We start from the raw sequence: 46,586 nt of genomic DNA on the forward strand, positions 1-46,586 counted from the left end.
CATGGCCGCGATCGGGCCATACACGGCCGTCACATACAGCACAAGGATGAACAGCAGCAACACGACCATCGGCTTGTTGATCTGGTCGGTGTTGGCTTTGTCCGGATAACCGGCCGCCTTGATCGCTGCGGAGATCTCGGTTTTCAGCGTTTTTTCCTTCGCTTTGCTGTCGGCGTCGAAGTTCAGGCCGTCCGGGGTCATGACCGCGTTGAACGACGTGTATTCCTTGTCGCCAATGCGCACCTTGGCAATCGTGCCCGCTGGTGCGTCTTCCTTGGTATAGCTGACCGACGACTGGGTCAGCATGCCGGAAGCAATGTCGCACGACGATGGAAACTTCTTGGTGCCGGTCAGGTTGAACTGGAAGTGGCACGATGCCGGATCGGCCACGACCACCACTGGCGAACTTTGCAGGGCAGCTTCCAGCGCCGGGTTGGCGTAGTGGGTGATGCCCTTGAAGATCGGGAAGTAAGTAACGGCAGCAATCGCGCAGCCGCCCAGGATGATCCATTTACGGCCGATCTTGTCCGACAGCGAGCCGAACACGATGAAGAATGGGGTCGCCAGCAGCAGCGAAATGGCGATCAGGATGTTGGCCACGGCGCCGTCGACCTTGAGGGTCTGGGTCAGGAAGAACAGGGCGTAGAACTGGCCGGTGTACCAGACGACGGCCTGGCCCATGGTCAGGCCGACCAGCGCCAGGAACACGATCTTGGCATTCTTCGGCTGGAGGAAGGCTTCCGACAGCGGCGCCTTGGACGTCTTGCCTTCGGCTTTCATCTTGGCGAATGCGGGCGACTCGTTCATCGACAGGCGGATCCAGACCGAGATGCCGAGCAGCAGCACCGAGACCAGGAATGGAATACGCCAGCCCCAGGCGGCGAATTCCGGTTCGCCGAGGGCGGTACGCGTGCCCAGGATCACCAGCAACGACAGGAACAGGCCCATCGTGGCGGTGGTCTGGATCCACGCGGTGAAAAAGCCGCGCTTGCCGTGCGGCGCGTGTTCGGCGACATACGTTGCCGCACCGCCGTACTCGCCGCCCAGTGCCAGGCCCTGCAAGATGCGCAGGGAAACCAGGATAATCGGTGCGGCAATGCCGATGCTGGCGTAGCTTGGCAACAGGCCGACCAGAAAGGTCGATGCGCCCATCAGCAAGATGGTCACCAGGAAGGTGTACTTGCGGCCGATCATGTCGCCGAGGCGGCCGAACACCAGCGCGCCGAATGGGCGCACGATGAAGCCGGCGGCGAAGGCGAGCAGGGCGAAAATGAAGGCGGTGGTGGGGTCGCCGACGAAAAATTGCTTGGCGATGATGGGAGCGAGTGCGCCGTACAGGTAGAAGTCATACCATTCGAATACCGTGCCCAGGGAGGAAGCAAAGATGACCTTGCGCTCTTCCTTGGTCATCCCCGCGTCGGCGGGATTCCCCTTGCGCCCGTCGATCGCGTTGCCAGGTGTAATTGCCATGTGTGTCTCCGTGTTTAATATAGTTATTGCTTCATCGGAATAGCCGTATTTATCCAGCTGGATCTGAGTGTGGACTCCCAAACTTACGCGATGCTTGCTTGAAACTTACGTGAAGCTTACTTTTTCGATATCGGAAAAGCTGGCGTTTTGTGTAAATACAATCATGTCTTGACGTGGGTAAATAGAACCGCAAAATGATGGGGGAAGGCTGCGGCCTGCAAAACAATTGGGTTCGGTGGAATTTACTCGTGCGTTGGCGGTCCAACTGGTTGACGGTGTAGATCAGGACAGCAGGGCTGGATGAAGCGGTGGCATCGGCACAGAAGTATCAACGCAGGTAATAAGGGGAAATCAATGGTGGCATCACGGGTAGCGGCAGCCTCTGATCTTGCCCGCGATGTTCGCGCACTCATCATGGATGCGCATGCAGAAGTATGCGCGACGGTCAATGCGTCGTTGACGCTGCTGTACTGGCGAATCGGCCGGCGAATTCGCATCGACTTGCTCCATGGGGCGCGCGCAGTATATGGCGAACAGATCATCGTGTCCCTCGCCAAACAATTGGAGGGCGATCATGGACGCAGTTTCGGAGCCAAGAACCTGCGCCACATGCTGCGCTTTAACGAGGTGTTTCCTGAGGAAGACATTGTCTACGCGCTGAGTAGACAATTGAGCTGGACCCACTTTCGCTGCTTGATCTACATTGAAGATCCGCTCAAGAGAGAGTTTTATCTCGAAATGTGCCGAAGCGAGGGATGGAGCACCCGCACGTTACAGGGACGATTGGAGTCAATGTTGTTTGAACGGACTGCACTGTCGCGCAAGCCTGACGAGTTGTTGGTCAGTGAACTGGCGACACTTCGCAATGACGGATTACTCAGTTCGAATCTCGTGTTGAAGGACCCTTACGTGTTGGATTTTTTGGGCTTGCGCGACCGGTATCTGGAAAAGGATCTGGAAGATGCCATTCTGCGCGAGATGGAAAACTTTCTGTTGGAGCTTGGCGCCGGGTTTAGCTTCGTTGCGCGGCAGAAACGGCTCCAAATTGATAACAGTGATTTCTACATTGATTTGCTGTTCTACAACCGCCGCTTGCGCCGCCTGGTCGCTATCGAACTGAAACTCGCTGAATTCAAAGCGGCTGATAAAGGCCAGATGGAGCTTTACTTGCGGTGGCTCGCAAAACATGAACAGGAAGCTGGTGAAGCCCCGCCGCTGGGCATCATTCTTTGCACGGGCAAAAATCGCGAGCAGATTGAACTGTTGGAACTTGGGCAAAGCGGCATCCATGTGGCCGAGTACCTTACCGGACTTCCTTCCCGGCAGGTACTTGAGCGTAAATTGAGTGAAGCGGTAGCCTTGTCGAAGGCGCGCTTGACTAATCGGGCCGCGCCGGCGCAAGCGTCAGTCGTCGGCCCCGGGCAGATAACTTAATAAGACAAGAAAAGCGCCACACCCGCGACAGCGTGCGCGACACGTGATCGACAGCCCCTGCGCGTTCCGGCATCATGTCGCCGCTTGGCCGGCACAGGCCTCAAAAAAATCGACGCCGGACGGCAAAGGGGCAAGTCATGATCAGCCAGGAATACTGGGATGAGCTGTTTGAGGAGTACCAGATCTACAAATGCGCGGTCGCCAGTAAAAACCAATTGAAGGTTTTCATGCTATCGATGGCTACAGCGCGTCCGACATCTACGCTGGCGGCGGAGCCGGCGATCTTTGGCGATACGACGGAAACCGCTGGTACCGATGCACGGTGCCGACCACCATGCGTATCCAGACAATCGGTTGCGCAGGAGACGGCTTTGTCTATGTGGGCCTGCAAGGCGGATCGGTGATGCGCGGCCGCGACGACGACTGGCGCTTGATATACAAGGGCGCCATGAGTTTGCCTTTCCGGGATATGGTGTGGTTTGCAGGGAAGGTGCGGTGCACCTCAGACTTTGGGACCTGGACGATCGAAAACGGCGTACTGGTCGACCCGGAACTGCCGTCCAGCGTACGTGCGTGTTCGGGAAATCTTGCGGTTGGCGATGGCGTGATGCCGTTGGCGGGATTTTATGGCGCAAGCGTCTTCGACGGTACCACATGGACGCCGTTCGGTCCGCCGTGACTTTCCGTGGTTTGAAGAAGTGGCGTCGAGATGCGGTCCAGTCTGCTACGATACTTGCCGGCTGGCTGTGCCGCCGATCAACAGCAGAATGCTCGACAGAACAAGGATCGCCACGCCCAGCGCCACCGGCAGCAAGCCGCCCGTCAAAAACGGCGCGACCGCCATCGTGGCCAGCGCGGTCATCCCGAACGCCGCCGTCATGACCACGCCAGCTCCCTTGCCAGGGTTGCCCGCGGCCAGCGACAGCGCGCGCGACATCAGCGACGGCCCGCGCAGGCCCAGCCCGGCGCAAAACACGGCCCACGCGGCGATCAGCGCCGTCAGCGAACGCAGGTCGGCCAGCGCCTGCGCCAGCATCATGGCTGCCGCCAGCAGTTGCAGGCCCGCCCCGATCAGCATGGCGCGCCCGACGCCGTGGCGCCCGGCCAGCCTGGCTCCGCCCGTGGCCGCCAGCATGAAGGCGCCGACTCCGCACAACTGCAGCACCGCAAACCCGCCCACGCCAGTGCCGATCCAGGCCGTCACCAGATGCGGCGCGCTGGCGACGACCATCAGCAGTGCCCCGAACATGGTCGCGTAGCTGAGCGCATGCCGTGCAAAGCCCCAATTGAGCCAGGTCCCAGCCGGGTCCGTGGCCTTGGCGGCCTGCGCGGCGTTTGCGCCGCGCCCGACAATGCGCGACACCAGCGGCAGCAAGCCCACGGCAACGGCCGCAATCAGGTAAAAGGAGACGCGCCAGTCCAGGTGCAGCACGATGGCCGCGCCCAGCACCGGCCCGATGGCCGGCACGGTCGACTCGACGGTGGCCACCAGCGCCATCGCCGCCACGCTGTCGGCTTCGGAAAAGCGCCGCCGGATCAGCGCCGGCACGGCCACGGTTGCCGCGCCGGCGCCCAGGCCCTGGACCAGGCGTCCGATCAGCAAGCTCGGCATATCCGGCGCCAGGCCGCATACCACACTACCGACGGCCAGCAGGACGGTGCCCGCCACGATCGCGTGCAAGTCGCCATAACGGTCGGCCACGGCACCCCATGCGAACTGCGAGAAGGCCAGCGCCAGCATGAAAACTGCCATGGTGCCTTGTCCGGCGGTCATCGTGGCGCTCAGCTGGGCCTGCATGCTTGGCAGCGCGGGAAGATACAGGTCCGATGCCAGCATGCCGACGGCAGTCAGCGCGGCAAGCGGCATGGCGAGGCGGCGCTGTTGGCTCATGGCTCTCGGAAAGAATTTTCAGAAAACCAAGATTAGCATAAGTTCATCGCCCCATATTCAGATGTTTGCCCGCCTCGCGCACGGTCAGGGCGGACAAGGTGGCGCGATGTGCCAGCAGAAAAACGCGCACCGCCTCGGGGTCGTGATGGGCATAGTCGCGCAAGCCCCAGCCGATGGCCTTGCGGATGAAAAAATCCTCTTCGTGCGCCAGTTGCAAGGCGTAGCCGAACAGGCGCGCCAGGTCGGTATCGGCGCGCCAGCCAAGTTGATGCAGCATGGCCACGCGGCGCGTCCACAAGTCCGGGTGGCGTACGGCCTCGTCCATGCGCGGCTGGCGCAGCGCAGCGTCCGCGCGCACCACCGTGCCGACGACCACCGCCAGCGCATCGACCGCATCCCACCACGCCGCCTGGCGCGCCAGCGCCAGCAGCGCGTCGATGTGCGCGCCATCGAGTTGCTTGACGTGCGCGGCGAGCAGGTCGATGGCGGCGTACTGGCACTCGCGCTGCGGCTCGCGCCACAGTTCGCCGGCGGCCCCGAGCAGCACCCCGGCGTCCACGCCCTTGAGGCTGCGCACAAGCGGCTTGAGCGCGGCGCGCCGGGCCGGCGTGGGAATGCCGTGGAAGGCGAACTGGTCGCGCATGTAGGCGCTCATGCGCGCCGCCTGGGCCGGATCGGCCAGCGCGGCGAGGGTATTTTTCACTTGTTCGGCTATGCTCATGGGCAGCTTTTCCAGGGCGTTTGGGCGGGGTGCGATTGGCACGCATAATTTTGCGAACGACCGTACTAAAATGTGCTATTCTCGTAGCGATCAACACAGCGCATTGCGCATATTAATCCAACTCAGGAGACACAAATGATAGATGCCGTCATCGTATCGACCGCCCGCACCGGCCTGGCCAAATCGTGGAAAGGTGCGTTCAACATGACGCACGGCGCCACTCTCGGCGGCCATGTGCTGCAGGCCGCCATTGCCCGCGCCGGTATCGAGCCGGGCGAGGTCGAAGATGTCATCATCGGCTGTGCCAATCCGGAAGGCGCCACGGGCGCGAACATCGCGCGCCAGATCGCCTTGCGCGGCGGCTGCCCGGTCTCCACGGCGGGCATGACGGTCAACCGGTTCTGCTCGTCGGGCCTGCAATCCATTGCGCTCGCGGCGCAGCGCATCATTGCCGGCGAAGGCGATATCTACGCCGCCGGCGGTGTCGAATCGATTTCTTGCGTGCAGCAGGAAATGAACCAGCACATGCTGGCCGATCCATGGCTCAAGGAACACAAGCCGGAAATTTACTGGCCCATGCTGCAGACGGCCGAAACCGTGGCCAAGCGCTACAACATCGGCCGCGACCGCCAGGATGAATACGGCGTGCAGAGCCAGCAGCGCGCCGCCAACGCCCAGGCCGCCGGCCTGTTCAACGCCGAAATCGTGCCGATGACCACCACCATGGGCGTGGCCGACAAAGCCTCGGGCATGCTGGTCACGCGCGAAGTGACCATCAGCGCGGACGAAGGCATCCGTGCCGATACCACGCTCGAAGCCGTCTCCAAGATCCGCAGCGCGGTGCCGGGCGGGGTCATTTCGGCCGGTAACGCCAGCCAGTTTTCGGATGGCGCATCGGTTGCCATCCTTATGAGCAGCAACGTGGCGCAAGCGCGCGGCCTGCAGCCGCTCGGCATCTTCCGCGGCTTTGCCGTGGCCGGTTGCGAGCCGGATGAAATGGGCATCGGCCCGGTGTTTGCGATTCCCAAGCTGCTGAAAAAAGCCGGCCTGTCGATTGCCGACATCGGCCTGTGGGAACTGAACGAAGCGTTCGCGGTGCAGGTGCTGTATTGCGCCGACCGCCTGGGCATCCCGATGGACCGCCTCAACGTCAACGGTGGCGCGATTGCCGTCGGCCACCCGTACGGCGTCTCCGGCGCCCGCCTGGTCGGTCACGCCCTCATCGAAGGCAAACGCCGTGGCGTTAAATACGTCGTCGCGACCATGTGCATCGGTGGCGGCCAGGGCGCTGCCGGCCTGTTCGAAGTCGTCTGATTCACGCCGGGGCGCGCGCTCCGGCGCGGCCCCGCAACCTTTCCACGGGGCCCTAGATGCAATCCAAGATATTGTCACGCCGCGATCTCGACTTCCTGCTGTATGAATGGCTGGACGTGGAGGCGCTGACCGCGCGTCCACGCTTTGCCGACCACAGCCGCGAAACGTTCAACGCGGCCATCGATACCGCCGAACAGATCGCCACCGACCTGTTCGCGCCGCACAACAAAAAGAACGATCAGCACGAGCCGCATTTCGACGGCACGACCGTGACGATCATTCCCGAAGTAAAAACCGCGCTCGACGCTTTTTCCGCCGCCGGCCTCATGGCGGCAGGGCAAGATTACGAGTTCGACGGCATGCAACTGCCATGCGTGCTCGAAAAATGCGTCAGCGCGTACGTTACGGCGGCCAATGTGGCCACCTCGGCCTACATTTTTCTCACCATCGGCAACGCCAACACCTTGCTGAAAACCGCCACGCCGCAGCAGATCGAGCGCTTCGTGCGGCCGCTTTATGCCGGCAAATTCTTCGGCACCATGTGCCTGTCGGAACCGCAAGCCGGTTCCAGTCTGTCCGACATTACCACCCGCGCCGAGCCCGACCCGGCCGAGGGCTCCGATGGCGAGCGCCAGTACCGCCTGTCCGGCAACAAGATGTGGATTTCCGCCGGCGAACACGACCTCGCGGGCAATATCGTGCACCTGGTGCTGGCCAAGATTCCTGGCCCGGACGGGCGCCTGATTCCGGGCGTCAAGGGTATCTCCCTGTTCATCGTCCCCAAGTTCCTGGTCGGCGACGATGGCGAGCCGGGCGAGCGCAACGACGTCGTGCTGGCCGGACTGAACCATAAGATGGGCAACCGCGGCACCACCAATTGCCTGCTCAATTTCGGCGAAGGCCGCTTCAAGCCGCTCGGCAAGGCCGGTGCGGTCGGCTACCTGGTCGGCCAGCCGCACCAGGGCCTGGCCAATATGTTCCACATGATGAACGAAGCGCGCATCGGGGTCGGCCTTGGCGCCGCCGTGCTGGGCGTGACCGGCTACCTGCACGCGCTCGACTATGCGCGCAGCCGTCCGCAAGGACGCCACCCGGCCGAAAAAGACCCGGTCAAGCCGCAACTGCCCATCATCGAGCACACCGATGTGCGGCGCATGCTGCTGGCCCAGAAAGCCTACGCCGAAGGCGCCATGGCGCTGGTGCTGTATTCGGCGCGCCTGGTTGACGAGCAGCGCACCGCCCCGGACCCGGAAGCGCGCGCGCACGCCGGCCGCCTGCTCGACTTCCTCACGCCGATCACCAAGTCGTGGCCGTCGCAATGGTGCGTGGAAGCGAACAGCCTGGCCATCCAGGTGCATGGCGGCTACGGCTACACGCGGGAATACAACGTCGAACAGTTCTACCGCGATAACCGCCTCAACGCCATCCACGAAGGCACGCACGGCATCCACGGGCTCGACTTGCTGGGACGCAAGGCCTCGATCCAGGAGGGCGCGCTGTTCAAGGCCATCGGCGGCGACATTGCCGCGACGATTGCCAAGGTGCGCGCGGCCGATGTGTCGGTCGACCTGCACGCCAATGCCGACCTGCTCGAAGAAGAATGGCAGCGCATCGCCAGCGTTACCAAAACGCTGTACGCGGCCGGCGACATGAACAAGACGCTTGCCAACGCCAGCCTGTACCTGGAAGCGGTCGGCCATACCGTGCTCGCCTGGATCTGGCTGGAACAGGCGCTGGTGGCCACCCATGCGCTGGCGGCGTCGCCGTCTGAGGATGACAGCAACTTCTACCACGGCAAGCTGCAAGCGAACCGCTATTTCTTCCACTGGGAACTGCCCAAAGTCCAGCAACAGCTCGACCTGCTGGCCAGCATCGACACCACCACGCTCGACATGCAGGATGCGTGGTTCTGAGGACCGATTAACCATGATCAAACACATCGTCATGTGGAAGCTGAAAGACTTTGCCGAAGGCGCCGACCGCGCCACCAACGCGCGCAAGATGAAAGAGCGGCTTGATGCCTGCAAGAACATCGTGCCGGGCATGTTCGCCTTCGAAGTCGCGCTGGCCCAGCCGGGCCTGGAAGCAACGTACGACGTGGTGCTGTACTCGGAGTTCGCCGACAAGGAAGCGTTAAAGGCTTACGGCGAGCATCCGACCCACCACGCACTCAAACCATTCTTTGGCGCCATTCGGGACGAACGCCAATGCATGGACTACAACATTTGATATCGACAGCTGAATAAAAAAAGGATTACTGATGCGCACTACGCAAGAATTATTCTCTCTCGCCGGCAAGACGGCGCTGATTACCGGCGGCTCGCGCGGACTGGGCCTGCAAATGGCCGAAGCGCTGGGCGAGCAGGGCGCCAGGATCGTCATTTCCTCGCGCAAGCAGGCTGACCTGGACGAAGCTTGTGCCCACCTGAAACAGCGCGGCATCGACGCCAGCGCGATCGCCGCCGATCTGTCGCAGGAAGCGCATATCCAGCCGCTGGTGGACGAAACGATGAAGCGCCTCGGCCACATCGACATTTTGATCAACAACGCCGGCGCCAGCTGGGGCGCGCCGGCCGAGGATTATCCGGTCGAAGCGTGGGACAAGGTCATGAACCTGAACATCCGCAGCATCTTTTTGGTGAGCCAGGCGGTCGGCAAGGCGTCGATGATTCCGCGCAAGTATGGCCGCATCGTCAATATCGCGTCGATTGCCGGCCTGGCGGGCAATGCGCCGGGGACCATGAAAACCATCGCCTACAACACCTCCAAAGGCGCCGTAATCAATTTTACGCGCACCCTGGCGGGCGAGTGGGGGCCGTACGGCATTACCGTCAACGCCATTGCACCGGGATTCTTCCCGTCCAAGATGACCAAGGGCGTGCTGGAAACGCTCGGCGCCGAAGCGCTGGCCAAGGATGCGCCGCTGGGCCGCATCGGCGACGATGAAGATCTGAAAGGGGTCACCTTGCTGTTCGCGTCCGACGCGGGCAAGCACATCACCGGCCAGACGCTGGCGGTGGACGGTGGAGTATCCGCAGTATGAGCGCCGCTACCTACCAGCGCGTGGTCCTGGCGTCGCGTCCACGCGGTGAAGTCCAGCCAGAAAACTTCCGCATTGAAAGCGCCAACGTGCCCGATCTGGCCGACGGCCAGGTCCTGGTGCGCAACCATTATCTGTCGCTCGACCCGTACATGCGCGGGCGCATGAGCGAAGCGAAGAGCTATGCGGCCTCGCAGGCGATTGGCGAGACCATGATCGGCGGCACCGCCGGTGAAGTGGTGGCCTCCAAGCACCCCAAATTTGCCGCCGGCGATATGGTGGTCGGCCAGCTCGGCTGGGCCGAGATGGGGGTGTCCGACGGGGCGCTGTTGCGCAAGGTTGACACCACGCACATTCCCCTGTCGGCCTATCTGGGCGTGGTCGGCATGCCGGGCATGACCGCCTGGTACGGACTGAACCAGATCATGATGCCGAAGGAAGGCCATACCATCCTGGTATCGGCTGCCAGCGGCGCGGTCGGCAGCGCGGTGGGCCAATTGGCCAAGCTGAAAGGCTGCCGCGCGGTCGGCATCGCCGGCGGGCCGGAAAAATGCGCTTACGTTGTCAACGAACTGGGCTTTGACGCCTGCGTCGACTATAAGGCGGGCAAGCTGGAAGCCGACCTGGCCGCTGCGGTGCCGGACGGCATCGACGCCATCTTCGAAAACGTGGGCGGGGCCGGTTTCGATGCTGCATTGCCACTGATGAACGCCTTCGGCCGGATCGCCCTGTGCGGCCTGATCGCTGGCTACAACGGTGACGACGTAGCGATCCGCAACATGCGCTACATGCTGACCAGCCGCCTGACCATCCGCGGCTTCATCGTCAGCGAGCACATGGACCTGTGGCCGCAAGGACTGGGCGAACTCGGCGCGCTGGTGGCAAGCGGCAAGCTCAAATACCGCGAAACGGTGGCGCCCGACCTGGCATCGGCTCCGGAAGCATTCATCGGCCTGCTCAAGGGCCGCAACTTCGGCAAACAACTGGTAAAGCTCATCTGACATGAAAAACTTCCAAGATAAAGTCGCCGTGATCACCGGCGGCGCGAGCGGTCTCGGCCGCGAATTCGCGAAACGTGCCGCCGGGCTGGGCATGAAGCTGGTGTTGGCTGACGTGCAGCAGGACGCGCTCGACGCCACCCGGGCTGAACTCGAAGGCGAGGGCGCCCAGGTGCTGGCCATGATCTGCGACGTGCGCAAGGGCGAGCAGGTCCAGGCGCTGGCGGACGCCACCATGGCACGCTTCGGCGCGGTGCATCTGGTGTTCAACAATGCGGGCGTGGGGTCGGGCGGCTTGATCTGGGAAAATTCGGAAGCCGACTGGGAGTGGGTGCTGGGGGTGAACCTGTGGGGCGTGATCCATGGCGTGCGCATCTTCACGAAGCTGATGCTCGAATGCGCAAAGCAGGACCCGCAGTACGAAGGGCATATCGTCAACACGGCCTCGATGGCGGGGCTGCTGAACGCGCCGACCATGGGCGTGTACAACGTCTCCAAGCATGCGGTGGTGTCCTTGTCGGAAACCTTGTACCAGGACTTGCAGCTGGTGGAAGCGCCGATCGGGGCGTCGGTGCTGTGCCCGTACTTTGTACCGACCGGCATCAGCCAATCGCACCGCAATCGCCCTGAGGATGTGAAAATGACCGGCGGGCCGACCGCCAGCCAGAAGGCGGCGCAGGCCATGACGGTCAAGGCCGTCGAGTCGGGCAAGGTATCGGCCGGCGATGTGGCGCAGATCACCTTCGATGCCATTCGGGATGGGCAGTTCTATATCTATTCGCATCCGGGAGCGCTGGGCAATGTGGGCGAGCGGATGGACGAGATCGTCAAGGGCGTCAATCCGGGGGACCCGTACAAGGCGGCGCCGCATATCCGCGATATGTTGCGGGCGAAGATGAAGGGGTGACTACGATGCGAAGGTAAGCCTTACAAGCCTGTGCCCGGCGGTGACAATGCGGATGCATTAGCATGATCGAAACAATCCCCTTGAACTGTCAGTGCTTTGCTGCGCCTCTGGTCAAATGACTTCTAACTCAAGCTTATCCAGCATAAACCAGTTTTTTCCTCCAATATGTGGCCGGATGTAGACGTCTAGCAGGCATCGGTCGTGTAAAACGCGTGAGTAGGAACAATGGTAACATTGCCTGGCCGACCAATATATTCGGCGAGAAAAAATAAGCTTGCCTACAATTTCTTCCATGCTAGAGAAGAGATGAGCCAATGGGAAACGCTATATTTGACGAAGTGGAAAGGCAGGGCGCGCGTCTCGGACTGCCTCCAAGCTTTTATCAACGACTTAAAGATGAAGACGATTGATCTTTTGTAATAAAGCTGAATGCATTAGTAGAGGCTGCGTGTGCTGATGCACTTGCGGCCAGACTGCACGCGCCGGAACTTGGAGTAGCATTTGCAACTCTTGATCTTGGCCATGCCAAACACGGGAAAGTTGCTTTATTACGAACACTTGGCGCGATCGTAAAGGAACAAGCTATAGTGCTTCAAATGCTGTACGAGCTCCGCAATACGTTGGCACATAATATCGGGCAAGTTTCTTTTACGTTCGAGCAATACTTGATGCAGCTAGATAAGCAACAAAAATCTAGTTTTATTAAGCGCGCAGGTTATGGGTTAACTCCAACAGTTGAAGGATTAGATCGAGACTCGTTTGTGACTCAAAACCCTACATTGGCTCTTTGGTTAACGGTCTCTGAAATTTTAGCTTGCCTGCATCTTGACATGGATTTTTGGCCGCGATTCAGCCTGGGCGAGGTACGCCGGTTCAGCGTCATCCAGGAGGGAAACCCCTTCGGGAACCGAAAGCTGATCGTCAAGCTGGATATGGGCGACAAAGGCAAAATCATGTGCGGCGACCTGGGGTTGCTGCGACTTGAAGACATCAGCTGTGCCGGGGAGGCTTGATAGTGTACGGCGTCTATTTGAACATCCGGCTGTCGAACGTGAATGGTCGGATGACCGATAGCTGAACATCGCCGTAATCCGGGTGGAGCGGATTGATGATCACGTTGCATTCTTCTTTGACGATGGCCGACGGCACTTTCATCGCCAGACTGGCGCGTGACGCCAGCCACGCTCCGCCGAATACCTGTGCTGTGCCAGACGTCGGCAAGTCGTCCCACCCCGCCGGCAGGGCTGTGATGCCAGGTTCGTATACGGTGTGATGGTCTGGAACGTCCACCGCTACAAGTGCCAATGGCGGAAGCGGCGTGCGCTCAACGTGAACGAATTTCTCAACGACGCAGAGAGCAACCGATGTGGCGCATAGAGCGCTGGCATGCCGATCACATTCCAGCGGCCTCCAAACAGAGCCGCTCCGGCGCAAAGTCTGTCGAGGGCGTATTTACGATGACTGATCCGCCAGAATCTCACGCGGCACCACCAGTGGCGATGGCGTTCAGCACTTGACGTACCGCCATCGCACCTGGCTCGGTGTCGAGATAATCCATTGGCGCAACATCTCCAAAAGCGCGGTTGATGCTTTGCAACCATGTTTTGGCCGCTTTATCATCTTCGAACACATCCTGTGCCATTGCGACTACGTGGGCCAAACGCCAGATTCGTTCAGAAGCTGCCGGGTCCAGGTTGGCGCCGCGCCTTATCAGCGCATGTGCAGCTGTTTCATTCAACCCGGCCAGTGAACGAATGCGTGCAACCGGGACGTCAAAATACAATGCAGTGTCTTTTACGAGGGTCGATGGAAAACCGTTCCGGATTGCGTCAACGCCCAGAAATCTCCCCGTCGCCAGATCGGTCAGCAGACTGGCGAATCCGTTGGGCTGCAATCGACCCACCTTGTTGGTAGTGGTGGCGCTATCGATTGCCGAAGCACTGGCGACCGGGGGATTATCAAATTTCTCGCTACTTGGGCGCTTGTTTGATCCTCTGATGCTCATCGGGTTCTCTCCGTTCAGAAGTCCAGCTTAGACCGATCAACGCCGATTCGCAAGCTAGCTCACCAGGGAGGCTACCGAGGTGTGGGCGGGACACTCACGCCAGCATCCGCTCGTGCAATTCGGCCGGCGCATCGTCATACAGCTTGACCACGGTCGACGTTCGTGTGCCGTACCCCGGAATCTCGATGCATACCGCCGACAGCCCGCGTTCCAGGTCGAGCGCGATGCCCGTATCCGGCAAGCGCATGTCGGCCGCGCGCGTCGTGTCGGCCAGCATCTCGAAATACGCATCTTCCGGCGCGCCCTGGCACAACAGACTGGCGAACTGCGCCTTGGTGCGCACCACCTTCGGCCACGGCGCATCGAGCAAGCTGTTGGAAATGCCGTAAATGCCCGGTTCGAGCGCCTGCCCGTTGCGCGAGTCGCCCCCGCCGCGATTCGAGAACCAGTACATGCCGTTCCTGTCGCCCAGCACCAGGTTAAAGCCATTGTACGCCTCGCTGCCATCGGCAATCTGCGCGATATATTCGGCGGCCGTCATCGTGCCGGCCAGAAAATCGACCACCAGCGCCCCGCGTGACGGCGCGTCGGTGCGGCGCTCTTGCGGCGCGCGGATATTGGTCAGCGCGGCAAACCTTGGCCCGCTGGCGCCGTCTTGCGTGATGCCCATCCAGCTGCCGCCGAACTTGAGGTCGCGCCCGGCGTAAATGTTCGGATGCTCGGGCCACACGCCCGCCGGTGCGGTCGGGCGGTCATAGAACTCGTCGCGGTTGGCGGCGGCGATCAGGGGTACGCCGGGAACGACCTGCCATGCAAAAACAATCAGGCACATGTGCTTATATCCATGAAAACTTCCGTATGGCGTGGGCCATCGGTGAACTGATCCAGTCCGGCTTGCCGAACCGCCGCTGCCAGCGCGGTGTCGAATCCGTCGGGGATAGCGAGATAGATTTCCATCCAGGTCTGGCGGCCCTCAAGGGAGCCAGGCCGGCGCTTGACCGTGCCCGTCACGTCCGCCTGCAAGGCCAGCCCGGCCTGCATGGCGCGAACGAGTGGAGCAAGCTGCGCCGCGTGCTCGTCGCGCACCTTGTAGTAAATATACAGATCGACCATGGCAGTCTAGAGGTCGAGAGCGTCGAGCGCGTAAGGCATCGGCAAGATGCGCAGCGGCACGCCGCTGGCCGAGCCAAGGTGGACGTTGCCTTGCTCGATGGCCGCCAGCTTCATTTCCACCAGCGCATCGACCCCGCCAGCGCCGTTCGGGGCGCTGTTGACGATCATGCCGCACGGCTGGTCGGGGTCGTCCGCGGCGAATACTTCGTTACCGGCCTGGGCTGGCGCGTTGATGGTCGCCAGCGCGGTACGGCGCTTCAGCTTACCCAGATACTGGCTGCGGGCAACGATTTCCTGGCCCGGATAGCAGCCTTTCTTGAAATTGACGCCGCCGAGCAATTCGAAATTGACCATTTGCGGCACGAATTGCTCCTGCGTACGCAGGGTCACCTGCGGCACGCCGGCATGAATCTCGGAAAGACGCCAGGCGTCGGTGCCGGCCGGGCGCAAGGTCCCTGATAACGCCGGCCAGGCCGCCTGGGCTGCCTCGGGCGTGGCCAGCCACTGGTAGCGCGCCGCGCCGAACACGTCGGCCACCCGGATCAGGGTGCCGAGCGCGTGATCGATGCGCGACCAGGGTGTGGCCGGCAGCGCACCGAACAAGGGCAACAGCGCGGCATCGGCAGCGGCGCCGCCCATGCCCAGCAGCACCATTGCGCCGCCAGCATCGCTGAGCTTGGCCTTGGCGCGCAGCACGAACATGGACAGGCGCTTTTGCAGGGGCGGCTGAATATCGCGCGCCAGCTGGAGGAACACCGCATCAACGGTGCGCCACATCAGGAACGTTGCCTGCAAGCGCCCCTTGGGCGTACAGTAGCCGGCCAGGCGCACGTCCGCCAGGCCGAGGTGTTCAACGTCGTTGGTCAGCTGGCTGTGCAGGAAAGTAGCGGCATCGTCGCCACTCACCGCAATCAGGCCTTGGTCGGTGATGGCCGCGACAAAGCCTGCCGCCAGCTCGGCGGTGGTGAGCGCATGGCCGAAATCGGCCACGTGGCCGGAGCCGTCAGCGGCGAGTTGCGCGCCCTGCGACGAGAGATATTCATTCCAGTTGTTCATAAATTCCAAATAATTCTCGATTTAAGCTTTATCATTACGGGCTCATTATAGAGATGTCGCGAAAATCGCGCCGGACACGGCGTAAAACCACAGAATCGAGTTCGGCCTTGTTCAAAAAATTACTTATATTGATCCTCCTTCTGTGCACCGCCGCGGCGGTGTACTTCTTCAACTGGGCCAAGGAGCCGATCATCACGTCCGGCGAGCCGATCGCGTTCACGATCCAGCCGGGCAGCAGCGTGGTCACGGCCGCCCAGGAGATCGCCGACGCCGGCGTGCCGGTCAATCCCTACATGCTCTCGCTGCTGGCGCGCGCCACCCAGACCGCGTCGAAGATCAAGGCCGGCAGCTACGAGCTCAAGCCGAACACCTCGCCACGCCGCCTGCTCGACCAATTGGTGCGCGGCGAGTTCGCCCAGGAATCGCTGACCATCATCGAAGGCTGGACCTTCAAGCAGATGCGTCAGGCGGTGGCCGCCAACAAGGGCCTCAAGCACGATACGACCGGGCTGTCCGATACCGAGCTGCTGGCGAAGATCACGACCGACTACAAGGCGGCCGAAGGCTTGTTCTTCCCGGACACTTATCTGTTCGCCAAGGGATCGAGCGACATGCAGATCTACAAGCAGGCGCACACCCTGATGATGAGCCGCCTCGGCGCCGCCTGGGAAAAGCGCGACCCCAGCCTGCCATACGAAAACCCGTACCAGGCCCTGGTCATGGCCTCGATCGTTGAAAAAGAAACCGGTCAGAAGTCAGAGCGCGCCATGATCGCCGGCGTGTTCGTCAACCGCCTGCGCCTGGGCATGATGCTGCAGACCGACCCCACCGTGATCTACGGCATGGGCGACAAATACGCCGGCAACATCCGCAAACGCGACCTCGAAACCGACACGCCGTACAATACCTATACGCGCACCGGCCTGCCGCCGACCCCGATTGCCTTGCCTGGCGTGCAATCGCTGGCGGCCGCCCTGGGGCCGGCCAAGACCGACGCCCTGTATTTCGTGGCGCGCAAGGATGGCACCAGCCAGTTTTCCAGTAATTTGTCCGACCATAACCGGGCAGTGAATCAATATCAACGATAGGCGTTTTGCGTTCCATGACCGACAGTACCGCCCCAAGAGGCAAGTTCATCAGCTTTGAAGGCATCGACGGCGCCGGCAAGTCCACCCACATTGCGTTCGTGGCAGCACGGCTGGCGGCGACCCTGGAAGCGCATGGCAAGCGCGTCGTGTCCTCGCGCGAACCGGGCGGCACCACGCTCGGCGAAAAGCTGCGCGAACTGCTGCTGCACGAAAAAATGCATCTGGAAACCGAGGCGCTGCTGATGTTCGCCAGCCGCCGCGAGCACATCGCCCAGGTCATCGCACCGGGCCTGGAGCGCGGCGACTGGGTCATCTCCGACCGTTTTACCGACGCCAGCTTTGCCTACCAGGGCGGCGGACGCGGCCTGGACCGGGCCAAGATGGAAGCCCTGGAGCAATGGGTGCACCCGCATCTGCAGCCGGACCTGACCTTGCTGTTCGACGTGCCGCTCGACGTTGCGCGCGCGCGCCTGGACGCCACCCGCACCCTGGACAAGTTCGAACAAGAAAAAACCGACTTTTTTGCAGCTTGCCGCAACGAATACCTGCGCCGCGCCGCTCAGTTTCCGGAGCGGATTGTTGTCATCGATTCCAGCAAATCGATTGCCGAGATCCAGGACACGCTCGTCGGCATTCTCGACAAGCTGCTGCAAGTGATTGATTAAACGAAGAATGTCGCGATGAGCAATACAATTTACCCCTGGCAAACAAGCGCATGGCAGCAGTTGCAGCTGATGCGCGAGCGCCTGCCGCACGCGATCCTGTTCCACGGCGCCGCCGGCACCGGCAAGGCCGATTTCATCGAAGCCTTTGCCCAGTCCTTGCTGTGCGAGAACGTGCGTCCCGATGGCCACGCCTGCGGCGCCTGCGGGTCGTGCGGCTGGTTTTCGCAGCAAAACCACCCCGACTACCGCCGCGTGCGGCCCGAAGCGCTGGAAGACGAGCCGCCGGCCGAGGGCGAGGAGGGCGCGGAATCGGATGGCGGCAAGAAATCCAAGTCGACCAAGGCGCCGTCGAAAGAGATCAAGATCGAGCAGATCCGCGCGCTGGCCGACTTCATGAATATTTCCACCCACCGCCAGGGGCTGCGGGTGGTGGTCGTGTATCCGGCCGAGGCGCTCAACATGCCGGCCTCGAATGCTTTGCTCAAGACCCTGGAAGAGCCGCCGCCGGGCACCGTGTTCCTGTTGTCTTCTAACAGCCTGGACCGGCTGTTGCCGACGATTTTGTCGCGCTGCCGCAAATTCGCCCTGCCCATGCCCGATGAGGCCGCCGCGCTGGCCTGGCTGAAAGAACAGGGCCTGGCCGACGCCGACAGCTGGCTGCGCGAGCAGGGCGGCGCGCCGCTGGCCGCGCTGGCGCAATCGGAAACGGGTAACCGCGAGGATTTGGAAGCATTATTACAATGCCTGGCGCATCCCAGCGTCGACGGCGCCCTGCGCACTGCCGAAAAATTGAGCAAAGCCCCCCTGGCGACGTTGGTTTCTTGGATGCAGCGCTGGCTTTACGATCTGTTTTCCTACAAACTAGCGGGTAGTATCCGGTATTATCCACGTTACCAGAAGGAACTCGCCGTGCTTGCTGGCAAAGTGCACACGGCCAACCTGCTGCGCGCGATGAAACACGCAAACGACCGGCGCGCGATCGCGGACCATCCGCTGTCGCCGAAATTGTTTGTCGAAGACCTGTTGCTTGATTACACTGCATGCTGTACCTGAAAGGATTTTAATGTCTGGCAACCCTACTGACCCAAGCGCTCCGCAAATCACGCGTCCTTCGGTCCTGTCGCTTGCCATCAAGGAAAAGGCGGCGCTGTATGCCGCGTATATGCCTTTCCTGCGCAACGGCGGCATGTTCGTGCCCACCGTAAAGCCGTACAAGATCGGCGACGAGATTTACCTGATTCTGGCGTTGATGGACGATACCAATAAGTACCCGATCGCAGGCAAGGTTGCCTGGATCACGCCCGCTGGCGCCAACAATAACAAGGCGCAAGGCATCGGCGTGCATTTTCCCGACGACGAAACCGGCCAGCGCGCCAAGCTGCGCATCGAAGAGATCCTGGGCGCGGCCCTGCGCTCCTCGCGCGCCACGCACACCTTGTAAATCCATTCACCTCACTGTTGCCGCCTGCCGTATGCCGTCTTTCGTCCACCGCGTTGCCCGTCCCGACGACCTGCCTGTCATCGTCGACATTTACAATTCGACCATCGCTTCGCGCGAAGTGACTGCCGATACCGAGCCGGTATCGGTAGCGTCGCGCCAGCAATGGTTCGACGACCATGACCCGGAGCGCCGTCCGCTGTGGGTGCTGCACGCGGCCGACGACACGAGCGCCAACCCGGCCGTGATCGGCTGGATGTCGTATTCCAACTTCTACGGGCGTCCGGCGTACTCCGGCACCGCCGAGTTGTCGATCTACATTGCCGAAAGCTGGCGCGGCAGGGGCATCGGGCGCTATTGCCTGGAACAGGCGATTGCTTACGCGCCGCACATCGCCGTGCACACCTTGCTGGGCTTCATTTTTGGCCACAACCAGCCGAGCCTGGCCTTGTTCAAGAAGTTCGGCTTCGATACCTGGGCCAACCTGCCGCGCGTGGCCAACCTGGACGGCATCGAACGCGACCTGATCATTCTGGGCAAGCGTATCGGCTAAGCTTTACAATGGCGGGATGTATATCGACTCCCACTGCCATATCAATTTCCCCGAACTTGCCGCGCGCATGCCCGAGATCCTCGCCACCATGGCCAGCAACAAGGTCACCCACGCCCTGTGCGTGTCGGTCGACCTGCCGGACTTTCCGCAAGTGCTGGCCCTGGCCAGGGAATATCCGCACATCTACGCCTCGGTCGGCGTGCATCCCGATTACGAGGACACGCCGGAACCTTCCGTCGACCAGCTGGTCGAACTGTCGCAGCATCCGAAAATCGTCGCCATCGGCGAAACCGGTCTCGACTATTTCCGCTTGCAAGGCGACCTGGAGTGGCAGCGCGAGCGCTTCCGGGTGCACATCCGCGCGTCAAGAATCACACGTAAGCCATTGATTATCCACACCCGGGCCGCCAGTGCCGACACCATCCGCATCATGCAGGAAGAGGGCGCGGGGACCGACAAGGGCGGCGTGGCGGGCGTCATGCATTGCTTTACTGAATCGCTGGAAGTGGCCGAGGCCGCGATCGCGATGGGGTTCTACATCTCGTTTTCGGGCATTGTCACCTTCAAGAGCGCCAAGGAATTGCAGGCCGTGGCCAAAGCAGTGCCGCTCGAGCGCATCCTGATCGAAACCGATTCGCCCTACCTGGCGCCGGTGCCGCACCGCGGCAAGATGAACGAGCCGGGTTTTGTGTGCCACGTGGCCGAATACCTGGCGGCGCTCAAGGACGTGCCGCTGGCAACAGTAGCACAGCAGACGACAGACAATTTCTTCAATCTTTTCAACGTGGTACGCGATACAGTTGAAGTGCAGTCTTGAATGTAACCGCAGTTAATCCTGTTTCTGCGTTACCACGGATTTCTCAATTGATTCAACGGCTTAGGGAGACAAGCTCATGTTCAAGCTGATCAGTCGTTTGCTCCTCGCCGCCGTGCTTGCCAGCGGTGGCGCCAGCGCGGCCGCCGAACCGGTGCGCGATGTCGTGGTGGCCGCCCAGATGGACAACGCGTCCATGGTGCGCAAGCTGCTCAAGAACGGCGCCAGCCCCAACACGGTCGACCCGGTCACCGGCCAGAGCGTGCTGATCCTGGCCCTGCGCGAGGGCGCCAACGACGTGGTCAATCTGCTGCTGGCCCAGCCCGGCATCGACCTCGAACTGGCCGCGCCCAACGGCAACCGCGCACTGATGATGGCCGCCTTCAAGCGCAACAAGCCGGCCGTGCTGGCTTTGCTGGCCAGGGGCGCCATCGTCACCTATCCCGGCTGGACCCCGCTGCACTACGCGGCCGCCAGCGGCGACGACGAGATCGTGCGCATCCTGCTCGAGCACCATGCCTACATCGATGCCGAAACTCCCAGCCAGCTCACCCCGCTGATGATCGCCGCGCGCGAAGGCCACGAGGCGGCCGCCAGACTGCTGATGCAGGAGGGCGCCGATGCCACCCTCAGGAACAACGAAAGCCTCACCGCCGCCCAGATCGCCGAGCGCGCCGAAAAACCGCGCATCGCCGCCGCCATCGGCGCCCATCTTTCCCAGCGCGGCCCAGGACGCTGATAGCCCATCGGTGCGGGCAAGCGCCGAACTGGCACGGAAAAGCGAGTTATCTCGCGGCATCGGATTGCCTCCATGTTGTTGATAATGATTAGGTCGTACTAATCAAAGCCAAGCAACGGCGGGGCATTCGGGCCGTGACGGCCTGGCCGCCAATCCAAAGGGAAAATCATGCTGAACGAACGCGAAATCGAAAGCTGCTATCTGGGGCAGTTCATTCCTGTCCACTATCACCACAATATGTTGATGGACCAAAACCGGATGCACGGTTTCAAGTCAGCGATTCATTACGCGGTTTTCCCTGGCGCCAAGGTGCTTGAGCTCGGCGGCGGCACGGGCGTGCTGTCGTGGTTCGCCGCCGCCAAGGCCGAAAAAGTCTACTGCGTCGAATTCAATCCCGACATGGTCAAGGAAGCGCGCAAGATGATGTCGATGAATCCGAACGGCCACAAGGTCGAGGTGGTGCACGCCGACGCCTTCGAATACCTGCCGCCGGAACCGGTCGACATCGTCATCTGCGAAATGATCCACGTCGCCATGCTGCGCGAAAAACAGGTGGAAGTGATCGAATCGTTCAAGCGGCGCTACCTGGCGCGCTTCGGCGGCCCGCTGCCGCGCTTCTTGCCGGAAGCGGTGATCATGGCGGTCCAGCCCTTGCAGCAGGAATACGATTTCGAGGGGTTTTACGCACCCATCGTGCAGTTCCAGGAAACCAACGTCATTCATCCGGGTACGGTCGAGCTGGCGCCGCCCTCGGTGTACAGCATTCTCGACTTCAGCCAGCCGCAGGACACCCGCATCGCGTGGGAAGGCAAGTTCCTGGTCGAAAAGAATGGCGTCGTCAATGCGATGCGCTTCATTACCAAGAACGTGCTGGCGGTCGTGAGCGAAGAGAACGCCACCATCGACTGGCTGAACCATTACATGACCCTGCCGCTGCAACAGGGTGTGCAGTGCAAGGCGGGCGACGTGCTGCAGGTGAGTTTTCACTACCGCGCCGGTGGCTCGATTCCGTCGCTGGAAGCGGCGATCAAGGTCGATGTGCTGCACGCCGTGGTGCCGGACGCCGCCGAACGCCTGCACCTGTATGCCTGATCAGGTGGCCAGGCAGGCGCGGCTGGCATGCGCCGGCCGGCCGTTGCCGCCGATGGATTTGCCGCGCGGCGGGCGAGCCCGTAAAATGCGGGCTTGACCGTTTATTTAAGTGCATATGGAAAATATTGACCAGCGTTACCTCGTCCAGCAAAACAAACTCAGCGACGACGCGCTGAAACCGCCCGTGTTCGCCAAAGTCATGCGCAGCAAGGAAGGCAAGTTCGAAGGCGTTTCCTTTATCAAGAATAAGGAAAAAGCCACCATCATGACCGTCGGGCAAGCCCAGGAAGTGATCGACTGGGCCTCCAACAAGAAGGCCAACGCCCACGAATACGCCACCAAGATCATCTGCGTCGGCCAGTAATCCCGCTTATCGGCCTTATGTGCGCCTGGCCCGCGCCGTGCTGCGTTTGGTCGCAAGCGCATTGCCGCAGCGCTCCCACCTCCTTACAGTGAACCCACCTGAACTTTTCCCGTGAGGAGAAAACGATGTTGAGTTTCCTGTTGTGGCTGGTGGTGCTGGTCCTTTGCTGGCCGCTGGCCTTGCTGGCGTTGGTGCTGTATCCGCTGGTGTGGCTCGTGCTGCTGCCGTTCCGCCTGCTGGGCATCGGCGTGGAAGCGGTGTTCGAACTGCTGCGTTCCATCGTCATGCTGCCGGCGCGCGTGCTGCGCGGCGGCCCCGGGCGCTAAGGCCCGGCGCCCGTCGCGCGCCGCGCTTTATGCGTGTTTCAATTGTCGCTGCCCGGCGCCCTCAAGACGGCGCGGCGGCACCGCTGCAACGCGCAGCGGCGCGCCCGTGCGCAGTCCGGCCTGTGCCGTCTCATTTCCCAGCGTAAAAATACTCATCGCCTGCACCAAGGTGGCCGCCTGCTCCTGCAAGCTGCTCGACGCGGCCGCGGTTTGCTCGACCAGGGCGGCGTTTTGCTGCGTCATGTCATCCATCTGGGTGACCGCGTGGTTGATCTGCTCGATCCCGGCCCCTTGCTCGGCCGATGCGACGGCGATCTCCGCCATGATGCTGGTGATGCGCGTCACGCTGTTGAGGATCTCGCCCATGGCAGAGCCGGCGTCGCTGGCGAGCACGTTGCCCGCTTCCACCCGGTCCACGCTGTGATTGATCAGCACCTTGATTTCCTTGGCGGCCGAGGCAGAGCGCTGCGCCAGGTTGCGTACTTCGCTGGCGACGACGGCAAATCCACGGCCCTGCTCGCCGGCACGCGCCGCTTCCACGGCGGCATTAAGCGCCAGGATATTCGTCTGGAACGCAATGCCGTCGATCACGGAGATGATGTCGACAATCTTGCGCGAGCCGTCGTTGATGTCGCTCATCGTGCGCACCACTTGCGATACCACCGCCGCGCCCTTGGTCGCGGCCGCCGAGGCGCCCAGCACCAGTTGGTTGGCCTGATGGGCATTGTCGGCGTTCTGCCTGACCGTGGAGGTGAGTTCTTCCATGGACGAGGCCGTCTCTTCCAGGTTCGAAGCCTGCGATTCGAGCCGCGACGAGACGTCATTGTTTCCTGACGCAATATCGCGCGTCGCCGCGCTGATGTTCTCGATGCTGACCCGCACATCGCCCACGATGCCGCGCAGGCTGTCGTTCATGTCCTTGAGTGCGCGCAGCATTTTTCCGACTTCATTGTCGGCGCCGACATCGAACTCGTTGACCAGATTGCCGCTGGCCACGCTTTGCGCCACCGCGACGGCGTTGTTCAGCGGCCCGGTGACGGCGCGCGTGACCAGCACGGTGAACCAGCCGGCGGCGCCCAGCAGCGCCAGCATGACGCCGAGCATGGTCCAGCGTTCCGTATGGAAGTTGCCGATCTTGGCGACGAACATGGCATCGAGATTGGCCTTGGCCGCGCTGTTGAGCACGAACTGGGCATCAATCGCGCGCGTGGCCGCTGCCACGTACTCACTGGCGCTGTAGGCGAGCGTCTCGGGCTTGAGGATCTGCTCGGTGGCGAGCCCGGTGATCGTGGCCGCCAGCGCGACCGCCTCGTCCATCTGCGGCGCCAGGCTGGCGCCGATCGCCGGGTTATAGATGGCGGCCTTGCCGAAGGCATTCGTGGTTTGCAGCACGCGGTCGTTGATCTTGCCGATCATCGACGATATGATCTGCCGTTCTTCCTGGCTGGCGTCTTTCTTTCCGAGCAAGCCGGCGCCCTTCGCGCGCAATTGGCCCAGTTCTTCCGTCAGGTACGGCAGCTGATAATACATGGCCTGGATTAACTGATACGAATCCTTGTCCGGATCGAGGCTCAGGCCGTAATAGTCCCCGATCAATTCGTTCACTTTCAGCACCTTGGCCAGCAGGGCAGTGTGCGCGGCATAGCTGTGCGCCGCCGTCACGCTCTTGGCGGCGACCCCGGCGCGCAGTGCATCCCACTCGCGCCGCGGCTCCGACCAGCGCATGCCGATGGCGGGGTCGCCGATGCGCGCGATCAGGCCGTCGACCGCCGCAAAGGCGGCCTCGGCCTCGTGCTGCTTTGCCGCGCGCTTGTCGTCCGCCTCGCGGGTGCCGCTCAGGACCAGCGCCGACAGGCCGCGATGCTGCTGGGTCAGCTGGATCACGCGCAGCATGCTGTCCACGCCGGGCATGCCTGCCTGCTCCGATGAATAGGCGGTCAAGCCCTTGGCCGCTTCCTTGAAATACAAATAGGTGGGGATGCTGGCCACCACGATCCCGATCGCGCTCAGGATCAGATAGGTGTGCCATACCTTGAGTTTGCCGAGAAACGATTGGGCAGCCATGATAACTCCTTCATTAGGGCGGATCAGGACTGCGTCGCGCAATGTTGCTCAACGCAATCAATGATTTCATCATAGCTTGATAAATCTCAATATGCACCAAATGTAACAGGGGTTTCGGTAAATACGTGTGCACAAAAAAGACACCCGATGTTGAATGCTTAACAGACGGGGAAGTGAAAGGCGGCTACAGTCAGGCACGCATAGCGGCTTCCACAGGAAGCTTGTGTGCGTCTTTTCATTCTTATAGGAAACCATCATGCGCTTGGATATCTACCGCAGGGCCGAACACGACGGCAAGTACTCGTACCTGGCAGTGCCACAGGATCGCAATATTCCCAATGAGGCGACCAATACCGACTGGGAAGTGGAGGCCAAGGCCTTCGAAATCGCCGATGAAGACGACCACCTGCCCGACTACGCCATCGAACACCTGAACGAGCAGATCGCCGAAAAAGGCTATGCCGTCACTGCGCTGATGAACTGATTGCACCCATGCGGTGCCCGCTGGCAGGCGGTGTCTTCGACGCCCCCTGCCAGCTTCCTTACGTTTAGATCAATCCGACCATGCCGGCATCGGGCGCCACGCCCACCAGCGTTGCCGTCACGGCGCTGGACGCCCCTTCGGCCAGGTGGTAACCGGCGATGGCCGCGTTGACGAAGTTGGCCGCCACTAATCCACCGCCTGCCTGCTGCGTGGACAGGTCGAGTACGCCTTCCCGGGTGGCCACGGCATTGCCGGCACCGGCGGCGTCGACCACCGAGTAAATCGTCAACGTGGTGCTGATCGAATTGAGCACGCCGTACACATGGGTCTGCGCGGCGGCGTTATCGGCATAGAACAGTCCGGCGACTTTGCCCGCGGTCTCGTTTGCGCTGGTTGCAGCGCCGATGGTGATCGACTTGTCCATGGTCAGCGATGTCGTCAGGGTCAGTCCGCCCAGGGCGGTCAGGTCGAGGTGATCGATGCCGGAACCGCTCACGTCGAAGTTGACAATCTTGTCATTACCGAAGCCCGGACGCAGGATAACCGTGTCGTTGCTCGATTGCGCAGGCGTCGCACCTTCCACCACGCCCAGCACGATCGTGTCGTTGCCGATACCGCCGTGGATCAGGTTGTCGCTGGCCGCCTGCACCGCGCCGGCAACCGGGTCGACCAGGTCGATCGTGTCGTCGCCGGCGCCGCCGTTGATGACCGCATCGCCCGCGCCCGCCTTGCGGATCGTATCGTTGCCCTCGCCACCGTTGATCGTGATGTTGTTATTGCGGTCCTGGTCGATGACCCAGGCGGCGTCATACGACGGCGCCGCCAGCACCCGGACCTGCAATACATCGTCGCCGGCGCCGCCGCTGATATCGAAGCGATAATCTTCCTGCCCGGCCAGGCGAACGCCGCGACTGCCTGCCGCGTTATGCGCGATATCGATCGACAAGCTGTCGTTGTTGCTGCCGCCTTCATAATGAAAATCGACGATGCCGGTGGCCGATCCGGTCTGGGTGCCCGGCTTGACAATATATTTGCCCACCGAGGCCGAGGTGATGACAGCAGTCAGGTCGACCTTGCCGCTCATCGCGCTGGCGTCGATCTGGCGCACGTCATGAAAGCCGTAGGCGTCGCTCAATGGCGAGCCGCCCGCGGTGCCGCGCACGCTCAGGTCGCCTTTGAATGCGCCGTTGGCCAGGGTCACCGATTGCAGCAGGTTGTCGGTCGAATCGATCGTCTGGAGCATGCTGGTGCGTTCGACGTTGATGTTGAAGGCTTCGAAGCCGGTGCGTACGCGCGTCGCGCCATACGGCGTGCCGCCGACCACCAGGTCGCCGCCGATGCCGCCTCGGCCCACGTTATCGAGTTCGATCGTGCTGGTAATAAGCGGCAGGGCGCCCGACGACGGTCCCGACACGCGCGTACCCTCCAGGCCCGCGCCTGGCTGCAGCCAGCCTGCGCCGGGGGCGATGCCGAGGCTGCCCGGTCCGGTGTTGGCGATGACGATCTCGCGTCCGCTGACCATCAGTCCGGTGGTGGTGTCGTACGCCTTGAACGGCTCGCCCAGGGTGACCACCAGTTTTTCCAGTGCCGGCGTGGCGCTGATTTCGGCGCGGATGGCCGTCAACAAGGCGTCATAGGTCTGGGCCTTGTCGATCGCTTCCGACCGTATCTGCACCGGCGCCTTGTTCAACAGGAAGCGGAAGCCGTCGTACGGGCTTTCTTTCAGCGGCGCTTGACCGCCGGCGCTGGCGTCGGTGTCCATCACTTGCAGGCGCAGGGTGGCCGAGCCGCTTGCCGGAACGCCCGCGTTCATGAAATTGTGGTCGAACGTCACGCTAAAATCGGCATCGCCGGCAGCGCTGCCGACCATGGCGATGGTGACGTCTTCCGGGAGTTGGCCGCTGCGGGTGGTGACATTGCTGATTTGCAGGTCGCCGCGGCTGTGATCGTTTTCCCAGCGCGTCACCCCGGTCATGTTAATCGCGTCGAGCGCAGCCGCCCCGGACGTGAGGGTGGTGCCGACGGCATTGATGCGGATTTGCTCGACGCTGCTGGTGGTCGGGTTCAGATAGACGTTGAAGTCGTTCGGGCGCAGCACGGCGCGCAAGGTGTCGACGCCATCGCCGCCGGCGACGTTGTCGCCCGCCTGCAAGGTGTTGCTGTTGCCATCGACGTCGGCCAGGAACAGATTCGCAGCGGACGTGCCTTCCAGCTTGTCGGTGCCCACAGTCAGCTTGGCCGCTGTGCTCAGCTGCGCCAGGGTGGTGTCGATGGTGCTCTGGAAGCTCGCCGGATCGCTGGTCGTGGTCACGCGCGAGAGCAGGTCGCGGCCGAACTGGGCTGCCATGTCGCCACGGTAGACGATGACTTCCTGGGCTGTGTCCATCGACGCGGTGAACAGATTGGCGAATGCGGTTTTTTTGATCACCAGCGCGGCATCGGCGTTGTTGGCGGTCAGGGCGCCGGTCAGGATCGAGTGCGCGGCGGCAGCCTGGCTCAGGGAACCGTGATCGATGGCGTCGACCCAGAAGGCAAGGCCGCCGGCGTCCGGCGTGCGGCCGAACAGATTGTTGTAGATCTGGCTGACGAAGCGTACTGTGTCAAAACCCGGCGCGGTCAGGCCGTACAGCACGCCCGATTCCACGCTGCTGCTGAAACTGTCGATCAGCGAACGCACGGATGCGTCCGTTCCGTAGGCGGCGTCGAGGCCGGCGGTGTCGGTCGGCGCATTGGCGGCGGCCAGTGCCGCGGACATCGACATGAAACCGTCTTTATCGGCCGGACGGCCGAAATACGACACATACAGTTCTTGGGTTACTTTGTTATATGCACTTGCCGCTGCCATAATAGTTCCTTGAAAAAGTGATCGGAAGCAGGAGCAGCGAGGACGCAACTGTTCTTGCAAATATCTCTATCTTGCCACAATACTACATTACCGGTCAGTGTTTTTCGTCATAGCGTGCAGGGCCGCCCCCAGGGCCTGCGCCTCGAGGACGCGGCGCGCCGTGCTCAGCCAGGCGGCCAGGTCGAGCAGGGCGCTGGCGCGCTCGCTCATCGGCGCGTCCTCCCGGGCCAGGGTCTGGAACAGGCGGCCGGCCTGGTGCCAGCCGAGCAGTTCGCCGCGTTGCTGCAAGGCGCGTCCGCGTTCCAGCAGTTCGCGCCCGCTCATGCTCAAGCCGATTTTTTGCACCTGCGCCAGCCAGGCGCAGCCTTCGTCGAGCCAGTCCGGCAATGTCATCGTTGTTTCTCCTTGCTGGCGCGCAGCCATGGCACGCTCAGGTCGCGCCATGCCGCATTGTCGTTCCAGCGTACGCTGATCGGATGCAGCAACAGTTCGCCGCCCTCGATGCGCAGGGTGCCGAACAGCGCGGCGATGCGCAATCCGGCCTGTTGCGCCTTGTACAGTTCCTGATAGACCGTGCCGTCGAAGCCGCCTTGGAGGCGCAGCCGGTTACCGACCGCGTCGTACACCGGCATCGACCAGGCGCCGCTGTTGCGCTCGCCCTGCAGCGGCGCCTGCTCCGTGATGGCGATGCAGCAGGCGGCCGGCGCGGCCAGGCGCCACGGATCGTCGCGCAGGGCGGCGGCCATGCGCGCGATCACGGGCGCCAGGTCGTCCAGAATGGGCAGGCGCACTTTGCCGTCCAGCGCGCGCAGGCGCGTGCCATCGCGGCCCGACAACCTGCCATTGCCGCTGACCCAGCCCGGCGCCAGCATGCACGGCGAGGCCAGCATGGCTTTGACGGCCAGGCCGCCCAGGTCCGCGTGCGCCAGCGCCTGGTCCGGGTCCCACTCGGGCGCCAGCGCTTGCTGGCGCACCTCCGACCAGACCAGATAGCCCTGGCGCGCCGGCGCCCAGAAGTGCACCGAAAAGCCGTGATGGCCGCCCGCCGTACCCCAGCGTTCCACGCCGGCGCAATGCAGTTCGAGTTCGCCCACCGCGCCATAGCCGCGCCGGTGCACGCCGGTCAGCTCGCGCAAAGGGCGTGGCGGCGGCGTCGCTTGCAAACCGCGCAGCAGCATCCACAGCGCTGCCAGCGCATCCTGCGCGCCAGGGCGGTCTTGCCGCAGCAAGGCCACCAGCTGCTGCAAGGCGGCGCACACGCGCGGCATCTGCGCTTGTTTGAGCTCCACCGCCAGTGCCTCGCCCTGGTCCAGGAACGCCTGGCCGCTGCCCGACCATCCCTGGATCACCAGCGATTCCACCCAGCCGCGCAGATGGCGCAGGCGCTCGGCCGCATCAGGGTCGAGCGCCACCGGCGGCAGCGGCGGAATCGGGCGGCCGGCCGCGCGCCTGGCTTGCAGCACCACCAGCGCGCGGTGTACGCAAGCCGGCTTGCGGCAGCTGCACAGGGCCCCCGCCAGTCCGCCCACCGCCGGCAGGCGCACCACCACGGTTTCGGCCAGCTCCAGCGTGCCGGTGATCGACCCGGCCTCGTTTTCCAGTTCGGCTTCGATGTCGTTGGCCAGCCACTGCAAGCCCTTGCGCAGCGCCGCCGCACCCAGCATCGGGGCCAGCATGGCGCACTCGGCCAGCAGCCAGTCGGCCGGCGCGGGAGCGTCATCGAGCGCGTCATCAGGCAGGTGCTGACGCAAACCGAGCAAAAACGCGCACAGGTGATGGCAGGTCACCTGCGCCGGACAGTCGCAGCGCGCGTGCTCGAAGCCGACCCGGCCAATATGCTGGGTAAAGCCTTCGATGCGCGCCGTGGCCTCGGCGGCGCCGGTGCTCCACTGGGCGCCGGCGCCGTCGGCCAGCACTTTCAGGCCGCGCCGCACCAGGCCCTTGTTGGCCCAGGCGGCCACGCTGTCTTCATCCAGACTGCGGATCCAGTCGAACAAGGGGGGCGTCACGATCGCATCCTCTTGGCCAGCCAGTCGATCAGCGTGTCCGGCGTCATGGCCGCCGCCTCGGCGCCGCAGGCCAGCATCAGGCGCGCCGTTTCGCGGTCGTAATCGGGTTCTGCCTGGCGGTCGAGCGCTGCCAGCACCAGCACGGTCACGCCGCTGCGGGTGAGCGCCGCCGTTTCGCGCAGCAGGGGCGCGCGCGTGCCGCCTTCGTACAGGTCGCTGATCAGTACCACCACGCTGCGCCGGGGCGTGTCGATCTGCCCGCGCGCGCACGCCAGCGCCGCGCCGATGTTGGTGCCGCCGCCGATCTGCACCGACATCAGCAGTTTTTCAGGCGCGTGCAACTGGCTGCTGGCATCCGTCACATCGTCGGCGAACAGCAGCATGCGCGTGCGCACCGCCCGCAGGCGCGCGAAAATGCTGGCCATGACGGCGCTGTGGATCACCGATTCCGACATCGAACCGCTCTGGTCGACCACGACCCACAAATGCCAGGGCAGGCGCTGCTCGTGGCGGCGCTTGAAAAACAGCCGTTCCAGCACCAGCTCACCGGTGGCGGGCTGATAGTGACGCAGGTTGTGGCGCATGGTGTGCGGCCAGTCGAGGTCCGACAGGCGTGGTTTTCCTCCGCGCGCATGGTGCTGGCGGCGCGCCGCGAAGGCGTTCAGCGCGCGCGGCGCCAGCCTTGCTTCCAGCTCGGCCACCACCGTGGCGACAATCTCCTGCGCCTTGGCCAGCACCGGCGCCGGCAGCATGTGGCGCAGGCCGAGCAGGATGCGCACCAGGTCCATGCTGGGCGCCACCGCATCGAGCACGGCGGGGTCGGTCAGCAGGCCGTGCAACTGGTAGCGTTCGAGCGCGTCGCGTTGCAGCACCTCGGCCGCCGTCTGCGGGAACAGCGTGCGTACCTTGCCCAGCCAGCGCACCGCCGCCGGATCGGCAATGCCGGTGCCGCCGCTGCGGTCGTGTGGATCGGCGTCCTGTTCGCGGTCGTACAAAAAGCCCAGCGCCTGGTCGCGCTGGTTGTCGGTGGCGTCGAGCAGCGTCCCGCGCAAGCCGTCTTCGGCCGCCGCGCCCAGCACCAGGCGCCAGCGGCGCAAGGTGTCGGCATCGAGTGCGCGTTCGCTCATGGAGCGACTCCCCAGCGCTGCATGATGCCGGCCACCTGCTCCAGGCACAGGCGGCTCTGGTGCAGCGTGTCCATGTCGGGAACGCGCGCGCCGGCCAGGTCCAGGGCCTGCGACGGGCCGCCCAGCACGTGCGCCAGTTGATCGGTCTCGCGCCGCGACAATTGCGAAAACGCCAGCCGCATCGACGGCAGCGCACTCAAAAAGTCGTCTTCGCTCCAGCTTGCGAGCACGGCGCTCAACTGCCCCAGATGCTGCGGGCTGGCCAGCATCGAGCTGCTGGCGATGCGCAGGAAACCCTGCATATAATCGGCAATCGCTTGCGGCGCCATGTGGGCGAGCGCGAAGGTGGCGGCCAGCGCCGCGCTGGTCTGGGCTGGCGTCCAGCTGCCCGACACGGTCAGGATGGCGGCCGCGCCGCCGCGCACCTGGGGCGCTGCCTCGCCCGCGTGCAGGCTGGCGCAGGCGTCGTAGAACAGCGGCGCGTCGGCCCATGGCGCCTGGCGCCGGATCATGCCGTGCAGGTCGTCGAGCGCGGCCAGCATGGCGTGCGCGCGCGCCGCATCGCTCATGCCCAGCCACGGCAGGCGGATGCAGGTCTGGCTGAAGCCCCTTTCCAGCAGCGGCAGCAGGCGCGCCATGCCGACCCCGCCGAGCGCCAGGCGCGCCTCGAAGGCCAGCGCCAGTTTGGCCGTGCCCTGGGCCAGCGCCAGCGGGTCGTAACTGTCGCCCAGCCAGCGTTCGACCCCGTCGAGGACCTTGTCGGCCACTTTGTCGAGCCCCATCGCCAGCAGGTGCAGCACCAGGTCGGCGGGCGAGCCGGCAGGCTGCGCCAGTTGTTCGAGCAGCTTGTTGACGGCGGCGTCGGCCAGGCTGGCGCCATAGCGGTTGTTTTCGGTCAGACTGGTGGCCGTTTCGGTAATCCAGCGCAGGGTCCAGATCTCGCGCACCCGGCCAAGGCCGGTGGCGTTGACGAAATCGGGGCCGGCGATGCGTTCGCCATAGGGCACGCCCAGGAAGCGCAGCTGGTGCAGGGTGTGCGAGGCGGCCCGGTGCCGCGCGTTGCGGTAGATGTCCAGGTCCTTCTTCTTGCTCTCGCCGAAACGGCTGGGGATACGGTGGCGCAGGCAGGCGGCGATGGCGTCGGCCAGCAGGGGCGCCACCGGCATGTTCGGCGGCAGGACGCCGTCCGGGCCATGCGCCAGCAGGCTGGCCAGGGCGGCGCCGAAGCTGGCAGCGTCGCCGTCCTCCTTGACCATGGTGCTGCGCAGCGATTCGCGCAGTTCGGCCAGGCCCGGACGGCAGCCGCGCAGCGCCGCCAGCCGGTGCGTCATCGACACGGCTTCGATCGCGTCCGGCAGGCTGACCGGAATGCTGTTCTCGCGCAGATTGGCGGCCAGTTCGATCGCCAGCGCCGCAAACGGCTGCTCGTAAGGCGCCGCATCGCCCGTTTGCCAGGCTTGCCACACGCGCTGGTAGTAACCCGGCGCGGGCATGCCGGCGCCGTAGCGCTGCGAGCGTTCGAAGCGCTCCAGTGGATACGCGATCAGATGCACGCCGGCTTCCTGCGCCGCTGGTGTATCGATTGGCGCAGGCGCATCGAGCAAGGCGCTGATGCCGGCCACATGGTAGGCGCCGCACACGACCAGGCAGCGCTCGCCGAGCGCCAGCGCTTCCTTGACCCTGGCCGCCATGTGGGCTTCGCGCGCTGTGTTGTCGGCGTCCGTGTCGTGGCCGGCGCGCAGCAGTTCGCCGAAAACGAGCACGGATGCAAAATAGGCGTACGCGCCTGGCGCGTCCAGGCCGGACTCGAAATGGCGTTCCCACCAGGCGTCAAAATCCTGGCAGCTGCTCTGCGCGATCAGTGCCGCGATCACGCTGGTACGCGGTTCGTCGGCCAGGGTGGGCTCGGGCGCGCGCGCAAAATAGGCGCTGTTGGCGCTATCGGCCGCGCGGGTGGCGAACGGCAGGTCGATGAAGCTGGCCCCAATGCGCAGGCGCGCCGCTTCGCGCAGGGCCACCCATTCGGGCGAAAACGCCGTCAGCGGCACATAGGCGCGGCAGCGCAGTGCATCCTCGCCGGCCACCGTGTGCAGGTACGCCGCCAGCGGGGCCCGGGTTTGCTTGTGCTGCAACAGCGGCATGAGGGCGTTCAGTTCCTGCGGTCCTTCGATCAGGATGCGCTGCGGCGCAAAGTCGGCCACCAGCTCGCGCAAATGATGGGCGCAGCGCGGGCTGTGATGGCGCACCGGGGCGAACATCAGGTCCGGTCTGGGCGAGAGCCGCTCGGCGTCACTCCTCACGGGCGCCCGCCACGAAGTCCATCCAGTCGGGCCGCAGGCTGCGTTTGCGGGCGACGATGCGCAGGTATTCGCTGAAACGGCGCCGGTCTTCCTGGTCGTCCTGGATCACGGTGCCAAGCAGGTAGCGCGCCACATGCGCCGGGCGCAGGGTGGTTTCGCCAAAATACCAGCACTGCGAGGCGGCGTCGCACACCACGCTGATCGCCTGCGCGGTCGAGAGCACCGTGCCGGGGCGTTCGATGGCGATGCCTTCCACGGCGCCGGCGCGCAGTTCGTGGAAGGCGGTCGCCAGCAGTGTCAAGACGTCGGGCGGCAGCGCCACGCCGATGTTCGCCGCCAGCAGTTCGCGTCGCACCTCGTCGCCGATCAGCGTGACCTGGGTGGCGATGCTCTCTAACGGCTGCATGGTCTCGAAGTTGAAGCGGCGCTTGAGCGCGGCCGACATCTCGTTTACGCCCCGGTCGCGCAGGTTGGCGGTGGCAATCACGTTGAAACCCGGCTGCGCCAGCAGGTAGGGATGCTGTTCTTTCAGTTCCGGGATTTGCAGCAGCCGTTCGGACAGCACCGGCACCAGGCAATCCTGCACTTCGGTGACGCAGCGGGTGATTTCTTCGAAGCGCAGCAGCTGGCCGAGCGCCATCGCACGGTGCAGCGGGCCGGGCACCAGCGAAGCCTTGCCGGGGCCGTCGCGCAGCAGCAGCGCGTAGTTCCAGCCGTAGCGGATCTGTTCTTCCACCACGCCCGCGCCGCCCTGCACCGAAATGGTGGTGTCGCCCGATATGGCGGCCGCCAGCAGTTCCGACAGCAGCGACTTGGCAGTGCCGGGTTCGCCGGCGAGCATCAGTCCGCGCTGGCCGGCCAGGGTGACGATGGCGCGTTCGACCAGCGCATCGTTGCCGTGGATTTTGCGGGTAATGGTGACGCCGCCGGCTTGCGCCGTACCGCTGCCGAGGATGAAGGTGCGCGCCGAACGCGGCGACAGGCGCCAGCCGGCCGGACGTGGGCCACTGTCGGCCTGCGCCAGCGCGTCGAGTTCGGCGGCAAAGCGCATTTCGGCGGGCAGGCGCTGGGCGGCGGGGGTGTTGTTCATGCGTGCGCTTCCTGGTTGGGTTCTTGAAAAGTCATAGAGCGATGCTTGTCTCGCATCGCTCACGCGACCCGTTTCGCTTCAAGCAGTTGCAGGTGCGACCACAAGGTGGCCAGCAGCGCTTTCGGCAGACTGGCGGGCGCGACCAGCTTGTAGTTGCCGCCGATGGCGCGCACCTCGATCCCATGCACCTCGATTGGCGCACCCAGATCCATGTAAGGCGAACAGAAGCCGTTCCCGAGCCGCACTTCCAGCTGGGCCGCCGGCAGCGCCCATTCGTGCCAGTCGATCGACGGCCCGTCGCCCACCGGCCCCTGGCGGTAGCCGCACTTGCTGGCAATCGCAGCGTAGTGTTCCTGAAACACCGTCAGGCCGGCAGGTGCCAGCAAGCGCTCGGCGGTCATCGACGCCGCAGGGGGCAGTTCGGCCGGCGCGCCGGTCTGGTCGATCAGGGGCGTGAGCTCGTAATCGGCAAAATTGCTGCGCCAGGCCTCACGCTCTCCCGCGCGCGCGGTGGCGGGATGCCACAGGGTCACTTGCGCATCGGGCGGCAAGGTAAATACCTCATCGTCCGCTTGTAGCAGGGAAAAGTCTTCGGCGATACGGAAACTGGCGCCGCCATCCCCCTGGGTTTGCCAGATCAGGCTGCGGCCCATGATCTTGAGCAGCGGATGATCGAGGAACAGCTGGGTCCAGCGCGGCGCGCTCCAGCTCCTGCCGGTCACGAACGCGGCCAGCATGCGCGGTGCCTGGAGCCTGGCAACCGCTTTCAGGCTGGCGGAGAGGATCTTGAATTGGCTGGCGGCCGCTTCCCATGCCTCTTTCAGGCTGTCGTCCTTGTTGGCAGGCAGCGATTTCGAGGTCTTGCCTTTGGCGTCGACCAGGCGCAGGCTCAGGTCGCCCTGCAACACCACCTGGTAGCTTTGCGCACCGACCATCAAGCTAATGCCCTGGCCGAGCCCGAAATCCGGGGTGAGCTCGTCGAGCAGGTCGCCCAGGCTCAGCTTGCGCCGCTTGGCGGCCGCGCGCAAGGCGTGGGCGGCGGCGTCGACCACCATGCCTTTTACCTTGCGCGACTCGGAAATTTCCAACACGCGGGCCAGCGCGTAGGGCGAATCGATCAGCTCAAGTTGCTCTACGGCCACTACCGCGCGCTGTTTCCTGGTTTTGCCCCAGGCGAATACCGTCGCACTGAGCAGGTCGACGATGCGGTCGTCCGCGCCGCTGGCGGCCAGGCGCAGCATCCAGCGCAGTTTCGGCTCGCCATCGTTGCCGATCCAGGTTTCGGCCAGGCGCTGGGACAGGCGCGCGCGGTTCTCGGGCGACAGTTGGGCCAGCAAGTCCGTGGCCAGCGGCGGCAGGGCCTCGGTACTGGTCGCGGCCAGGTGCAGGGCGGTGCGCGCCGCGTGCGGCGAGAGCGGCTGGAACAGGGCCAGGGTCTCGGCATTGTCGACCTGGGCGATGGCGACCGACAGGCGCTTGATGGCGGCCGCCTCGAATTCAATCCGCTCCAGTTCGCTTGTAAACGGGGCGGCTGGCGCTGGCGCGCGCGCCGCGACGATTGCCGCCGCGCCGGCCTCGGCCGCCTCCATGCTCGCCAGCAGCGGCGCGGCGCCGGTCTTGTCGGGGTGCGCTTGCAGGATATCCTTGCACACCTTGCGCAGGTTCTTGTTGCGGATTGCCAGCCAGCCGGACCCGGCAATGTCGTCAATGGCCAGCTTTTTGGCGGCCTTGACCATCGCCGCGCCAAGCGCTTTCGAGGTGCTCCTGGCGATGACCGTGCCCAGCACCGGCAGCAGGGTGCGCACGATGTCCGTGGTCAGCAGCGGAAGGATTTTTTCCATGCTGGCGCCCGGGATGGTCAGCGCCAGCTCGGGCTGGCGCGAGAGCATCGGACGCAGGACGTCGCGATAGTCGTCCAGCGCGTAACTCCGTTCCAGCATCGTCGGCAGCAGCGCCGGTAGCAAGCCCGGAGTTTGCTTTTGCCAGATCAGGCTGGCGACCCTGCCCGAAAACAGATAGCTTTTCTCGACCATCAAGGTGGCAAACAGCGGCTGGTTGTCAGCCATGAGCTGATCGATCGCCTTGAGGAAAACCGGCTGGTCGCTCTTGTCGCCGCGGTACAAGGTATCCAGTAGTGTTTCCGCCATCGCCAGCCGGAGTTCCCGCGTGGCGTGCGGCCAGCGCCACAGGATGAGCGCGGGATCGCCAATGTCTTGCTGGTGCTTGTCGAAACGCTCCGGGTGACCATGAAAGAACGCGTGCCAGGCCAGCCAGCGTGTCCGTCGCGGCTGGTCGTCGCTGCGATGCCTGTGCAGCCAGATCGCGTCATCGAAGTAGCGCTCGTCCTGGGATGCGTAGGCGACCAGGTCCGCAGGATCGCTCAGGCAGCGCATCAGGCGGCTCCGGTTGCGGTCGAAGTCATCCTGGGCGGTGCCGTTCAGCGCGCGCAGTTCCTGGTTCCATGCGAGCAGGCTGAGCGCTTCATCGCGCGGCATGCCGTCGTACGGCAGCAGTTCGATGATGTTATCGAGCACGAATGTGGCGGCGTCTTCGAGGCTGCCGGCTCCGCTACCGGCCACCGCGGCGGCGATCAGCGTGGTGCAAATCGCGCGCAATTCATGCGAGAACGCGGCGTCGCGCTGGCGCGCCTGCGGGTACGGTTCTGGAAACTGGATATGGCGCGGCGCGGTCAGGCGGAAAAAGCGCAGCCACAATGGGCTACTCCGGCGCCAGACGGCGTGTTCCGGCTCGACCTGGACCAGCTTTTTCAAGACGTAACGGTCGCATTGCTGGATGAAGTCGATCACTTCCTGCTCGCGGCCGTTCTCGAAACGCTCGCCGATCTCCCTGGCCAGCGCATCTTCGCCATAGGCTTTGATGCCGATCTCGTTCAGTGGTTTTGTGGAAAGGAGGGTATCGTTCACGGTCTGTTCTTGTTCGTTCATGAACTTGGTCTATTGCTTGCGTTTGGCGTCAAGTAACTGTAAATGCGACCACAAGGTGGCCAGCAACGGCACGGGCAGGCTCGCTGGCGGCACGGTCGCGCCGGTGCCGGTGTTCCATATCCTGATCCCGTGGACATCGATAGGCTTGCCGAGTTCCATCATCGGCGAGCAGTAACCGTTTTCCAGATGCACCGCCAGCTGCGCCGCCGGCAGATGCCATTCGTGCCAGTCGATTGACGGCCCGTCGTTCACCGGCCCCTTGCGGTAGCCGCAGCGGGTCAGGGTCGCCGCCAGCTGTTCCTGCAGCACGCTCAGGCCGGCCGGCGCCAGCACGTGCTCGGCGCTCATCGACGCCTCGGGCGGCAGGGCGGCCGGCGCGCCGATCTGGTCGATCAGGGCCACGATCTCGTAATCGGCAAAATTGCTGCGCCAGGCCTCGGCTTCGCCGGCGAGCGCGGTCGCCGGATGCCACAGACTGAGCTGCGCATCGGGCGCCAAGGTAAGCACGTCGTCGTTCGCTTGGAGCAGAGAAAAATCTTCGGCGATGCGAAAGCTCACCGGATGCTCGCCCCGGATCTGCCAGATCAGGCTGCGGCCCATGATTCTCAGCACTGCGTGATCGAGGAACAGCTGGGTCCAGCGCGGTGCGCTCCAGGTCTTGGCGGTGACCAGCGCGGCCAGCATGCGCGGCGCTTGCAGCCTGGCCACCGCTTTCAGGCTGGCGCTGACGGTCTTGAACTGGCCGCTGGCGATTTCCCAGGCTTCACGGGTGGCGTCATCCTTGTTGGCGGGCAGCGTTTTCGATACCTTGCCTTTGGCATCGACCAGGCGCAGGCTCAGGTCGCCCTGGAGGACGACGCGGTAACTGGCCTCGCCCACCGTGAGCGAGATGCCCTGGCCCAGGCCGAAGTCCGGGGTCAGCTCGTCGAGCAGTTCGGCCAGGGCCAGTTTGCGCCGCGCGGCGGCCGCCTTGAGCGCGTCGAGCGCGGCCTCGGGAATCATGCCCTTGACCTTTTTCGACTCCGAGATTTCCAGCACCCGCGCCAGCGCATACAGCGAATCGACGCCCGCCAGTTGCTCGACGGCGATCACGGCGCGCTGTTTGCGCGTCTTGGCCCAGCTGAACACCGTTTCGCTGAGCAGGTCGACGATGCGGTCGTCCGCCCCTTTCAGGGCCAGTTGCAGCACAAAGCGCAGCTTGGGATTGCCCTCGCTGCCAATCCACAATTGCACCAGATGCAGCGCCAGGCGCGCGCGCGCTTCAACCGGCAGTTGCGCCAGCAGGGCACCGGCCAGCGGCGGCAAGCCGTCTTCGGCGGTGGCGGCCAGGTGCAGCGCGGCGCGCGCGGCGTGTTCGGACAAGGGCTGGAACAGCGCCAGGGTGTGCGGCGTGTCGAGCGGCTTGATGGCCGCCGACCAGCGCTTGATGCCGGCCGCTTGCGTTTCCAGGCGTGCCAGTGCGGCCTCGCCGGTCTGCGGTTCGGACGACGGCGTGCCCTGGGCCAGGTGCGCCTCGACCGAACTGGCCGTTGCCGCGTCGAGCTGGCCGGCGGCGAGCATGTCCGCTAACAAAGGACTGGCGCTGGCCTGGTCCGGATGGGCCATGAGCAGGTCCTTGCAGGCCAGGCGCAGGTTCTTGTTGCGCACCTTCAGCCAGCCGGCCTGGACGATATCGGCGATGGCCAGCGATTTGCCCGCCTCGGCGATGGCGTCGCGCAGCGATTTCGAGGCGCTTTTGCCGATCAGGGTGCCCACGTCCGGCAGGACGGTGCGCAGCAGGTCCGTGCCCAGCAGCGGGATCAGCTGGTCCAGGTTGGCCGGTACCGCGCTTTGAATCAGGTCGGGCCGGCTGGAGAGAATCTCCAGCACCAGCTCGCGGTATTGCCCCACCGAATTTGGGGATCCCGTCATTAATGGCAGCAGGACTGGCACCAGGCCGGCGTACTGGCGCTGCCAGATCAGGGTGGCGGTGGCCAGGTTGACATTGTAGGGCCGCTCGCGCAGCGCAATGCCGAGGAAGGCTTCATCGATGCGTACCAGTTGATCGATGGTCTCGGCGACATACGCCTGGTCGGCGCCCTCATACCAGCGCATCATCTGCATCAGGCTGGCGAGCATGTCGCCGCGCAGTTTGGGCGCGGCGGCGTCCCAGCGCCGCAGGATCAAGCCCGGGTCGCCCAGTGCGCTGTGATGGCGGTCGATGTACTCCGGGTATTGCTGGAAGAAGTCGTGCCACGGCAACCAGCGCGTGCGCAGATCGCCGGCCTGCGCCCGGCACTTGAAGACGTGCAGCACCGTCTCGAAGTAGCGCTCCGCCGTGCCGGACAGGGCGATCAGGTCGGCCGTGTGGTCCAGTGTCTGCACCAGGTCGCTTACGATATTGTAGCCCTGGTCGTCGCTCCAGCCCGCCGCTCGGCTCAGGGCCAGGTTCCATTCGAGCAGCTTGAACACGCGCTGGCGCGGGATGCCGGGATACGCCAGGCGGTCGATAATATTGCGCATGACGAAAATGAGGGCGTCTTTCTGGGCGCCGGTGCCGGCCAGATACTGCTCGGCCAGATCGCACAGTTCGCGCGAAAAGGTGTCGTTGCGCTGCCTGCCGGCACCCCGTCCTTCGCGCAGCAGGACGCCGCGCGGCACGGTCAGCCGCGCCAGCGCCAGCCAGGTCGCCGCATCGGTTTCCCACGCAAGATTGCCGCTTGCATATCCCAGCTGATTCAAGACCGATCCGTCGCATTCCCTCAAGAAATCGAATACCTCCTGTTCGCGGCCGTTCTGCAGGCGTTGGCTGATCTCGCCGGCCAGGACCTCGCGGTTGGCATAGCTGCCGTCGATTTCGGCGAGCGGTGTTGTTGTAAGTGACATATCGGTCATGGGAGCTTTCGCTTCAGTGGGCGGCCAGCAGCGCCGTGGCGCCGGCCTGGTCGGGGTGAGTGAGCAGGATTTCGCGGCATGCCAGGCGCAGGTTTTCCTGGTCGGACGCAAACCAGCCGGCTGCGGCAAGGTCGGCCAGGTCGAGCCTGGTCGAGGCGATCACTGCGGCGGCGCGCAGCCTGGGGCACGCAGCCTGGCCGATGCGTTCTCCAAGGGCAGGCAGGACTGCGCGCAACACGTCGTTGGACAGGAGCGCGAGGGCGCCGGGCAGGTCGCCGGTAAAGATGCCGGCGAATAGTTCAGGGTGTGCGGCCAGCACGATGTTCAGCGCTGCGCCGGCGTTGGGCGCATGATATTGCGGGAAGATCCGGGGAAAAAACTCCAACAGGACATCGTGAGATTGCTGCCGCGATACAAGGCTAACGGCGAGGCCGAGGCGATGGCGTGGCAGGGAGATCGTCTGGAACAGCTTGTCTTCGTCATTCCGGATCATGGCATCGACAACCTCCGCGGCATAGTCCTGGTCGTCGCCGCCAGGCCAGGGCATTGCGCCGAGAAGGGTGTGCATCATCGAGCGGCGCAGTTGCGTCGCGCCGCTCGGCCAGCACCGCAGCATCAATCCCGGATCGGCGATGCGGTCGAGGTAGCACGCCAGGTAATCCGGATGGCGGTCGAAAAAATCGTGCCAGGGAACCCAGCGCTCGCGCTCCTGTCCGCTGCGGTTTTGATGGGCACGCATGGCCTGGCGGAACAAATATTCCGACCTGCCGGCGAGGGCGACCAGGTCGGCCGGGTCGGCCAAACACGCGAGCAGGGGGTGAAGCCAGGAATCATCTCCAGGGGCATCGGTCAGGCGCGCTGCACTGCGTATGGCCAGATGCTCATCAACCATTGCCAGCACATCGGCGCGGGCGATGCCAGGATAGCCAAGGCGCGGCGTGACGAAGTTCAGGATAAAGTCCCATGCGCTGACCAGCGCGGCAGGGTCGGTCCCGGCGCTGGCAAGCAGGTCGCGCCCGAAAGCCCGCATTTCCTCCGAAAAGGCGGCATCGCGATGCTCCATGCCATCCGCACCGAGCCACAAGATGCCGCGTTTTGCCGTCAGGCGGGCGAATACGCGCCAGGCGCCGGGATCGGTATCCCAGATGTTGCGTCTGCGGTTGCCGATGGCCAGCCAGACCAGGGCGCTGAAGTCGCATTGCGCAAGATAGTCGGCGACCTCCTGCGCGCGTCCGTCCTGGAAGCGCGTGCTGAGCTCGCGCGCAACAACGTTGTGGCCGCCATGGCTGAGACTGATCTCGTGCAGGGGCGTGGTGGAGTGGTGTAGGTCATTCATCGCCTGCTAATTTTAGCATTCTGAAAACTTCACGGCGTCTACATTTGTTTCCCCACGGCTTGTTGCCATCCGCCTGCTCAGGTGCGCGGTGGGCAGCAGGCCGGCTTGGCCACGCCGAGCGAGGGATCGCTGGGCCGCAGGTCGCAGCCGCTGCTGTCGGCGCTGACGACCAGCGGGCCGAAGGCGATTTCCACCGGCGCCAGGCGCTCGCTGCCGCGCGCCGGGTAGACCCAGTGCTTTTCAGCGACGCTGACGTGGCAGCAGAACACGGCCTTGCCCGCGCCGCCCTGTGAACTGTGCGGATAGCCATTGCGGTTGGCGATGGCGGGAATGGCGTCGTACGCGGATCGCGTCCCGGGCGCCGGGTTGCGCAGGTCGATCCCGAAGTGATCGAGGAAGGGGCGAGGGCGGCGCTGGCCCGGCGTTTCGCGCAGGTCGTCCTGGGCCACGGCGATCGACGAGAAGATTAGGTTCATTCCGCTCGGGAAAGCGAACTTGATGTAGCCATCCTTCTCGTTGTCGACCACGGCGCCGCCGGCCAGCAAGGCGGCGCGCGGCAGGCTGGCCGTGTCGTCCACCTTGATATGCACGTGCATGCAGTCGGCCACGTCGAGCGCGGCGCGGAACGGTGACGCGGCGTCGAACGTGGCGATGACTTCAGCGGAAGCGTCATGCTCGAGAAGCCCGAGGGCGTGGGCATTGGCGAGGGTTTCCTGGACTTGGTCGCGCGACAGCATGATTTCTCCTGACAATAGGCGGAATTGGCCTGGGAAGTATGCGTACACATGTCCGAAAGGTCAACTCGCGCCCCGCAGCCGGGGACAGTGAGATCAGCGCTGCGGGTCTTTAGCCGAAAGCATCAATCCCACTCTGGCGCCAGCCCGGCAGGACTGACTTCGCGGCCGTTGCGCTCGAGTGAGGCGATCCGGGCCATGTCGTCCGCAGTCAGGCGCAAGGCCTGTGCCTTCAGATTGCTTTCCAGGTTCTCGCGCCGGGTTGACGACGGGATCACCGCGTAGCCAAGTTGCAGTGCCCAGGCAAGCGCCACCTGGGCCGGCGTCGCTTGGTGGCGGCTGGCGATCGTCGTGATCACCGGGTCGGTCAGCACCTTGCCGTAGGCCAGCGTCATATAGGAGGTGACGGGAATGTGCTGTTCCTGCAGGTATGCGACGAGCTTGCGGTTTTGCAGGTAGGGACTCAGTTCGATCTGGTTGGTGGCGATGGCGTCCTTGCCGACGGCGCCGATGGCGTGCTCCATATCGGCAATGTTAAAGTTGGAAACGCCGATCTGGCGCGTCAACCCCTGCTGGCGGGCGCGCGCCAGGGTCGATACTGCCGCCGCGACCGGAACGCCTTTGCCTGGCGCGGGCCAGTGGATGAGGGTCAGGTCGACGGCGTCGAGGCGCAATTTGTCCAGGCTTTCTTGCAGGCTGAGAATCAGTTTATCGTCGGCATAGTTGTCGACCCAGACCTTGGTGGTGATGAACAGTTCGCTGCGCGGCACGCCCGAGTCGGCGATCGCCTGGCCAACCTCGGCCTCATTGCCGTAGATCTGCGCGGTATCGATGGCGCGGTAGCCCAGTTCGAGCGCGTTGCGCACGGAATCGATGACGACTTGCCCTTGCAGGCGAAAGGTGCCGGCGCCAAAAGTCGGAATGCCCATGTCAATGTCCTGGTTCGTGTTGAGAATGATTCAGTATGAGCCGAAGACGGTTGCCGACACAGTAGCGAGCGCGCATAACATCTTTGCTTCCACGGCAACAGTGAAAACCTTGCTTGCCAATGTGGTGGGGGCGTTGCCGCCAGGGAGGAGGGCGACAGCACCTTGGCTGGATCGGTATGGCGGTAGTTGTCTCCTAGGCTGTGAGGGCAAAAGCGACGATAATGTGGGCTCACTCATTTGATACATTATTTTAGAATTCCCCCATGGAAATTAAGGTCAACTTTCTCGATAAGCTTCGCCTTGAAGCCAAGTTCGATGATTTCACAGTGGTCGCCGACCAGCCCATCCGCTACAAGGGCGATGGCTCCGCGCCGGGTCCGTTCGATTACTTCCTTGCCTCGTCGGCTTTGTGCGCGGCTTACTTCGTGAAGTTGTATTGCGTAACTCGCAATATTCCGACCGAAAATATCCGTCTGTCGCAGAACAATATTGTTGATCCGGAAAACCGTTATCAGCAGATTTTCAAGATCGATGTCGAGCTGCCGGCCGATATTTCCGATAAAGACCGCCAGGGCATTCTTCGCTCCATCGAGCGCTGCACGGTCAAAAAAGTGGTGCAGGCCGGTCCCGAGTTCGTGATTAACGAGGTCGATAACCTGGACGCCGATGCACAGGCCTTGCTGACCTTGATGCCGGCGACCGATGCCAGCACCTATATTGCGGGCAAGGATCTGCCCCTGGAGCAAACCATCGCCAATATGTCCGGCGTGCTGGCGGGCCTGGGCATGAAGATTGAAATCGCGTCATGGCGCAATATCGTTCCCAATGTGTGGTCGCTGCATATCCGCGACGCGCATTCGCCCATGTGTTTCACCAACGGCAAAGGCTCGACCAAGGAAAGCGCCTTGGCGTCGGCCCTGGGCGAATTCATCGAACGCCTCAATTTCAATCACTTTTACGGCGGCACGTTCTGGGGCGACGAGATCGCCAACGCGCCGTTTGTGCATTATCCCGACGAGCGCTGGTTCAAGCCTGGCCGCAAAGATGCGCTGCCGGCCGAGATTCTCGACGAATACTGCCTGGAAATCTACAATCCCGATGGCGAGCTGCGTGGCTCGCACCTGTACGACACCAATTCCGGTAATGTGGAGCGCGGTATCTGTTCGCTGCCCTACGTGCGCAAGTCGGACGGCGCGGTGGTCTATTTCCCGTCCAACCTGGTTGAAAACCTGTACGTCAGCAATGGCATGAGTGCCGGCAACACGTTGGCCGAAGCGCAGGTGCAATGCCTGTCGGAGATTTTCGAAAGGGCGGTCAAACGCGAAATCCTGGAAGGCGAAATCGCCTTGCCCGATGTGCCGCAAGAGGTGCTGGCGAAATACCCTGGCATTCTGGCCGGCATAGCCGGATTGGAAGAGCAGGGCTTTCCGGTACTGGTCAAGGACGCGTCGCTCGGCGGGGTTTACCCGGTCATGTGCGTCACCCTGATGAACCCGCGAACGGGCGGCGTGTTTGCCTCGTTCGGCGCGCATCCAAGTTTGGAAGTGGCGCTCGAGCGGAGCCTGACGGAACTGCTGCAAGGGCGCAGTTTTGAAGGCTTGAACGATTTGCCGCGACCGACCTTTGTCAGTAACGCCGTCACCGAGCCGAATAACTTTGTCGAACACTTCATCGATTCCAGCGGCATCGTGTCGTGGCGTTTTTTCAGCGCCAAGGCCGATTATCCGTTTGTCGAATGGGATTTTTGCAGCCCGGGCGCCAACGCCAATGTGGAGGAAGCCGCGACCTTGTTCGGCATCCTGGAAGACATGGGCAAAGAGGTCTACATGGCGACGTACGAAAACCTGGGCGCCGCCGCCTGCCGCATTCTGGTGCCCGGTTATTCGGAAGTCTATCCGGTCGACGATCTGGTCTGGGATAACACCAACAAGGCACTGTTGTTCCGCGCCGATATCCTGAACCTGCATGGCCTGGACGAAGCCAGCCTGGAAGCGTTGCTGGATCGTCTGGAAAATAGCGAACTGGACGAGTACGGCGACATCGCCACCCTGATCGGCATCGAGTTCGACGAGAATACGGTCTGGGGACAACTGACAACGCTGGAATTGAAGCTGCTGATCCATCTCGCATTACAGCAATTCGAGGAGACGCAAGAGCTGGTGGAAACCTTCCTGCAGTACAACGACAACACGGTCGAGCGCAGGCTGTTTTACCAGGCGTTGAACGTCGTGCTTGAGGTGCTGCTCGATGACGAACTGGAACTGGACGATTACGCCGTCAATTTCCGCCGGATGTTTGGCGATGCGCGCATGGATGCGGTCATGGGGTCGGTGGACGGCACTGTGCGGTTCTTCGGATTGACGCCAACGAGCATCAAACTGGAGGGGCTCGAGAAGCACGAGCGCCTGATTGACAGCTACAAGAAAGTGCACAGCGCCCGGGCCCGCGCTGCGGCCGCATCCGGCCAGGGCCGGCCGTAAAGAAGTCATGGCCGCATCTGTCGCATGGTGTTGCGACGGTGCGGCTTTTACCGATGGGGCGCGCGTTGCAGGAGCGTTGCGTGGAGTTCGTCGAAAACTCCTGGGCCCAGATTTAGCTCAGCAACTGTAGCGTTTCCCGCAGTGGTATGGATGCGTAGGAGGCGGTTGGGTGCGCTTAGTTCAACCGTCACCTGCGTAACTTGCGCATAGCTGGCTGAGGTGTACTGTCAATAGCGGACACTCTTGTTTCAAGCCGCCTATCGCTGTTTGCTGAAATTTTCAGCGAACAATGCAGGCGGAACATTGCCAAGGCGCGAGTGGCGCCGCTGGCGGTTATAGAA

The 46,586-nt window shown here is 63.4% G+C and carries 41 protein-coding genes (1 of these 41 only partly in view); 21 read left to right on the forward strand and 20 right to left on the reverse strand.

Translation table 11 applies throughout. From position 1 onward, the window contains the following. Positions 1-1,470: the 5' portion of an MFS transporter gene (locus F1609_RS27070; protein WP_167079876.1), read on the reverse strand. Its footprint begins 234 nt before the window's first position; 1,470 of the gene's 1,704 nt are visible here — the first part of the coding sequence; it begins with the start codon at positions 1,468-1,470; the stop codon falls past the left edge of the window. Between the two features lie 354 nt (positions 1,471-1,824). Between F1609_RS27070 and F1609_RS27075 the strand changes: the two genes are divergently transcribed. Then, entirely contained in the window at positions 1,825-2,904 is a 1,080-nt protein-coding gene (locus F1609_RS27075) for a PDDEXK nuclease domain-containing protein (protein ID WP_167079878.1), read from the forward strand. A 334-nt stretch (positions 2,905-3,238) separates the two neighbouring features. Then, positions 3,239-3,583, forward strand: coding sequence for a hypothetical protein (locus F1609_RS27080; protein WP_167079879.1), 345 nt, complete (start codon positions 3,239-3,241; stop codon positions 3,581-3,583). A 45-nt stretch (positions 3,584-3,628) separates the two neighbouring features. On the opposite strand, the gene F1609_RS27085 is transcribed toward F1609_RS27080, so the two are convergent. Together F1609_RS27085 and F1609_RS27090 are read right to left on the reverse strand one after the other, a co-directional pair. Continuing rightward, on the reverse strand, positions 3,629-4,795 hold the full coding sequence (locus F1609_RS27085; RefSeq protein ID WP_167079881.1) for an MFS transporter: 1,167 nt from the start codon (positions 4,793-4,795) through the stop codon (positions 3,629-3,631). A 43-nt stretch (positions 4,796-4,838) separates the two neighbouring features. Then, the gene (locus F1609_RS27090) at positions 4,839-5,516 is read right to left on the reverse strand and encodes a DNA alkylation repair protein (protein WP_167079883.1); all 678 of its coding nucleotides are present in this window, start codon (positions 5,514-5,516) and stop codon (positions 4,839-4,841) included. 135 nt (positions 5,517-5,651) lie between these two features. On the opposite strand from F1609_RS27090, the gene F1609_RS27095 reads away from it, so the two are divergent. The 7 genes from F1609_RS27095 (at position 5,652) to F1609_RS27125 (ending at position 12,788) form a co-directional block, all read left to right on the forward strand. Beyond that, positions 5,652-6,830, forward strand: a complete 1,179-nt coding sequence (locus F1609_RS27095) for an acetyl-CoA C-acyltransferase (protein WP_167079885.1) — start codon at positions 5,652-5,654, stop codon at positions 6,828-6,830. A gap of 56 nt (positions 6,831-6,886) precedes the next feature. Continuing rightward, a complete protein-coding gene (locus F1609_RS27100; RefSeq protein ID WP_167079887.1) occupies positions 6,887-8,743 on the forward strand; it encodes an acyl-CoA dehydrogenase in 1,857 nt (618 codons plus the stop codon). Between the two features lie 13 nt (positions 8,744-8,756). Then, complete coding sequence (locus F1609_RS27105; RefSeq protein WP_167079889.1) at positions 8,757-9,059, forward strand: Dabb family protein; 303 nt, start codon at positions 8,757-8,759, stop codon at positions 9,057-9,059. Positions 9,060-9,090: 31 nt separating this feature from the next. Further along, positions 9,091-9,873 (forward strand): SDR family oxidoreductase, encoded by a 783-nt coding sequence (locus tag F1609_RS27110; RefSeq protein ID WP_167079890.1) that lies wholly within the window; start codon positions 9,091-9,093, stop codon positions 9,871-9,873. Continuing rightward, positions 9,870-10,871, forward strand: a complete 1,002-nt coding sequence (locus tag F1609_RS27115; protein WP_167079892.1) for an NADP-dependent oxidoreductase — start codon at positions 9,870-9,872, stop codon at positions 10,869-10,871. The genes F1609_RS27110 and F1609_RS27115 overlap by 4 nt, the downstream gene beginning before the upstream one ends. Before the next feature lies 1 nt (position 10,872). After that, positions 10,873-11,775 (forward strand): SDR family oxidoreductase, encoded by a 903-nt coding sequence (locus tag F1609_RS27120; RefSeq protein WP_167079895.1) that lies wholly within the window; start codon positions 10,873-10,875, stop codon positions 11,773-11,775. 596 nt (positions 11,776-12,371) lie between these two features. After that, on the forward strand, positions 12,372-12,788 hold the full coding sequence (locus F1609_RS27125; RefSeq protein WP_167079897.1) for a hypothetical protein: 417 nt from the start codon (positions 12,372-12,374) through the stop codon (positions 12,786-12,788). A 13-nt stretch (positions 12,789-12,801) separates the two neighbouring features. On the opposite strand, the gene F1609_RS27130 is transcribed toward F1609_RS27125, so the two are convergent. From F1609_RS27130 to ygfZ, 5 genes are all read right to left on the reverse strand, one after another. Next, entirely contained in the window at positions 12,802-13,209 is a 408-nt protein-coding gene (locus tag F1609_RS27130; RefSeq protein ID WP_167079899.1) for an RES family NAD+ phosphorylase, read from the reverse strand. Positions 13,210-13,252: 43 nt separating this feature from the next. After that, positions 13,253-13,780 (reverse strand): Xre family toxin-antitoxin system antitoxin, encoded by a 528-nt coding sequence (locus F1609_RS27135; protein ID WP_167079901.1) that lies wholly within the window; start codon positions 13,778-13,780, stop codon positions 13,253-13,255. Positions 13,781-13,874: 94 nt separating this feature from the next. After that, positions 13,875-14,612 (reverse strand): NRDE family protein, encoded by a 738-nt coding sequence (locus tag F1609_RS27140; RefSeq protein WP_167079903.1) that lies wholly within the window; start codon positions 14,610-14,612, stop codon positions 13,875-13,877. Beyond that, positions 14,603-14,893 carry a DUF4936 family protein gene (locus tag F1609_RS27145; protein WP_167079905.1) on the reverse strand — a complete coding sequence of 97 codons (291 nt, stop codon included), beginning with the start codon at positions 14,891-14,893 and terminating at the stop codon, positions 14,603-14,605. Before F1609_RS27145 ends, F1609_RS27140 begins: the two co-directional genes overlap by 10 nt. 6 nt (positions 14,894-14,899) lie before the next feature. Further along, positions 14,900-15,949: a CAF17-like 4Fe-4S cluster assembly/insertion protein YgfZ gene (gene ygfZ / locus F1609_RS27150; protein WP_167079907.1), complete on the reverse strand. Its 1,050-nt coding sequence runs from the start codon at positions 15,947-15,949 to the stop codon at positions 14,900-14,902. Between the two features lie 53 nt (positions 15,950-16,002). On the opposite strand from ygfZ, the gene mltG reads away from it, so the two are divergent. The 10 genes from mltG (at position 16,003) to F1609_RS27200 (ending at position 23,028) form a co-directional block, all read left to right on the forward strand. Then, on the forward strand, positions 16,003-17,037 hold the full coding sequence (gene mltG, locus F1609_RS27155) for an endolytic transglycosylase MltG (protein ID WP_167079909.1): 1,035 nt from the start codon (positions 16,003-16,005) through the stop codon (positions 17,035-17,037). Positions 17,038-17,051: 14 nt separating this feature from the next. Then, complete coding sequence (gene tmk / locus F1609_RS27160; protein ID WP_167079911.1) at positions 17,052-17,702, forward strand: dTMP kinase; 651 nt, start codon at positions 17,052-17,054, stop codon at positions 17,700-17,702. 15 nt (positions 17,703-17,717) lie between these two features. After that, the gene (locus F1609_RS27165; RefSeq protein ID WP_167079913.1) at positions 17,718-18,755 is read left to right on the forward strand and encodes a DNA polymerase III subunit delta'; all 1,038 of its coding nucleotides are present in this window, start codon (positions 17,718-17,720) and stop codon (positions 18,753-18,755) included. 10 nt (positions 18,756-18,765) lie between these two features. Beyond that, positions 18,766-19,143 carry a PilZ domain-containing protein gene (locus F1609_RS27170; protein WP_054262511.1) on the forward strand — a complete coding sequence of 126 codons (378 nt, stop codon included), beginning with the start codon at positions 18,766-18,768 and terminating at the stop codon, positions 19,141-19,143. Between the two features lie 31 nt (positions 19,144-19,174). Then, positions 19,175-19,693, forward strand: a complete 519-nt coding sequence (locus tag F1609_RS27175; RefSeq protein ID WP_167079915.1) for a GNAT family N-acetyltransferase — start codon at positions 19,175-19,177, stop codon at positions 19,691-19,693. Positions 19,694-19,709: 16 nt separating this feature from the next. Then, positions 19,710-20,510, forward strand: coding sequence for a TatD family hydrolase (locus F1609_RS27180; RefSeq protein WP_167079917.1), 801 nt, complete (start codon positions 19,710-19,712; stop codon positions 20,508-20,510). Between the two features lie 76 nt (positions 20,511-20,586). Then, positions 20,587-21,246, forward strand: coding sequence for an ankyrin repeat domain-containing protein (locus F1609_RS27185; RefSeq protein ID WP_167079919.1), 660 nt, complete (start codon positions 20,587-20,589; stop codon positions 21,244-21,246). Between the two features lie 168 nt (positions 21,247-21,414). Then, complete coding sequence (locus tag F1609_RS27190) at positions 21,415-22,338, forward strand: class I SAM-dependent methyltransferase (RefSeq protein WP_167079921.1); 924 nt, start codon at positions 21,415-21,417, stop codon at positions 22,336-22,338. A gap of 115 nt (positions 22,339-22,453) precedes the next feature. Beyond that, entirely contained in the window at positions 22,454-22,702 is a 249-nt protein-coding gene (locus tag F1609_RS27195) for a hypothetical protein (protein ID WP_167079923.1), read from the forward strand. Positions 22,703-22,827: 125 nt separating this feature from the next. After that, positions 22,828-23,028 carry a hypothetical protein gene (locus F1609_RS27200; protein ID WP_166878342.1) on the forward strand — a complete coding sequence of 67 codons (201 nt, stop codon included), beginning with the start codon at positions 22,828-22,830 and terminating at the stop codon, positions 23,026-23,028. A 27-nt stretch (positions 23,029-23,055) separates the two neighbouring features. Here F1609_RS27200 and F1609_RS35275 read toward each other — a convergent pair whose 3' ends face one another. Then, positions 23,056-25,092, reverse strand: coding sequence for a methyl-accepting chemotaxis protein (locus F1609_RS35275; protein ID WP_167079925.1), 2,037 nt, complete (start codon positions 25,090-25,092; stop codon positions 23,056-23,058). Positions 25,093-25,348: 256 nt separating this feature from the next. On the opposite strand from F1609_RS35275, the gene F1609_RS27210 reads away from it, so the two are divergent. After that, complete coding sequence (locus tag F1609_RS27210) at positions 25,349-25,576, forward strand: DUF6139 family protein (protein WP_167079927.1); 228 nt, start codon at positions 25,349-25,351, stop codon at positions 25,574-25,576. 64 nt (positions 25,577-25,640) lie between these two features. Here the strand turns inward: F1609_RS27210 and F1609_RS27215 are convergent, their stop codons facing one another. The 11 genes from F1609_RS27215 to dkgB all read right to left on the reverse strand — a co-directional run bounded on the left by F1609_RS27215 (position 25,641) and on the right by dkgB (position 43,765). Continuing rightward, on the reverse strand, positions 25,641-28,421 hold the full coding sequence (locus F1609_RS27215) for a DUF4214 domain-containing protein (protein ID WP_167079929.1): 2,781 nt from the start codon (positions 28,419-28,421) through the stop codon (positions 25,641-25,643). 87 nt (positions 28,422-28,508) lie between these two features. After that, positions 28,509-28,814: a hypothetical protein gene (locus tag F1609_RS27220; RefSeq protein WP_167079931.1), complete on the reverse strand. Its 306-nt coding sequence runs from the start codon at positions 28,812-28,814 to the stop codon at positions 28,509-28,511. Continuing rightward, complete coding sequence (locus F1609_RS27225) at positions 28,811-30,430, reverse strand: hypothetical protein (RefSeq protein WP_167079933.1); 1,620 nt, start codon at positions 30,428-30,430, stop codon at positions 28,811-28,813. The genes F1609_RS27220 and F1609_RS27225 overlap by 4 nt, the downstream gene beginning before the upstream one ends. Next, on the reverse strand, positions 30,427-31,557 hold the full coding sequence (locus tag F1609_RS27230; RefSeq protein WP_167079935.1) for a VWA domain-containing protein: 1,131 nt from the start codon (positions 31,555-31,557) through the stop codon (positions 30,427-30,429). The genes F1609_RS27225 and F1609_RS27230 overlap by 4 nt, the downstream gene beginning before the upstream one ends. After that, positions 31,554-33,857 carry a DUF5682 family protein gene (locus F1609_RS27235; RefSeq protein WP_167079937.1) on the reverse strand — a complete coding sequence of 768 codons (2,304 nt, stop codon included), beginning with the start codon at positions 33,855-33,857 and terminating at the stop codon, positions 31,554-31,556. The genes F1609_RS27230 and F1609_RS27235 overlap by 4 nt, the downstream gene beginning before the upstream one ends. After that, positions 33,847-34,947 carry an ATP-binding protein gene (locus F1609_RS27240; RefSeq protein WP_167079939.1) on the reverse strand — a complete coding sequence of 367 codons (1,101 nt, stop codon included), beginning with the start codon at positions 34,945-34,947 and terminating at the stop codon, positions 33,847-33,849. Before F1609_RS27240 ends, F1609_RS27235 begins: the two co-directional genes overlap by 11 nt. Before the next feature lie 59 nt (positions 34,948-35,006). Beyond that, complete coding sequence (locus tag F1609_RS27245; protein WP_167079941.1) at positions 35,007-37,892, reverse strand: DUF4132 domain-containing protein; 2,886 nt, start codon at positions 37,890-37,892, stop codon at positions 35,007-35,009. A gap of 9 nt (positions 37,893-37,901) precedes the next feature. After that, positions 37,902-40,766 (reverse strand): DUF4132 domain-containing protein, encoded by a 2,865-nt coding sequence (locus F1609_RS27250; protein WP_167079943.1) that lies wholly within the window; start codon positions 40,764-40,766, stop codon positions 37,902-37,904. Between the two features lie 13 nt (positions 40,767-40,779). Then, entirely contained in the window at positions 40,780-42,102 is a 1,323-nt protein-coding gene (locus F1609_RS27255; protein ID WP_167079945.1) for a hypothetical protein, read from the reverse strand. Positions 42,103-42,179: 77 nt separating this feature from the next. Continuing rightward, a complete protein-coding gene (locus tag F1609_RS27260) occupies positions 42,180-42,839 on the reverse strand; it encodes a hypothetical protein (protein ID WP_167079947.1) in 660 nt (219 codons plus the stop codon). Positions 42,840-42,961: 122 nt separating this feature from the next. After that, on the reverse strand, positions 42,962-43,765 hold the full coding sequence (gene dkgB / locus F1609_RS27265; RefSeq protein ID WP_167079949.1) for a 2,5-didehydrogluconate reductase DkgB: 804 nt from the start codon (positions 43,763-43,765) through the stop codon (positions 42,962-42,964). Positions 43,766-44,028: 263 nt separating this feature from the next. Between dkgB and F1609_RS27270 the strand changes: the two genes are divergently transcribed. Then, positions 44,029-46,245 carry an OsmC domain/YcaO domain-containing protein gene (locus F1609_RS27270; protein ID WP_167079951.1) on the forward strand — a complete coding sequence of 739 codons (2,217 nt, stop codon included), beginning with the start codon at positions 44,029-44,031 and terminating at the stop codon, positions 46,243-46,245. The last annotated feature ends 341 nt before the right edge of the window (positions 46,246-46,586 follow it).

Source organism: Massilia aquatica, assembly GCF_011682045.1.
Lineage (GTDB): Bacteria > Pseudomonadota > Gammaproteobacteria > Burkholderiales > Burkholderiaceae_D > Telluria_A > Telluria_A aquatica.

What these genes read in the sequence shown, in the direction of transcription:
- F1609_RS27075 (WP_167079878.1), top strand. Translation starts at nt 1,825, where the DNA reads ATGGTGGCATCACGGGTAGCGGCAGCCTCTGATCTTGCCCGCGATGTT.
- F1609_RS27080 (WP_167079879.1), top strand. Translation starts at nt 3,239, where the DNA reads ATGCGTATCCAGACAATCGGTTGCGCAGGAGACGGCTTTGTCTATGTG.
- F1609_RS27085 (WP_167079881.1), bottom strand. Translation starts at nt 4,795, where the DNA reads ATGAGCCAACAGCGCCGCCTCGCCATGCCGCTTGCCGCGCTGACTGCC.
- F1609_RS27090 (WP_167079883.1), bottom strand. Translation starts at nt 5,516, where the DNA reads ATGAGCATAGCCGAACAAGTGAAAAATACCCTCGCCGCGCTGGCCGAT.
- F1609_RS27095 (WP_167079885.1), top strand. Translation starts at nt 5,652, where the DNA reads ATGATAGATGCCGTCATCGTATCGACCGCCCGCACCGGCCTGGCCAAA.
- F1609_RS27100 (WP_167079887.1), top strand. Translation starts at nt 6,887, where the DNA reads ATGCAATCCAAGATATTGTCACGCCGCGATCTCGACTTCCTGCTGTAT.
- F1609_RS27105 (WP_167079889.1), top strand. Translation starts at nt 8,757, where the DNA reads ATGATCAAACACATCGTCATGTGGAAGCTGAAAGACTTTGCCGAAGGC.
- F1609_RS27110 (WP_167079890.1), top strand. Translation starts at nt 9,091, where the DNA reads ATGCGCACTACGCAAGAATTATTCTCTCTCGCCGGCAAGACGGCGCTG.
- F1609_RS27115 (WP_167079892.1), top strand. Translation starts at nt 9,870, where the DNA reads ATGAGCGCCGCTACCTACCAGCGCGTGGTCCTGGCGTCGCGTCCACGC.
- F1609_RS27120 (WP_167079895.1), top strand. Translation starts at nt 10,873, where the DNA reads ATGAAAAACTTCCAAGATAAAGTCGCCGTGATCACCGGCGGCGCGAGC.
- F1609_RS27125 (WP_167079897.1), top strand. Translation starts at nt 12,372, where the DNA reads ATGCTGTACGAGCTCCGCAATACGTTGGCACATAATATCGGGCAAGTT.
- F1609_RS27135 (WP_167079901.1), bottom strand. Translation starts at nt 13,780, where the DNA reads ATGAGCATCAGAGGATCAAACAAGCGCCCAAGTAGCGAGAAATTTGAT.
- F1609_RS27140 (WP_167079903.1), bottom strand. Translation starts at nt 14,612, where the DNA reads ATGTGCCTGATTGTTTTTGCATGGCAGGTCGTTCCCGGCGTACCCCTG.
- F1609_RS27145 (WP_167079905.1), bottom strand. Translation starts at nt 14,893, where the DNA reads ATGGTCGATCTGTATATTTACTACAAGGTGCGCGACGAGCACGCGGCG.
- ygfZ (WP_167079907.1), bottom strand. Translation starts at nt 15,949, where the DNA reads ATGAACAACTGGAATGAATATCTCTCGTCGCAGGGCGCGCAACTCGCC.
- mltG (WP_167079909.1), top strand. Translation starts at nt 16,003, where the DNA reads ATGTCGCGAAAATCGCGCCGGACACGGCGTAAAACCACAGAATCGAGT.
- tmk (WP_167079911.1), top strand. Translation starts at nt 17,052, where the DNA reads ATGACCGACAGTACCGCCCCAAGAGGCAAGTTCATCAGCTTTGAAGGC.
- F1609_RS27165 (WP_167079913.1), top strand. Translation starts at nt 17,718, where the DNA reads ATGAGCAATACAATTTACCCCTGGCAAACAAGCGCATGGCAGCAGTTG.
- F1609_RS27170 (WP_054262511.1), top strand. Translation starts at nt 18,766, where the DNA reads ATGTCTGGCAACCCTACTGACCCAAGCGCTCCGCAAATCACGCGTCCT.
- F1609_RS27175 (WP_167079915.1), top strand. Translation starts at nt 19,175, where the DNA reads ATGCCGTCTTTCGTCCACCGCGTTGCCCGTCCCGACGACCTGCCTGTC.
- F1609_RS27180 (WP_167079917.1), top strand. Translation starts at nt 19,710, where the DNA reads ATGTATATCGACTCCCACTGCCATATCAATTTCCCCGAACTTGCCGCG.
- F1609_RS27185 (WP_167079919.1), top strand. Translation starts at nt 20,587, where the DNA reads ATGTTCAAGCTGATCAGTCGTTTGCTCCTCGCCGCCGTGCTTGCCAGC.
- F1609_RS27190 (WP_167079921.1), top strand. Translation starts at nt 21,415, where the DNA reads ATGCTGAACGAACGCGAAATCGAAAGCTGCTATCTGGGGCAGTTCATT.
- F1609_RS27195 (WP_167079923.1), top strand. Translation starts at nt 22,454, where the DNA reads ATGGAAAATATTGACCAGCGTTACCTCGTCCAGCAAAACAAACTCAGC.
- F1609_RS27200 (WP_166878342.1), top strand. Translation starts at nt 22,828, where the DNA reads ATGTTGAGTTTCCTGTTGTGGCTGGTGGTGCTGGTCCTTTGCTGGCCG.
- F1609_RS35275 (WP_167079925.1), bottom strand. Translation starts at nt 25,092, where the DNA reads ATGGCTGCCCAATCGTTTCTCGGCAAACTCAAGGTATGGCACACCTAT.
- F1609_RS27210 (WP_167079927.1), top strand. Translation starts at nt 25,349, where the DNA reads ATGCGCTTGGATATCTACCGCAGGGCCGAACACGACGGCAAGTACTCG.
- F1609_RS27215 (WP_167079929.1), bottom strand. Translation starts at nt 28,421, where the DNA reads ATGGCAGCGGCAAGTGCATATAACAAAGTAACCCAAGAACTGTATGTG.
- F1609_RS27220 (WP_167079931.1), bottom strand. Translation starts at nt 28,814, where the DNA reads ATGACATTGCCGGACTGGCTCGACGAAGGCTGCGCCTGGCTGGCGCAG.
- F1609_RS27230 (WP_167079935.1), bottom strand. Translation starts at nt 31,557, where the DNA reads ATGAGCGAACGCGCACTCGATGCCGACACCTTGCGCCGCTGGCGCCTG.
- F1609_RS27240 (WP_167079939.1), bottom strand. Translation starts at nt 34,947, where the DNA reads ATGAACAACACCCCCGCCGCCCAGCGCCTGCCCGCCGAAATGCGCTTT.
- F1609_RS27245 (WP_167079941.1), bottom strand. Translation starts at nt 37,892, where the DNA reads ATGAACGAACAAGAACAGACCGTGAACGATACCCTCCTTTCCACAAAA.
- F1609_RS27250 (WP_167079943.1), bottom strand. Translation starts at nt 40,766, where the DNA reads ATGACCGATATGTCACTTACAACAACACCGCTCGCCGAAATCGACGGC.
- F1609_RS27255 (WP_167079945.1), bottom strand. Translation starts at nt 42,102, where the DNA reads ATGAATGACCTACACCACTCCACCACGCCCCTGCACGAGATCAGTCTC.
- F1609_RS27260 (WP_167079947.1), bottom strand. Translation starts at nt 42,839, where the DNA reads ATGCTGTCGCGCGACCAAGTCCAGGAAACCCTCGCCAATGCCCACGCC.
- dkgB (WP_167079949.1), bottom strand. Translation starts at nt 43,765, where the DNA reads ATGGGCATTCCGACTTTTGGCGCCGGCACCTTTCGCCTGCAAGGGCAA.
- F1609_RS27270 (WP_167079951.1), top strand. Translation starts at nt 44,029, where the DNA reads ATGGAAATTAAGGTCAACTTTCTCGATAAGCTTCGCCTTGAAGCCAAG.